General features: G+C 67.4%; 56 protein-coding genes and 1 riboswitch (1 of these 57 cut by a window edge). Of the genes, 22 read left to right on the top strand and 34 right to left on the bottom strand.

From position 1 onward, the window contains the following. The 6 genes from smc to WDC82_RS03005 all read left to right on the top strand — a co-directional run. A protein-coding gene (smc, locus tag WDC82_RS02980) for a chromosome segregation protein SMC (protein WP_340115765.1) crosses the window boundary here: on the top strand, positions 1-3352 show its 3' portion. It extends 113 nt beyond the left edge of the window; 3352 of the gene's 3465 nt are visible here — the last part of the coding sequence; its start codon lies beyond the left edge, outside the window; its stop codon occupies positions 3350-3352. Between the two features lie 239 nt (positions 3353-3591). Further along, the gene (locus WDC82_RS02985; protein ID WP_340115766.1) at positions 3592-3993 is read left to right on the top strand and encodes an AtpZ/AtpI family protein; all 402 of its coding nucleotides are present in this window, start codon (positions 3592-3594) and stop codon (positions 3991-3993) included. A 10-nt stretch (positions 3994-4003) separates the two neighbouring features. Beyond that, positions 4004-4747 (top strand): F0F1 ATP synthase subunit A, encoded by a 744-nt coding sequence (locus tag WDC82_RS02990; protein WP_340115767.1) that lies wholly within the window; start codon positions 4004-4006, stop codon positions 4745-4747. Between the two features lie 74 nt (positions 4748-4821). Further along, positions 4822-5046, top strand: a complete 225-nt coding sequence (locus tag WDC82_RS02995; protein WP_340115768.1) for a F0F1 ATP synthase subunit C — start codon at positions 4822-4824, stop codon at positions 5044-5046. Positions 5047-5138: 92 nt separating this feature from the next. Continuing rightward, positions 5139-5630 carry a F0F1 ATP synthase subunit B' gene (locus WDC82_RS03000; protein ID WP_340115769.1) on the top strand — a complete coding sequence of 164 codons (492 nt, stop codon included), beginning with the start codon at positions 5139-5141 and terminating at the stop codon, positions 5628-5630. Continuing rightward, entirely contained in the window at positions 5630-6121 is a 492-nt protein-coding gene (locus WDC82_RS03005; protein ID WP_340115770.1) for a F0F1 ATP synthase subunit B, read from the top strand. Before WDC82_RS03000 ends, WDC82_RS03005 begins: the two co-directional genes overlap by 1 nt. Positions 6122-6220: 99 nt before the next feature. On the opposite strand, the gene WDC82_RS03010 is transcribed toward WDC82_RS03005, so the two are convergent. The 8 genes from WDC82_RS03010 to WDC82_RS03045 form a co-directional block, all read right to left on the bottom strand. Continuing rightward, positions 6221-6700, bottom strand: coding sequence for a YetF domain-containing protein (locus WDC82_RS03010; RefSeq protein WP_340115771.1), 480 nt, complete (start codon positions 6698-6700; stop codon positions 6221-6223). A 94-nt stretch (positions 6701-6794) separates the two neighbouring features. After that, positions 6795-8120 (bottom strand): aminotransferase class I/II-fold pyridoxal phosphate-dependent enzyme, encoded by a 1326-nt coding sequence (gene glyA, locus WDC82_RS03015; protein ID WP_340115772.1) that lies wholly within the window; start codon positions 8118-8120, stop codon positions 6795-6797. A 230-nt stretch (positions 8121-8350) separates the two neighbouring features. Then, entirely contained in the window at positions 8351-11260 is a 2910-nt protein-coding gene (gcvP, locus tag WDC82_RS03020; RefSeq protein WP_340115773.1) for an aminomethyl-transferring glycine dehydrogenase, read from the bottom strand. A 46-nt stretch (positions 11261-11306) separates the two neighbouring features. After that, a complete protein-coding gene (gene gcvH, locus WDC82_RS03025; protein WP_340115774.1) occupies positions 11307-11678 on the bottom strand; it encodes a glycine cleavage system protein GcvH in 372 nt (123 codons plus the stop codon). A 22-nt stretch (positions 11679-11700) separates the two neighbouring features. Further along, the gene (gene gcvT / locus WDC82_RS03030; RefSeq protein ID WP_340115775.1) at positions 11701-12816 is read right to left on the bottom strand and encodes a glycine cleavage system aminomethyltransferase GcvT; all 1116 of its coding nucleotides are present in this window, start codon (positions 12814-12816) and stop codon (positions 11701-11703) included. A gap of 181 nt (positions 12817-12997) precedes the next feature. Beyond that, a riboswitch (glycine riboswitch) is annotated at positions 12998-13092 on the bottom strand. Positions 13093-13180: 88 nt separating this feature from the next. Beyond that, positions 13181-13699: a GFA family protein gene (locus WDC82_RS03035; protein WP_340115776.1), complete on the bottom strand. Its 519-nt coding sequence runs from the start codon at positions 13697-13699 to the stop codon at positions 13181-13183. Further along, positions 13665-14252 carry a hypothetical protein gene (locus WDC82_RS03040; protein WP_340115777.1) on the bottom strand — a complete coding sequence of 196 codons (588 nt, stop codon included), beginning with the start codon at positions 14250-14252 and terminating at the stop codon, positions 13665-13667. The genes WDC82_RS03035 and WDC82_RS03040 overlap by 35 nt, the downstream gene beginning before the upstream one ends. A 40-nt stretch (positions 14253-14292) precedes the next feature. Next, positions 14293-14532 (bottom strand): CDGSH iron-sulfur domain-containing protein, encoded by a 240-nt coding sequence (locus tag WDC82_RS03045; protein ID WP_340115778.1) that lies wholly within the window; start codon positions 14530-14532, stop codon positions 14293-14295. 351 nt (positions 14533-14883) lie between these two features. Here WDC82_RS03045 and ispH point away from each other — a divergent pair, with 351 nt between their 5' ends. The 4 genes from ispH to WDC82_RS03065 all read left to right on the top strand — a co-directional run bounded on the left by ispH (position 14884) and on the right by WDC82_RS03065 (position 18492). Beyond that, positions 14884-15843, top strand: coding sequence for a 4-hydroxy-3-methylbut-2-enyl diphosphate reductase (ispH, locus tag WDC82_RS03050; protein ID WP_340115779.1), 960 nt, complete (start codon positions 14884-14886; stop codon positions 15841-15843). A gap of 73 nt (positions 15844-15916) precedes the next feature. Continuing rightward, on the top strand, positions 15917-16882 hold the full coding sequence (locus tag WDC82_RS03055) for a homoserine kinase (RefSeq protein ID WP_340115780.1): 966 nt from the start codon (positions 15917-15919) through the stop codon (positions 16880-16882). Between the two features lie 2 nt (positions 16883-16884). After that, the gene (gene rnhA / locus WDC82_RS03060) at positions 16885-17331 is read left to right on the top strand and encodes a ribonuclease HI (RefSeq protein ID WP_340115781.1); all 447 of its coding nucleotides are present in this window, start codon (positions 16885-16887) and stop codon (positions 17329-17331) included. 222 nt (positions 17332-17553) lie between these two features. Then, on the top strand, positions 17554-18492 hold the full coding sequence (locus tag WDC82_RS03065) for a transporter (RefSeq protein WP_340115782.1): 939 nt from the start codon (positions 17554-17556) through the stop codon (positions 18490-18492). Between the two features lie 72 nt (positions 18493-18564). Here the strand turns inward: WDC82_RS03065 and WDC82_RS03070 are convergent, their stop codons facing one another. Beyond that, positions 18565-19047, bottom strand: coding sequence for a peroxiredoxin (locus tag WDC82_RS03070; RefSeq protein ID WP_340115783.1), 483 nt, complete (start codon positions 19045-19047; stop codon positions 18565-18567). Positions 19048-19203: 156 nt separating this feature from the next. After that, positions 19204-21345, bottom strand: a complete 2142-nt coding sequence (locus WDC82_RS03075; protein WP_340115784.1) for a protein-disulfide reductase DsbD domain-containing protein — start codon at positions 21343-21345, stop codon at positions 19204-19206. A gap of 220 nt (positions 21346-21565) precedes the next feature. Between WDC82_RS03075 and WDC82_RS03080 the strand changes: the two genes are divergently transcribed. Beyond that, the gene (locus WDC82_RS03080; protein ID WP_340115785.1) at positions 21566-22129 is read left to right on the top strand and encodes a YqgE/AlgH family protein; all 564 of its coding nucleotides are present in this window, start codon (positions 21566-21568) and stop codon (positions 22127-22129) included. A 30-nt stretch (positions 22130-22159) separates the two neighbouring features. On the opposite strand, the gene WDC82_RS03085 is transcribed toward WDC82_RS03080, so the two are convergent. From WDC82_RS03085 to WDC82_RS03100, 4 genes are all read right to left on the bottom strand, one after another. After that, the gene (locus tag WDC82_RS03085; RefSeq protein WP_340115786.1) at positions 22160-22747 is read right to left on the bottom strand and encodes a GNAT family protein; all 588 of its coding nucleotides are present in this window, start codon (positions 22745-22747) and stop codon (positions 22160-22162) included. Positions 22748-22778: 31 nt separating this feature from the next. Further along, positions 22779-24047: a pitrilysin family protein gene (locus WDC82_RS03090; RefSeq protein ID WP_340115787.1), complete on the bottom strand. Its 1269-nt coding sequence runs from the start codon at positions 24045-24047 to the stop codon at positions 22779-22781. Then, on the bottom strand, positions 24044-25471 hold the full coding sequence (gene thrC, locus WDC82_RS03095; protein WP_340115788.1) for a threonine synthase: 1428 nt from the start codon (positions 25469-25471) through the stop codon (positions 24044-24046). The genes WDC82_RS03090 and thrC overlap by 4 nt, the downstream gene beginning before the upstream one ends. A 143-nt stretch (positions 25472-25614) precedes the next feature. Next, positions 25615-27105 (bottom strand): carboxypeptidase M32, encoded by a 1491-nt coding sequence (locus WDC82_RS03100; RefSeq protein ID WP_340115789.1) that lies wholly within the window; start codon positions 27103-27105, stop codon positions 25615-25617. Positions 27106-27173: 68 nt separating this feature from the next. Here WDC82_RS03100 and WDC82_RS03105 point away from each other — a divergent pair, with 68 nt between their 5' ends. Next, complete coding sequence (locus WDC82_RS03105) at positions 27174-28238, top strand: hypothetical protein (RefSeq protein ID WP_340115790.1); 1065 nt, start codon at positions 27174-27176, stop codon at positions 28236-28238. On the opposite strand, the gene WDC82_RS03110 is transcribed toward WDC82_RS03105, so the two are convergent. The 9 genes from WDC82_RS03110 to WDC82_RS03150 all read right to left on the bottom strand — a co-directional run bounded on the left by WDC82_RS03110 (position 28205) and on the right by WDC82_RS03150 (position 36403). Further along, entirely contained in the window at positions 28205-28975 is a 771-nt protein-coding gene (locus WDC82_RS03110) for an SURF1 family protein (RefSeq protein WP_340115791.1), read from the bottom strand. The genes WDC82_RS03105 and WDC82_RS03110 overlap by 34 nt on opposite strands. Beyond that, the gene (locus WDC82_RS03115; protein ID WP_340115792.1) at positions 28972-29409 is read right to left on the bottom strand and encodes a DUF983 domain-containing protein; all 438 of its coding nucleotides are present in this window, start codon (positions 29407-29409) and stop codon (positions 28972-28974) included. The genes WDC82_RS03110 and WDC82_RS03115 overlap by 4 nt, the downstream gene beginning before the upstream one ends. Before the next feature lie 52 nt (positions 29410-29461). After that, positions 29462-30286 (bottom strand): cytochrome c oxidase subunit 3, encoded by an 825-nt coding sequence (locus tag WDC82_RS03120; RefSeq protein ID WP_340116948.1) that lies wholly within the window; start codon positions 30284-30286, stop codon positions 29462-29464. A gap of 134 nt (positions 30287-30420) precedes the next feature. Further along, positions 30421-31032, bottom strand: a complete 612-nt coding sequence (locus WDC82_RS03125; protein ID WP_340115793.1) for a cytochrome c oxidase assembly protein — start codon at positions 31030-31032, stop codon at positions 30421-30423. A gap of 3 nt (positions 31033-31035) precedes the next feature. Further along, positions 31036-31170: a hypothetical protein gene (locus WDC82_RS03130; RefSeq protein WP_340115794.1), complete on the bottom strand. Its 135-nt coding sequence runs from the start codon at positions 31168-31170 to the stop codon at positions 31036-31038. Further along, on the bottom strand, positions 31170-32165 hold the full coding sequence (locus tag WDC82_RS03135) for a heme o synthase (RefSeq protein ID WP_340115795.1): 996 nt from the start codon (positions 32163-32165) through the stop codon (positions 31170-31172). The genes WDC82_RS03130 and WDC82_RS03135 overlap by 1 nt, the downstream gene beginning before the upstream one ends. Positions 32166-32209: 44 nt before the next feature. Continuing rightward, a complete protein-coding gene (gene ctaD / locus WDC82_RS03140) occupies positions 32210-33829 on the bottom strand; it encodes a cytochrome c oxidase subunit I (RefSeq protein ID WP_340115796.1) in 1620 nt (539 codons plus the stop codon). A gap of 13 nt (positions 33830-33842) precedes the next feature. Next, positions 33843-34781, bottom strand: a complete 939-nt coding sequence (gene coxB / locus WDC82_RS03145; RefSeq protein ID WP_340115797.1) for a cytochrome c oxidase subunit II — start codon at positions 34779-34781, stop codon at positions 33843-33845. Positions 34782-35101: 320 nt separating this feature from the next. Further along, entirely contained in the window at positions 35102-36403 is a 1302-nt protein-coding gene (locus WDC82_RS03150) for a DUF3422 domain-containing protein (protein WP_340115798.1), read from the bottom strand. A gap of 152 nt (positions 36404-36555) precedes the next feature. On the opposite strand from WDC82_RS03150, the gene tldD reads away from it, so the two are divergent. After that, complete coding sequence (gene tldD, locus WDC82_RS03155; RefSeq protein ID WP_340115799.1) at positions 36556-37989, top strand: metalloprotease TldD; 1434 nt, start codon at positions 36556-36558, stop codon at positions 37987-37989. 16 nt (positions 37990-38005) lie between these two features. On the opposite strand, the gene WDC82_RS03160 is transcribed toward tldD, so the two are convergent. Continuing rightward, positions 38006-38395 carry a RidA family protein gene (locus WDC82_RS03160; protein ID WP_340115800.1) on the bottom strand — a complete coding sequence of 130 codons (390 nt, stop codon included), beginning with the start codon at positions 38393-38395 and terminating at the stop codon, positions 38006-38008. Positions 38396-38520: 125 nt separating this feature from the next. Between WDC82_RS03160 and WDC82_RS03165 the strand changes: the two genes are divergently transcribed. Then, complete coding sequence (locus tag WDC82_RS03165) at positions 38521-38907, top strand: hypothetical protein (RefSeq protein ID WP_340115801.1); 387 nt, start codon at positions 38521-38523, stop codon at positions 38905-38907. Between the two features lie 68 nt (positions 38908-38975). Here the strand turns inward: WDC82_RS03165 and WDC82_RS03170 are convergent, their stop codons facing one another. Continuing rightward, positions 38976-39191, bottom strand: a complete 216-nt coding sequence (locus WDC82_RS03170) for a hypothetical protein (protein WP_340115802.1) — start codon at positions 39189-39191, stop codon at positions 38976-38978. 247 nt (positions 39192-39438) lie between these two features. Between WDC82_RS03170 and WDC82_RS03175 the strand changes: the two genes are divergently transcribed. Continuing rightward, positions 39439-40002 (top strand): hypothetical protein, encoded by a 564-nt coding sequence (locus WDC82_RS03175; protein WP_340115803.1) that lies wholly within the window; start codon positions 39439-39441, stop codon positions 40000-40002. On the opposite strand, the gene WDC82_RS03180 is transcribed toward WDC82_RS03175, so the two are convergent. Both WDC82_RS03180 and WDC82_RS03185 read right to left on the bottom strand, forming a co-directional pair. Continuing rightward, positions 39996-41360, bottom strand: a complete 1365-nt coding sequence (locus tag WDC82_RS03180; protein ID WP_340115804.1) for a glutamate--cysteine ligase — start codon at positions 41358-41360, stop codon at positions 39996-39998. The two genes, WDC82_RS03175 and WDC82_RS03180, sit on opposite strands and share 7 nt — an antisense overlap. A gap of 305 nt (positions 41361-41665) precedes the next feature. Then, a complete protein-coding gene (locus tag WDC82_RS03185) occupies positions 41666-42481 on the bottom strand; it encodes a 16S rRNA (uracil(1498)-N(3))-methyltransferase (protein ID WP_340115805.1) in 816 nt (271 codons plus the stop codon). A gap of 66 nt (positions 42482-42547) precedes the next feature. Here WDC82_RS03185 and ubiA point away from each other — a divergent pair, with 66 nt between their 5' ends. Both ubiA and WDC82_RS03195 read left to right on the top strand, forming a co-directional pair. Continuing rightward, entirely contained in the window at positions 42548-43522 is a 975-nt protein-coding gene (ubiA, locus tag WDC82_RS03190) for a 4-hydroxybenzoate octaprenyltransferase (protein ID WP_340115806.1), read from the top strand. Next, a complete protein-coding gene (locus WDC82_RS03195) occupies positions 43519-44199 on the top strand; it encodes a 50S ribosomal protein L11 methyltransferase (RefSeq protein ID WP_340115807.1) in 681 nt (226 codons plus the stop codon). Before ubiA ends, WDC82_RS03195 begins: the two co-directional genes overlap by 4 nt. On the opposite strand, the gene WDC82_RS03200 is transcribed toward WDC82_RS03195, so the two are convergent. From WDC82_RS03200 to WDC82_RS03220, 5 genes are all read right to left on the bottom strand, one after another. Further along, the gene (locus WDC82_RS03200) at positions 44196-44525 is read right to left on the bottom strand and encodes an SHOCT domain-containing protein (RefSeq protein ID WP_340115808.1); all 330 of its coding nucleotides are present in this window, start codon (positions 44523-44525) and stop codon (positions 44196-44198) included. The genes WDC82_RS03195 and WDC82_RS03200 overlap by 4 nt on opposite strands. Before the next feature lie 88 nt (positions 44526-44613). Beyond that, positions 44614-45477, bottom strand: coding sequence for a DUF3365 domain-containing protein (locus tag WDC82_RS03205; RefSeq protein ID WP_340115809.1), 864 nt, complete (start codon positions 45475-45477; stop codon positions 44614-44616). A gap of 96 nt (positions 45478-45573) precedes the next feature. Then, positions 45574-46308 (bottom strand): DUF3047 domain-containing protein, encoded by a 735-nt coding sequence (locus WDC82_RS03210; protein ID WP_340115810.1) that lies wholly within the window; start codon positions 46306-46308, stop codon positions 45574-45576. A gap of 40 nt (positions 46309-46348) precedes the next feature. After that, complete coding sequence (locus WDC82_RS03215) at positions 46349-47110, bottom strand: hypothetical protein (RefSeq protein ID WP_340115811.1); 762 nt, start codon at positions 47108-47110, stop codon at positions 46349-46351. A gap of 53 nt (positions 47111-47163) precedes the next feature. Continuing rightward, entirely contained in the window at positions 47164-47412 is a 249-nt protein-coding gene (locus tag WDC82_RS03220) for a DUF4170 domain-containing protein (RefSeq protein WP_340115812.1), read from the bottom strand. A 359-nt stretch (positions 47413-47771) separates the two neighbouring features. Between WDC82_RS03220 and WDC82_RS03225 the strand changes: the two genes are divergently transcribed. From WDC82_RS03225 to WDC82_RS03240, 4 genes are all read left to right on the top strand, one after another. Then, entirely contained in the window at positions 47772-48764 is a 993-nt protein-coding gene (locus WDC82_RS03225) for an SPFH domain-containing protein (RefSeq protein WP_340115813.1), read from the top strand. After that, positions 48764-49210 carry an NfeD family protein gene (locus tag WDC82_RS03230; RefSeq protein WP_340115814.1) on the top strand — a complete coding sequence of 149 codons (447 nt, stop codon included), beginning with the start codon at positions 48764-48766 and terminating at the stop codon, positions 49208-49210. Before WDC82_RS03225 ends, WDC82_RS03230 begins: the two co-directional genes overlap by 1 nt. Further along, on the top strand, positions 49210-50724 hold the full coding sequence (locus WDC82_RS03235) for a UbiD family decarboxylase (RefSeq protein ID WP_340115815.1): 1515 nt from the start codon (positions 49210-49212) through the stop codon (positions 50722-50724). The genes WDC82_RS03230 and WDC82_RS03235 overlap by 1 nt, the downstream gene beginning before the upstream one ends. 194 nt (positions 50725-50918) lie before the next feature. Then, a complete protein-coding gene (locus WDC82_RS03240; RefSeq protein ID WP_340115816.1) occupies positions 50919-51413 on the top strand; it encodes a PAS domain-containing protein in 495 nt (164 codons plus the stop codon). A gap of 26 nt (positions 51414-51439) precedes the next feature. Here the strand turns inward: WDC82_RS03240 and WDC82_RS03245 are convergent, their stop codons facing one another. Both WDC82_RS03245 and WDC82_RS03250 read right to left on the bottom strand, forming a co-directional pair. After that, on the bottom strand, positions 51440-51850 hold the full coding sequence (locus tag WDC82_RS03245) for a hypothetical protein (protein WP_340115817.1): 411 nt from the start codon (positions 51848-51850) through the stop codon (positions 51440-51442). Between the two features lie 9 nt (positions 51851-51859). Further along, positions 51860-52387 carry a glycine zipper family protein gene (locus tag WDC82_RS03250; RefSeq protein WP_340115818.1) on the bottom strand — a complete coding sequence of 176 codons (528 nt, stop codon included), beginning with the start codon at positions 52385-52387 and terminating at the stop codon, positions 51860-51862. Between the two features lie 558 nt (positions 52388-52945). Between WDC82_RS03250 and leuA the strand changes: the two genes are divergently transcribed. Next, entirely contained in the window at positions 52946-54673 is a 1728-nt protein-coding gene (gene leuA / locus WDC82_RS03255; protein ID WP_340115819.1) for a 2-isopropylmalate synthase, read from the top strand. The last annotated feature ends 79 nt before the right edge of the window (positions 54674-54752 follow it).

Here is a 54752-nt window from a genome sequence, read left to right on the forward strand (position 1 = left end):
GTCCAACCTGGTCGAGGCCCTGCGCTGGGCCATGGGCGAAACCTCGGCCAAGCGCATGCGCGGCAGCGAGATGGACGACGTCATCTTCGCCGGCAGCTCCAACCGCCCCGCCCGCAACGTGGCCGACGTCACCATCACCCTGGACAACAGCCAGCGCCGCGCGCCGGCGATGTTCAACGACTTCGACGAGATCGAGGTGGTGCGCCGCATCGAGCGCGGCTCCGGCTCGGCCTATCGGGTGAACGGCAAGGAAGTGCGCGCACGCGACGTGCAGCTGCTGTTCGCCGACGCCGCCACCGGCGCCCACTCAACCGCGCTGGTCAGCCAGGGCCGCATCGGCGCCATCATCAATGCCAAGCCGGCCGACCGCCGGTCCCTGCTGGAAGAGGCCGCCGGCATCACCGGCCTGCACTCGCGCCGCCACGAGGCCGAGCTGCGCCTGCGCGCGGCGGAGACCAATCTGGAGCGGCTGGACGACGTCATCACGACCCTGGAGTCGCAGCTGCAGGGCCTGAAGAAGCAGGCCCGCCAGGCGACGCGTTACCGCAACGTGGCCGACCAGATCCGCCGTTCCGAGGCGATCGCCCTGCACCTGGAAGGAAGCGAGGCCAAGGCCGCCCTGGCGCGCAGCGAGGAAAAATTCGCAGAAGCGGAGCAGGCCGTCGCCGCGGCGACCGAATCCGCCGCGGTGAAGTCCACCGAACAGGCCGAGGCGGCAGCGTCATTGCCGGGGCTGCGCGAAGCCGAGGCCGAGGCGGCCGCCGCGCTGCAGCGCCTGAGGGTCGACCGCGACACCCTGGAACGCGAGGAAGCGCAGGCCAGGGAAAGCAGGGCCCGCGCCGAGGAACGCCTGGCCCAGTTGCAGGGCGACAAGTCGCGCGCCGAAGCCCTGGCCGGGGACGCCGATGCAGCGCAGCAGCGCCTGGACCAGGAGCGCGCCGGCCTGACCGCCGCTGCCGAGGGCGAGCAGGAAGCCCGCGCCGCCGCCGAAGACGAGCGCGCCGCCGCGGCCGCCCGCAGCGATGAACAGGAAAAGGCGCTCGACGCCGTCACCAAGAAGATCGCCGAGGACGAGGCCCGCGCCAACGCCCTGCAGCGGCGCATCGACGAGCTGACCCAGCGCCTGCAGCGCCTGCGCCAGCAGCGCGAGCAGGCCCAGGCCCAGCGCGAGGCCCTGCAGCGCGACACCGTCGCCGAAGATGAACTGGAGGCCGCCGCCGAGGCGCTGGCCATCGCCGAGCAGCGCCTGGCCGAGAACCGCGCGGCGAGCACCGCCGCCTCCGAGACGACGGCGGAAGCGCGCCGCCGCGAAGCCGAATCGCGCAGCCGCCTGCGCGAGCACGAGGCCGGCCAAGCCAAGCTGGAGGCCGAGATCGCGGCGCTGACCGCAATCCTGGAGCCGGCGGAAGCCGACATGTGGCCGCCGGTGGTCGACGCCGTCACGGTGACGCCGGGCTACGAGGCGGCCCTGGGTGCCGCTTTGGGCGACGATCTGACGGTTTCCGCCGACGAGGCCGCGCCGGTTCACTGGCAGACCCTGGGGCCGCTGTCCCAGGTGCCTGCCCTGCCGCAGGGCGCCGAGCCTCTGAGCGGCGTGGTGCGCGGCCCCGCGGCGCTGGACCGCCGGCTGTCGCAGATCGGCGTGGTGGCCGACCGAGAGGCCGGCCAGCGCCTGCAGGCGCAGCTGCAGCCGGGCCAGCGCCTGGTCACTCAGGAAGGCGACCTGTGGCGCTGGGACGGCTTCACCGCCCGCGCCGAGGCGCCGACTGCGGCCGCCCAGCGCATGGCCCAGCGCAACCGCGTCGCCGAGCTGAGCGCCACCCTGGAAGACGTCGCGCGCGAGACCGCACGCGCCGCCGCCGACCACGGCGATCTGGAATCCGCCGTCGAGCAGGCTGCCGCCGCCGAGCGCGCCGCCCGCAGCGCCGAGGGCGAGGCCTTCGAAGCGGTCAACGCCACCCGACGGCAGCACGGCGACCTCGCGCAGCGCGCCGCGGCCGTCGCCTCCCGCCTCGCCGCCCTGGACGAGAGCTTGGCGCGCCTCGGCGGGGACGTCTCCGAGAGCGAATCCACCCTGGCCCAGGCCCGCGAGGAGCAGGCCGGCCTGCCCGACCTCAACCTGGCCCACCAGCACGCCGACGAACTGCGCGAGGAACTCGCCGCCGCGCGCGCCGCGTTGGTCGAGCGCCAGGGACGCCTGGACCAGCTGCGCCGCGAGATCGAGGCGCGCGGCCGCCGCCTGATGGACATCACCACCGAGCGCCAGTCCTGGGAGCGCCGCGCCGGCGAGGCCAAGACCCATCTGGCCGAGCTGGAAGAGCGCCGCGCCGCCACCGTGGCGGATATCGAGAAGCTGGCGGAGATCCCCCTCGTTTTGGGGGAGAAGCGCGCCGCCCTTTCCGATCTGATCGACGAGGCCGAGGCCCGGCGCCGCCAGGCCGCCGATGCGCTGGCTTCCGGCGAGACCCGTCTGGGCGAAGCCGACCGCGCGCTGAAGACCGAGGAAGCCCGCCTCATCTCCGCCCGTGAGAACCGCATCCGCGCCGAGGGCGCCGTTTCCCAGGCGCGCCAGACTCTCGATACCGTCATCGCCAAGGTGCGCGAGAAGCTGGACTGCGCTCTGGAGGACGCCCTGCAGGTGGCCGAGATCGAGGACGGCCAGGACTTGCCGCCGCGCGAGGAGGTCGAGGCCAAGCTCGCCCGCCTGATCCGCGAACGCGAGAACATGGGCGCGGTGAACCTGCGCGCCGAGGTCGAGGCCCGTGAGCTGGACGAGCAGATCGTCGGCATGCAGTCGGAGCGCGCCGACCTGATAAACGCCATCGCCCGCCTGCGCCAGGGCATCGCCAGCCTGAACCGCGAGGGCCGCGAGCGCCTGCTGGCCGCCTTCGAGCAGGTGAACACCCACTTCCAGGAGCTTTTCGTGCGCCTCTTCGGCGGCGGCCGGGCCCACCTCAAGCTGACCGAATCGGAAGATCCCCTGGCCGCCGGCCTGGAGATCATGGCGAGCCCGCCGGGCAAGCGCCTGCAGGTCATGTCGCTGTTGTCCGGCGGCGAGCAGGCGCTGACGGCGCTGGCCCTGCTGTTCGGCGTTTTCCTCACCAACCCGGCGCCGATCTGCGTGCTGGACGAGGTGGACGCCCCGCTCGACGACGCCAACGTGGACCGTTTCTGCGCCCTGGTCGACGAGTTGACCAAGGCCACCGGCACCCGTTTCCTGCTCATCACCCACCACCGCATGACCATGGCCCGGGTCAACCGCCTGTTCGGCGTGACCATGGCCGAGCGCGGCGTCAGCCAGCTGGTTTCGGTCGACCTGGAGTCCGCCGACCGTTTCCGCGAAAGCGCTTAAGCCCGGGGCGCAACCGCCTAAAGGGGCATCTTTTCAGTTACTTTGCCGCAACGCGGCATATCCGTGACCCGCTGCCCGGGCAAACCCGGCAAAACCGCTCGAATCCGGGCGATTCCGGCGGGTTTCTTCGCCTTGACAGGCCGGGGGAGTCTTCATACTGTGCGCGCGAATTCAGCTCAGGCCACAGTAATTCCTTGGGGAGAAGCGGGCATCGGGCCAGGGGGTAAAGAAGGCGGCTCATGAAAGACGACCCTCCCCTGCCATCTCTCGCAAAGCTGGACGAAGATCTCCGTGCGGCGGAAGCCAAGCGGCGCAAGACGAAGGCGCGGCCCCAGGATCAGGGGCAGGGACTTGCCTTTGCCATGCGGATCGGGGTTGAGATCGTTTCGGCGCTGATCGTCGGCGTCGGGATCGGCCTGCTCCTCGATTGGTGGTTGGGGACCAAACCCTGGTTCTTGCTGCTGTTTTTCGTACTCGGCGCCGCCGCAGGGTTTATGAACGTTTTCCGGGTGGTCGGGAGACTGGGCGGTCAGGTCGGTTATCGCAAGGGAGCGCTCTCTCCCAAGGAGGATAACTCCCAAAAGGGAGCCTCCGGGCGAACCGGCACAGGGACAGACGTTGACGACAAGTTGGACGGATAGGGTTTGAAGAATGGCTGAAGCCGGCGCACATAGCCCCCTCGAGCAGTTCGAGATCAAGAGCATCTTCCCGACGGGCGGCCATGGAGAAATCGGTACCCTGACGTTCACCAACTCGTCGCTGACGATGGTGGCCGCACTGGTGTTGATCTCGGCCTTCCTGATCCTCGGCATGCGCCGCGGCGCCTTGGTCCCCGGGCGCATGCAGAGCCTCGCCGAGATGTCCTACGAGTTCATCGCCGGGCTTATCTCGGATACGGTGGGCGCCGAGGGCCGCCGCTACTTCCCGATCATCTTCACCCTCTTCATGTTCATCCTGTTCGGCAACCTGCTCGGCATGCTGCCCTACAGCTTCACCTTCACCAGCCACATCATCGTGACCTTCGCGCTGGCGGCTCTGGTGTTCATCGGGGTGACGATCCTGGCCGTCGCCAAGCACGGCATGCACTTCTTCTCCTTCTTCGTGCCGCCCGGCGCGCCGCTCGCCATGTGGCCGCTGCTGATCCCGATCGAGGTGATCTCCTACCTCTCGCGCCCGATCAGCCTTTCGGTCCGTCTCTTCGCCAACATGCTGGCCGGCCACACCCTGTTGAAGGTGATCGCCGGTTTCATCGGCCTGCTCGGCGTCTTCGGCATCCTGCCTTTCGCGCTGGTCGTGGCGCTGACCGGCCTGGAAATCCTCATCGCTTTCCTCCAGGCCTACGTCTTCGCCATCCTGACCTGCCTCTACATCAACGACGCACTGCACCTCCACTAAGGTTTCGGGGCAAGCCAGGGCGTTCATCCGTCAACCTGCTATTTCCAGCTTTTACGTCAAAGGGAGCTTTAACAATGGAACTTGAAGCCGCGAAAATGCTCGGCGCCGGCCTGGCCGTCATCGGCGTGATCGGCTCCGGTATCGGCATCGGCAGCATCTTCTCGTCCTTCATCGTGGCGGTCGGCCGCAATCCGGCGGCGCGTGGTGAGGTCTTCACCATGACCATGCTGGGCTTCGCGCTGGTGGAAGCCATCGCGCTGTTCGCGCTGGTCATCGCGCTGCTCATCCTGTTCGGCTAAGCGCCGCCGCGGGAAGGCTGGCCGGCGGCCAAAGGCCGCCGGCGAAGGCTTTCCGCCGGCATCATCCCTGACAGAGTGAGAGGACGCGGGCCATGCCCCAACTCGATCCTGCCGTCTGGCCGACTCAGCTGTTCTGGCTGGCGATCACGTTCGGCATCCTCTACCTGGTCATCTGGCGCATCGCCCTGCCGCGCATCGCCGATGTCCTGGAGGCGAGGCAGCGTAAACTGGACGACGACCTGAAGAAGGCCGCCGCCCTGAAGGACGAGGCCGAGACCATTCTGGCCGAGTACGAAAAGATGCGCGCCGATGCCCAGGCCTCGGCCCATGCCGTGCTGCAGAAGACTCAGAACGAGATGAAGGCCGAGGCCGAGCGCCAGAGCCACGATGTGGCGGCCAAGCTGTCCAAGCAGACCGAGGAAGCCGAGGCGCGCATCGCCGATGCCAAGACGGCCGCCCTGGCCAGCTTGGAAGGCACCGTGAGCGAGGTGGTCGCCGCGGCGACCGAGAAGCTCATCGGCGTGAAGGCCGGCGATCAGGAGATCGCCCGCGCCGTCAGCTCCGTGATGGGAGGCAAGCGCTGATGTCGGCCCTGTTCAACGATCCGACCTTCTGGGTCGCCATTGCCTTCGTCGTCTTCGTCGCGCTGATGGTGTGGAAGGCGAGCAAGCCGATCCTCGCCGGCATCGACGCGCGCGCCGAGCGCATCAAGGCGGAGCTCGACGAGGCCCAGCGCCTGCGCGAGGAAGCCCAGAAGGCGCTGGCCGAGTACAAGCGCAAGCAGCGCGACGCGGCCAAGGAGGCCGAGGACCTGCTGGCCAGCGCCAAGCACGAGGCCGACCTGCTGCGCAAGCAGGCCGCCGAGGACCTGAAGCTGACCCTCGCCCGCCGCGAGAAGACCGCCCTGGAAAAGATCGCCCAGGCCGAGACCAACGCGGTGCAGGAGGTGCGCGCCCAGGCCGTCGACATCGCCATCGCGGCGACCGCCAAGCTGCTGAGCGAGAACGTCGACCCGACCCGCGACCAGGCCATGGTCGACCAGGCGATCAAGGATCTCGGCCGCAAGCTGCACTAAGCGCCGCGGTTCAGTCCCTGAAACGACAAACGCCCGGTTCTCGAAAGAGGACCGGGCGTTTTCCGTTACGGGTGGCGCATTGATATCGGAGTAACGGGGTCATCTGTGCAGCGTCACGCTCATTGTCCCATCGCTTTCCAGGATAAGGCTGTCGACCTCATCCCGGCGGGTTCCATTCGCTCGTATGGCGCTTAAGGCTTCATCCTTGGTAACGCGTTCCCGCCGCATCGTCCGCTCGCAGAACGCGCCGTCCCGCATGAGCAGGGCCGGTTCCGATCTGACGGCCGCGGCGAAGGCTGCAGAACGGACCGACGTATAGGTGACCAGGAACTGCGCCAGTATGAGCACCGCCAGAGCCACCGCCCCTTCTGCCAGCGCCACGGATTCTTGAAGGATGATGGCCGCGAGCGTAGAGCCCAGCGCCACCGTGACCACCAGGTCGAAGGCGTTCAATTTCGCCAGGGTGCGCTTTCCGGATATCCGCAAAAACGCGACCAGCGTCACATAAGCGAGAATGCCGACGATGACCGTGCGAAGGACTCCTTCCCAGTCCTGAAAGAACATGTCGCTCCAGTCCATCAGGGCTCCTTTGCTTGCTATACGTACCAACGGCCCCCCGGCATGCTGGTTCCCATGCATTCACGACCGGTCCCCGCGGTCCGCAGGACACAAATCAGCCCTCACAGACGTAGTGCAGCCTGTCGAACTTCCCGCGTAGCGCCGCCGTCTCGGGCGCCAGGGCTTCGGGCGCGTCGGTGTGCAGGGCGCGGGCGATCAGCCTGGCGAGTTCCGGCACGTCGGCCTCCGTGACGCCCCAGCGCACCAGTTCCGGCGTGCCGATGCGCAGGCCGTTCACATCGCCCTCGACCGGCGCGATGGGCAGGCCGATGCCGCAGGCGAGAAAGCCGGCGCGGCGCAGCTTCTTCGAAGCCGCCTGCCCGCCGCCCCAGGCCGCCGCCTGGACGGCGAACTGGTGCGAGCGGGTGAAGCCCTTGTCCTTGGCGAAGACCGCCAATCCCTCGGTGTCCAGCGCGGCGGCGAAGACCTGGGCGACGGAAATCATCTTCCCGGCATAGGCCTGGCCGTACTCGCGCCAGTCCAGCAGGGTATAGGCGAGCGCCGCCGACTTCGCGGCGTCGAAGTTGGCGGTCAGACCCGGGAAAGCGATGGCATCGAGCTTCTCGGCCAAGTCGGCGTCGTTGGAGACGATGAGGCCGCCGGCGGGGCCACCGAGGCTCTTGTAGGTGCTCATGGTCATCAGGTGCGCGCCCTCGGCGAGCGGATCGCCCCAGGCGCCGCCGGCGATGATGCCGCACTGGTGCGCGGCGTCGAACAGCAGCTTCGCGCCAACCGAATCGGCGATCTCGCGCACCGCCTTCACGGGATGCGGAAAGAGGTTGAGGCTGCCGCCCAATGTGATGAGTTTCGGGCGGACGTCCTCGGCCAGCTTGCGCAAGCCCTCGAGATCCACGGTGTAACCGTCGGCATCGACCGGCGCCGGATGGGTCGTCAGGCCGTAGAGCCCGGCACAGCCCGCGGCGTGGTGGGTCACGTGGCCGCCGATGGTTGCCGGCGGCGCGATGATGGCGTCGCCCGGCCGGCAGGTCGCCATGAAGGCGTAAAGGTTAGCCAGAGCCCCGGAGGCGACGCGGATCTCGGCATAGCGCGCGCGGAATACTTCGGCGGCCAGCTCTGCGGCGATCACCTCGATTTCCTCGATCGCCTCCAGCCCCATCTCGTACTTGTCGCCGGGGTAGCCGAGCGAGGGGCGCGAGCCGAGGCCGGCCGCCAGCACGGCTTCCGCGCGCGGGTTCATCACGTTGGTCGCCGGGTTGAGGTTGAAGCACTCGCGCTCGTGGATCGCGCGGTTGCGCGCGACCAGCGTGTCGAGCCGCCGCGCGACGTCGCCCGAGGACTTGCCGGCGGTGCAGGTGGCGAAGCCCTGCACGGTGAGTTCGCAGATTTCCGGCACCCAGGGCCGATGGGCCAAAGCGGTCATGAAAGTCTCCCTGCCTAGAAGGCAAGGAGAGCATCAACCAGACGGGATGGGCAAAGGGAAAAGCCCCCTCACCCTCCCGCTGCGCGGGCCCCTCCCTCTCCCACGAGGGGAGAGGGCCTCTCTGCCGCCTCGCCCTTCTTTTCCTCTCCCCTTGCGGGAGAGGGATGCGCAGCCTTGGCGAGATCGTAGATCGAGCTTAGGCGGAGCTGGGTGAGGGGTACCTGCCGCTCCTACTCCGCCGCCTGCTGCTGGTAGGCCTCCATCGGCGGGCAGGTGCAGACCAGATGGCGGTCGCCGGCGACGTTGTCGACGCGGCCGACCGGCGGCCAGTACTTGTCCTCCTGCGCGCCGTTCAGCGGGAAGAAGGCCTGGTCCTTGGCGTAGGGGCGCTCCCAGTCCTTCATCAGCAGGTGGTGGGTGTGCGGCGCCTGGCGCAGCACACTGTCCTCGGCCTTCACCTTGCCGGCCTCGACCTCGGCGATCTCCTGGCGGATCGCGATCATCGCGTCGCAGAAGCGGTCGATCTCGCGCTTGGCCTCGCTCTCGGTCGGCTCGATCATCAGGGTGTCGGCCACCGGGAAGGACATGGTCGGTGCATGGAAGCCGTAGTCGACCAGGCGCTTGGCAACATCCTCCACGGTGATGCCGCAGGCGCCCTTGGTCCAGCGCAGGTCGATGATGCACTCGTGCGCCACCATGCCGTTCTGGCCCGTGTAGAGCACCGGGAAGTGCGGCGCGAGACGCTTGGCGATGTAGTTGGCGTTGAGGATCGCCATCTGCGTCGCGCGCGTCAGGCCGTCGGCACCCATCATGGCGATGTAGGCCCAGGAGATCGGCAGAATCGAGGCCGAGCCCCAGGGTGCCGCCGAGACGGGGCCCATGGTCTCGCCCTTGCCCGCCGCCGGGTTGACGCCGCTGACCACCGGGTGGTCCGGCAGGAAAGGCGCCAGGTGCGCGCGCACGCCGATCGGCCCCATGCCGGGGCCGCCGCCGCCGTGCGGGATGCAGAAGGTCTTGTGCAGGTTCATGTGCGAGACGTCGGCGCCGATCTCCGCCGGCTTGCAGATGCCGAGCAGCGCGTTGAGATTGGCGCCGTCCATGTAGACCTGTCCGCCGTTGGCATGGACGATCTCGCAGATCTCGCGGATCGCCGTCTCGAAGACGCCGTGCGTCGAGGGATAGGTCACCATCAGGGCGCCGAGGCGGTCCTTGTGCTGCGCGGCCTTGTCCTTCAGGTCGGCGACGTCGACGTTGCCCTTGTCGTCACAGGCCACCACGACCACCTCCATGCCGGCCAGCACCGCCGAGGCCGGGTTGGTGCCGTGCGCCGAGGAGGGAATGAGACAGACGGTGCGGTGCTGCTCACCGCGGCTCTCGTGGTACTTGCGGATGGTCATGAGGCCGGCGTACTCGCCCTGGGAGCCGGCGTTGGGCTGCAACGAAACAGCATCGAAACCGGTCGCCGCGCAGAGCATGGCCTCCAGTTCCTCGAAGAGCTGGTGATAGCCCTGGACCTGGTCGAGCGGCGCGAAGGGATGGATTTCGGCGAACTCCGGCCAGGTGATGGCCTGCATCTCGGTCGTCGCATTCAGCTTCATGGTGCAGGAGCCGAGCGGGATCATCGAGCGGTCGAGCGCCACGTCCTTGGCCTGCAGGCGCCGGAGGTAGCGCAGCATCTCGGTCTCGCCATGATAGAGATTGAAGACCGGATGGGTGAGGTAATCGCTGGTGCGTTTGAGCGCCGCCGGAATGCCGTCCTTGGCCGCGCCGTCGAGCTCGGCCACCTGCGGTGCCGTGGCGCCGAAACCGGTGAAGATCTCGAGAAGTTTCTGCACGTCCTCGCGCGCGGTGGTCTCGTCCAGCGCGATGCCGAGACGGTCGGAGTCGACGAGGCGCAAGTTGATGCCCGCCTCGCGCGCCTTGGCGAGATAGGTCTCCGCGCGCGCCGGCAGGCTGAGCGTCAGGGTATCGAAGAAGCTGTCGTTCTCGACCGCGACGCCGAGGCGCTCCAGCCCCGTCGCCAGGATGCCGGTCAGACGCTGCACGCGCCGCGCGATGCGCTGCAGCCCGTCGGGACCGTGGTAGACGGCAAAGAGAGCCGCGATCACCGCAAGCAGGACCTGCGCGGTGCAGATGTTGCTGGTCGCCTTCTCGCGGCGGATGTGCTGCTCGCGGGTCTGCAGGGCCATGCGCAGCGCCGGACGCCCGGCGGCATCGACCGACACGCCGATGATGCGCCCGGGCATGGTCCTCTTGTAGGCGTCCCTGGTGGCGAAGAAGGCGGCATGCGGGCCGCCGTAGCCCATCGGCACGCCGAAGCGCTGGGCCGAGCCGACGACGATGTCGGCACCCAGCTCGCCGGGCGGCGTCGCCAGGGTCAGCGCCAGCAGGTCGCTGGCGACTACCGCCAGCGCGTCCTGCGCATGCAGGGCCTCGACGATGGGGCGGATATCGTGCAGGTGGCCGTAGGTGCCTGGATACTGCAGCAGCGCGCCGAAGACCTCCTTGCCCGCCAGGTCCTTGGCCGGATCGCCGACGACGATCTCGATGCCCAGCGGGCGGGCGCGGGTCTGCACCACGGCGATGGTCTGCGGATGGCAGTCGTGGGCGACGAAGAAGGTCTCGGACTTAGATTTGGCGACGCGGTGCGCCATGGCCATGGCCTCGGCCGCCGCCGTCGCCTCGTCGAGCAGCGAGGCATTGGCGATCTCCAGGCCGGTGAGGTCGATGACCATCTGCTGGAAGTTAAGCAGCACCTCCAGGCGGCCCTGGCTGACCTCGGCCTGGTAGGGCGTGTAGGCGGTATACCAGCCCGGATTCTCCAGCACGCGGCGCTGAATGACGCCGGGCAGGAAAGTGCCGTAGTAGCCCATGCCGATCATGGAATTCATGATCTTGTTGCGGTCGGCCATCTTGCGCAGATACCCGAGCGTGTCGCGCTCGTTGCGCACCCGCGGCAGCGCCATCGGGGTGTCGCTGCGGATCGACGCCGGCACCGCCTTGTCGATCAGGTCGTCCAGCGACTTGAGGCCGAGGGTTTCCAGCATCGCCGCGATCTGCGGCTCGCCGGGACCAATATGGCGGCGCACGAAATCGTCGCGCTTTTCCAACTCTGCCAAGGATGGCTGCTCTTTACTCATAGGGTCTTCTCCGTTCGCCACCCGGCGATTGAAACAACGATTCCGCTCAGCCTTCGATGAAGGCCTTGTAGGCGGCCTCGTCCATCAGCGAGGCCACCTGGGAGGCGTCGCTGAGCTTCATCTTGAAGAACCAGCCGCCGCCCTCGGGGTCGCTGTTCACCTTGCCGGGCTCGTCGTTGAGGGCCTCGTTCACCGCCAGCACTTCGCCGTCGGCCGGTGCGTAGATCTCGCTCGCCGCCTTCACCGATTCCACCACCGCGGCTTCCTTACCCTTGGCAAGGGCCTTGCCGATATCCGGCAGCTCGACGAAGACGATATCGCCCAGCTGTTCCTGGGCGTGGTTGCTGATGCCGACCGTCGCCTCGTCGCCGGATACCATCACCCACTCGTGGTCTTCGGTGTAACGCTTCTCGCTCATGCTGTTGGTTCCCCCAAAAGGATCAGCCTCGAAAATAATTGTGCGGCACGAAGGGCAGCGCCACCACGCGGCAAGGCATCGCCTTTCCGCGCACCATCGCCTGCAGTGGCGTGCCTTCCGCCGCCAACGCGGTCTTCACGTAACCCATGGCGAGCGGCCCGCCCAGCGTCGGCCCGAAGCCGCCGGAAGTAACGGAGCCGACGGTCTGGCCATTGTCGTCCTGCAGCTCGGTGCCTTCGCGCATCGGAGCGCGGCCTTCGGGTTTGAGGCCAACGCGGCGGCGTCCTGCGCCTTCCGCCAGTTGCTTCTGCACCACCGCGGCGCCCGGGAATCCGCCTTCCTGCTTGCGGCGTTTCTGAATCGCCCAGGTGAGATCGGCTTCGACCGGCGTGGTGGTGGTGTCGATGTCGTGGCCGTAGAGGCAGAGGCCGGCCTCCAGGCGCAGCGAATCGCGGGCGCCGAGGCCGGCCGGCGCCACCTCGTCCTCCGCCAGCAGGCGGCGCGCCAGCGCCTCGGCCTTCGCCGCCGGGACCGAAATCTCGTAGCCGTCCTCGCCGGTGTAGCCGGAGCGGCTGATCAGGCAGGCGGCGCCGTCGATGTCGACCGGCTTGCAGTCCATGAACCTCAGGGTCTGCACGCCGGGCGCCAGGCGCGCCAGCACGTCGGCAGCCTTGGGCCCCTGCAGGGCGATCAGCGCGCGGTCGGTCATCTCGGTGAGCGTGACGTCGCCCTTGAGGTTCGCCTTCAGGTGCGCAATGTCGGCTTCCTTGCAGGCGGCGTTCACCACCAGGAACAGCCAGTCGCCCTGGTTGGAGATCATCAGGTCGTCAAGGATGCCGCCGGCATCGTTGGTGAAAAAGGAATAGCGTTGGCGCCCCAGCGCCAGGCCGGCGAGGTCCGCCGGCACCAGCGCTTCCAGCGCGGCGATGCGGTCGGCACCTTCCAGCTTCACCTGGCCCATGTGGGAGACGTCGAACAGCGCCGCGGCTTCGCGCGCCTGCTTATGCTCGGCCATGATGCCGGCCGGATACTGGACCGGCAGCGCGTAGCCCGCGAAGGGCACGATCTTGCCGCCCAATTCCTGGTGCAGGGCGTAGAGAACCGTGTGTTTCGCCCCCGATGCGCTGGCATCTTCCACGCGCGCCTCCTCCGACAAAGTCATGGGTTCCGCGTCACCGCCTTCGGTGACACGGCCCCTTCTGTCATCGATACCTGAGAGATTCACCGGCCCGCCGCACGAACCGGCGGGCGATTTACTCCTTCGGTGAGACACGACCGGCGAAACCTCGATGCCGGACGCGGCCGCTTTCCAGAAGCGCCTCTCCCTAGCGGTCCTTTTGCCTGAGAGTTTCCGGGGCGGTTGCTCCTTCGGCGCCGGTCTCTTGCAAAGACCGGTCTCTCCCGCAAGGGATCAAAGGCAAAGACGGTCGATTTGCGGTCGGCCGTCTTGCTGCAAGAGAGAAGCTAGCCCGCCACCGGCCGAAGATCAACTGCCCCGAATTTCAGCTCTTCGGGCCATCACCGGCCGCCTGGCGCGCCTGATAGAGCGCAATGACCGCTGCAAAGCCGTCCGGCTGGTACGGGTCGACCAACTGGTCTGGCGGCAGGACGACCCAGTCCTGCTTGCGGGCCGTCCAGAACTGGGCGACCGGCCGCAGTCCGCGCGGGTCATCCAGGCCCCCGATTCGCACGATCAGGATGTCAGGAAAAGCAGGGAAGCTGTCGAAGACGCGTGTGCCGCAGCGCGCACAGAAGCAGCCCTCGATCTCACGGCCGCTGTCCGCGCGCCGCCGGATCCGCCCGGGCTCGCCGGCCAGCAGGGTGAAGTCCGCCGCCGGCACGACCATGGCGAGCGCGAAGGCGCTGGACGTCAGTCGCTGGCAGTCGCGGCAGTGGCAGCAGTAGACGCAGAGCTCCGTCCCGCGTGCGACGCGGTAACGCAGGGCGCCGCAGAGGCAGCCGCCCTCCCGGCTTGCAGCGGAGGCCTCAGTAGTTCGCCCGATTGTACTCGAGCTCCTCATGGGTCAATTCCAGGCCGACGTAGATGCGGTAGTCACCCCCGTCCTGCCCCTGCGGCAGCGTGATGACCTGACCGATCTCCTCCAGCCCGGAGACGCGGGTGCGGTTACCGGGGAAGGGAATCGCGATGTCGAAGCTCTCACGCGCCAGGATCGTCTGGTCGGTCTGGGCAACGGCGACGAAGTAGCGGATATTGGCCAGGCGATCGCTGTTGGCGGGGCCGCGCGAGGCCACGACATTGACCTGCAGGTCGACGTCGAGGACGTTCTCGTCGTATTCGCAGACCAGCTGGCCGGTCTGAATCTGAGCCTCGAAGAGCACGTCGGTGAGGTCGCGCCCGGTACCGTTGAACTTCACCTGGCGCGCGGCGTCGTTAAGCACCACCGCCCGGGGGCAAGGCCGGGTTTCCGGCTCGCCGGCGCAGGCCGACAGCAGCGCGAGACCGGCGCCGGCCACCACCACCAGCTTCAGCGGCAGACGGCCCGGGGAGCGCCCCGGGGAACTGGAACTGCCCAGGAGGCGAAACGCGTCGGTCCGGAAGGAAAACACAGTCATGGGTGCTCGCTTGTTCCCAAAGGGTCGTCGGGGCCGGTGGTTACAGCTTGGAATGGCTGCCGTCGCAAAGCGGCTGCCTGCCGGTCGCCTTGCAGCCGCAAAAGAACACGTCCTTGCTGGCGGCCGCCTCGTAGACCACCGGGGCGAGCCCGGTTCCCGAGTGCGAACCGTCGCAGAACGGCTGCTTCTTGCTGCGCCCGCAGGCACACCAGAAGTACTTCTTTCCGACCTCGACGGAAACCTTGTAGGGCTCCTTCTGGGCGGGAATCGGGGCGGTCATGAAGCCTTCCTTCCGGCGGCGCGCTGTATTAGTGTCCGGCCGGGCGCGGCAGCCGCCGCCAGCCCGCCGAACCCTGGGCGGACTTTAGGGAAGCGGCGGCGGTGCGACAAGGCCTCCGACCCGTCTCGCGGCTTCCCGGCCGTCCCGCTTTGAGCCGGTATGGCGGGGGTGGCGGGCGCAGGCCCTGCGGCGGAAATCGAGGCGAAACAGGCCTTGCAGAGCCGGGCGCGGGCCCGCACCCTAAGGCATAGCAGGAGAGGCCTGCGGAAGGGCCGGCGACACAGCCTGTTGCCGGCACCCGGCAGGCACCACATTGAAGGCACTACATTCAAGGACAGGGATCCCCTTTGAATGACTAACAAGCCGCTTACCGTCTTTCTGGCCAACCCGCGCGGCTTCTGCGCCGGGGTCGAGCGGGCCATTGCGATCGTCGAACGCGCGCTGGAGCAGTATGGCGCCCCGGTCTACGTGCGCCACGAGATCGTCCACAACCGCTTCGTGGTCGAATCGCTGGAAGCCAAGGGCGCGGTCTTCGTGGAGGAGTTGAAGGAAGTGCCCGAGGGGGTGCCGGTGATCTTCTCCGCCCACGGCGTGCCCAAGGAGGTGCCCGAGGAGGCCGAGCGGCGCGAGCTGTTCTACCTGGACGCCACCTGCCCGCTGGTCAGCAAGGTGCACCGCGAGGCCGAGCGTCACGAGCGCACCGGCCGGCAGATCCTGCTGATCGGCCACGCCGGCCATCCCGAGGTGATCGGCACCATGGGGCAGGTTCCCGAGGGCGCCATCCTGCTGGTCGAGGATACCGAGGCGGCGCATACGATCCAGGTCGACGACCCGGACAACCTGGCCTACATCACGCAGACGACGCTGTCGGTCGACGACACCATCGAGATCATCGCCGTCCTCAAGCGGCGCTTCCCGGCCATCCACGGCCCCAAGAAGGAAGACATCTGCTACGCCACCACCAACCGCCAGGAAGCGGTGAAGGAGATTGCACGCCGCTGCGACGCCCTGCTGGTCGTGGGCGCGCCGAACTCTTCCAACTCGCAGCGTCTCGTCGAGGTGGCGCGCCGCGAGGGCTGCCAGCGCGCCATCCTGGTGCAGCGTGCCGCCGATATCGACTGGGATGCCCTTGCCGGCATCGAGCGGCTGGGCATCACCGCCGGCGCCTCGGCCCCCGAAGTCCTGGTCGAGGAGGTCGTCACCGCCTGCCGTGAGCACTTCGACGTCACGGTGGAGAACGTCAGCGGCGTGGTCGAGGACGTCATCTTCAAGCTGCCCAAGGAACTGACCGACAAGGTCGCCATCGCCTGATCCCGCCGCTTCGCCGTTCCCGCGCCGTCGGCGCCCCGTATCAGCCCCACGTAACCACCCGCACGCACCGCCGATGGCCGTCTACACGGAAGTCTCCGCCGAAGACATCGAAAGCTTCGTCGCCGAGTACGGCATCGGCGAAGTGCTGTCGTTCAAGGGCATCGCCGAAGGCGTCGAGAACTCCAACTATCTGCTGCAGACGGATCAGGGCAGCTTCATCCTGACGCTCTACGAGAAGCGCGTGGATGCGGACGACCTGCCCTTCTTCCTCGGCCTGATGGAGCACCTGGCAGGGCGCGGCATCAGCTGCCCGGTGCCCCTGCACGCCCGCGACGGCAAGGCGCTGCGCCAGCTCTGCGGCCGGCCCGCCGCGCTGGTGACCTTCCTGGAGGGTCTGTGGCCGCGCCGGGTGCACACTTTTCACTGCGCCGCCCTGGGCGGGGCCATGGCGCAGATGCATCTGGCCGGCGCCGACTTCGCCCTCAAGCGCGCCAACGCGCTGTCGGTCGCCGGCTGGCGGCCCCTGCTGGAGTCCTGCCGGGCACGCGCCGACGAGGTGAAGCCGGGCCTTGCCGCCGCCCTGGATGCCGAACTCACGCAGCTGGAAGCGGCCTGGCCGAAGGACCTGCCGGCCGGCGTCATTCACGCCGACCTTTTCCCCGACAACGTGTTCTTCCGCCACGAGCGGCTGAGCGGCCTCATCGACTTCTATTTTGCCTGCAACGACTACTTCGTCTACGACTTGGCGATCTGCCTGAATGCTTGGTGCTTCGAGCACGACAATGCCTTCAACGTCACCAAGGCGCGCCTGCTGCTGCAGTCCTATCGGCGCGAGAGAGCGCTCTCGGGCGAGGAGCTGGCGGCGCTGCCGCTGCTCGCGCGCGGCTCTGCTCTGCGCTTCCTGCTGACCCGCCTCTACGACTGGCTCAATCACCCGGAAGGCGCCTACGTGAAGCCCAAGGATCCGCTGGAGTACTGGAAGAAGCTGCAGTTCCATCAGGGCGTGCGCGGCCCCGGTGCCTACGGCCTGGATCTCTGATCATGACGGCAAGCCCTCCTCGCGTGGAAATCTTCACCGACGGCGCCTGCTCCGGCAATCCGGGACCGGGCGGCTGGGGCGCGGTGCTGCGCTATGGCGACGCGGAAAAGGACATCTACGGCGGCGAGAAGGCGACCACCAACAACCGCATGGAGATGATGGCCGCGATCGCCGCACTGGAGGCGCTGAAACGCCCCTCCACCGTCGACCTCTACACCGACAGCAACTATCTGCGCGACGGCATCATGAAGTGGATCCACGGCTGGAAGCGCAACGGCTGGAAGACGGCAGCCAAGCAGCCGGTGAAAAACGTCGACCTCTGGCAGCGCCTGGAAACGGCCCTGGAACGCCACGACGTCACCTGGCACTGGGTGAAGGGCCATTCCGGCCATCCGGAGAACGAGCGGGCCGACGCCCTGGCCCGCGCCGGCGTGGAAAGCGTGCGCTGACCCGCTCCGCCTCGACGCAGCGGGCCGGGCCGCCCGCCCCTGCGACAAATTGTCTCTCTATCACATTGAATTAACGGCGAAAATTGCCGCAGATCAATGTCGGCAGCGGACCGCTCTGCTGTACTCCCCGCGGCCTGCGGATCACGAGCGGGTAGGGACTCCGAAGGCCACAACAGCACCCGCAACGGGTGCCGCGAATGGGCATCAATAGGAGATTCCGATATGAAGAGGGTACCCGCGCACAGGCGCCGCATGGCCGGCCTGGCTTTGCTCCTGGCTGCCGCCGCACCGCTGCCGGCCGCCGCCGAGGATGGCTTTCTCGGCCTGGACTGGAACGGTTCGCTGGGCGAAGGCCGCCACAGCCGCTACGTGCCGCCGCTGACCAACCCAGTGTTCAACGAGACGCCGTACATCACCACCGAGGCGCGCGGCATCTACATGTACAACGAGATTCCCGACGGCGACGACTTCGTCACCGACGGCGGCAATATCCATCTGGGCGCCCTGCAGCTGCGTGTCGCGCTGACCGAGCGCCTGGGCTTCATCGCCACGAAGGACGGCTACGCGGACGCCAACTTCAACGAGGTGCTGGACGACGAAAGCGGCTTCGCCAACATCGCCTTCGGCCTCAAGTATGCGATCCTTTCGGATCCCGAGAGCGAGTCCATCCTGACCGCCGGCCTGCGCTACGAACTGCCGATCGCGGGCCTGGAAACCGGCGGCATCGAACTGCAGGGCCACGGCAACGGGTTCATCAACCCCTTCGTCACCGGTGCGACGACCTTCGGCGACCTTGGACTGCAGGCCAGCCTCGGCGCCAACGTCGCCCTCGACACCGAGGTCGACACCTCGATCCTGCACTACTCGCTGCACGCAGACTACGAGGTCTTCGAGAACTTCTTTCCGCTGATCGAGGTGAACGGCTTCACGCCGATCGACCACGGCAACCGCCTGACCGGCGCGCTGGGCAAGCTGGACGGCATCGACCTGCTGAACTTCGGCAGCGACGACCGCGGCACCACGGTGACCCTGGGCGGCGGCTTCCGCTACCGCTTCACCGACAATGTGCAGATCGGCGTCGGCGCGGAAACGCCGATCACCGACAAGGAAGACACCATCATGGAGTACCGCGTCTACGGCGATGTCGTGCTGTCGTTCTAGACCGCAAAACACGGCGAAACGCGAACGGCGGCTCTCGCGAGCCGCCGTTTTGCGTTTGGCAGCACAGGGTGCTTACAGCGTGGCCAGCACCGACTCGGCGCTCGAGACCTCGAAGGCGCCGGGCTGTTCGACGTGCAGGCCGGTCACCGTGCCGTCGTCGACCACCATGGCAAAGCGCTGCGAGCGGATGCCGAGGCCGACGCCCGTCGCGTCGAGCTCCAGGCCGATCGCCTTGGCAAAGGTCGCGTTGCCGTCGGCCAGCATGGCCACCTTGTCGCCGACCTGCTGGTCCTTGCCCCAGGCGTCCATCACGAAGGCATCGTTCACCGCCATACAGGCAATGGTGTCGACGCCCTTGGCCTTAAAGTCACCGGCCTTCTGGACGAAACCGGGCAGGTGCTTGGCCGAGCAGGTAGGCGTGAAGGCACCCGGCACCGAGAACAGCACCACTTTCTTGCCCTTGAAGAGTTCGTCGGTGGAGATTTCCTGAATGCCCTCGTTCGTCTTGATGCGGAAGGAGGCGCTGGGAATGCGGTCGCCGACCTGAATCGTCATGAGATTTCCCCTGGATTGCCGGTCCCTATCGTAACGGGGACCTCTGGTTCTTGATTGCGGCCACTCCTCGGAAGGCCGGGGCCGCCGCTGCCCCAGAACATAGAGCGAGCGGAAAGCCATTCCAAGGTCCGCGAAGAGCCTACTCGCGGAGGGGTTTTAGCGACTGGCCGTCTCGTTGCGAGCGGCTTTATCGAGGGCAGACAGTACCGCCTCCGGGGTAAGGATTTCCGGCAGGGCCAGCCCTTCGGGCGCGCCGGGGCCGTAGACCGCGTTGAAGGGAATTCCGTAGCGCCCGAAGCCGGCCAGGTAGGCAGCAATGGCGTCGCTCGGCAAGGTCCAGTCGCCGCGCATGCGCAGCACGCCGGGCGCATCGAGCCGCGCGGTCACGGCGTCGGTCTCGAGCACCAGCTTCTTGTTCACCTGGCAGGTGATGCACCAATCGGCGGTGACGTCGACGAAGATCACCTGCCCGGCGGCGACACGGGCGGCGATCTCGCCGGTGTCCAGCGGGCGCCAGGCCGCAGCCTCCGCCGCGGCAATTTCGTGGCGCTGGGGATCGCCGACGCCCGCCGGCAGGGCGAAGGCTGCCAGCGCCAGCAGAGTCGCCAGCGCCGAGGAGGCCAGGCGGTGTTTCGCCGCGAGCGCGGGGCGCAGCCACAAGGCGGCGCCGAGGCCGATCAGCAGCCCGGCCATGAGGGAAGCCGCCAGCACACCGACCTGGGCGGCCAGCACCGTCAGCAGCCACACGGCGGTGGCCGCCAGAAGGAGGCCAAGAAAGCGGCGCAGCCACAGCATCCAGGCACCAGGGCGCGGCAGCCAGGCGATCAGGCGCGGCATCGCGGCCACCAGCAGGTAAGGCAGTGCGAGGCCGATGCCGAGGACGGTGAAGATGAGAAAGATCTCGACGGCGCCGCGCGACAGCGCGAAGCCGACCGAGGTGCCGAGGAAGGGCGCCGAGCAGGGTGTCGCCAGGAGAGTCGCGAGCGCGCCAGTGGCAAAGTTGCCCCACAGGGAATGCTGCTCGCCCTCCTGGGTCCCTTTCGCCGCCAAGCGGCCGACGAAGCCGGGCAGCGGCACCTCGAAGAAGCCCATGAGGTTATAGGCGAAGAGCGCCATGATGACGGCCAGCGCCGAGAGGAACAGTGGTTGCTGGAACTGGATGCCCCAGCCGACGGCGAGACCCGCGCTCTTCAGAGCCACGGCAGCCGAGGCCAGCACCAGGAAGGAAAACAGAATGCCTGCCGCCGAGGCGAGGAAGCTGGCGCGAATCGCCGCGCGCGCGCGACCGCCCTGCTGCACCACCGAGAGCAGCTTCAGCGACAGCACCGGCAGCACGCAGGGCATGAGGTTGAGGATGAGGCCGCCGACGAGGGCCAGGGCCAGAATGCCGGCGAGGCCAGCGAAATCCAGCGGGGGCGCGGCGGCGGCCAGCGGGTCGGCGAAGCGCGCCACGGTCTGCCGTTCGATGCCGCGGACGCCATCGGTCACCGTGACGGTGAGCGCCTTGCCCTCCAGCACCTTGTCGCTGCCCGCCGTCTTACCCACGGCAACGCTGAGCTTCGCCTGTTTGCCGCCTTCGCCGAGCGTCACCTCCGGAATGCCGAAGTGGAAGCCGGGCGGTGCCTCGACCAACAGGTCCGGCGCCGTGAAGGCGGTGTCCGACCGCGCGGTCACCTGCAGCCGCGGCGCTGCCAGCGAACCGGCGAGCGTTACCTCGGCGATCTCCAGCCCCCGCTCGGCGCCGAGGCCGGGCACCTCATCCTGGAAGCTTTCGATCAGGAACGCTTGAGGCGCGCGCGCGCCGTCGCCCGCCGGCAGGTCGAGGCTGAGATCCGCCGTGTAGGGGATGCAGATCTCCTCGCAGATCAGGTAGTCGACCTTGGCGCGCAGGGCGAGCGGCTGGCTGGGATTCTCGAGGCTCGCGCGCACCGGCAACACCACCTGGCCGCCGTATCCGAAAGTTTCCAGCCCGAACAGCGAGAAGCGGTGCGGCACCGGCCAGCGGATGGTCGCCTGCTTCAAATTGTCCGAACCGCTCCAGTCGACGCTTGGCGGCAGGCCGGCGTCGCCCGGCGAGCGCCAGTAGATCTTCCAGCCCGGCTGCAGATCGAACTCGAGACCAAAATCCAGGCTGTCCCCGGCGACGGATTGGGCAGCGCTGATGAGACGCAGGCGCGCCTGATCCTCCTCGGCCCAGGGCCCGGCCGCGGCGCGCGCGCCGCCGCTGCCGGCAGCGACAGCGGACAGGGCCAGCAAGCCCACCAGAAGAACCCGTGATTTCAGCAACTTAACCAGCATTTTTACCCGCAATCCAGGACCCGAGCGGAGGCCGCCTTCGTGCTTTCCGGCATATAGCGGACAACAGCCATAATATCCAGTGGAGGGCAAGCGGGCCTCACAAGAACGTGTGACGCCACGTCCCTCGCGTGGTCGTTCGCGCAGCGGCCTCCATCACCGCCCGAAAAAAGTCAGCAGCCGGCCATTGTGGCGCGCCCGGCGGCCCGCTAGATTCTTAACCATGCAGGACCGAGAATACCTCACCGGCCAGCTTCTGATCGCCATGCCCGGCATGCGCGACTCCCGCTTCGCCCGTACCGTCATCTACGTTTGCGCCCACCATCCCGATGGTGCCATGGGCTTGGTCATCAACCGGCTGGTCGGTGCCATCACCTTTCCCGACCTGCTGACCCAGCTTGGCATCGGCCCGCTGACGGTGAACGAGGAAATTCGCGTTCACTTCGGCGGCCCGGTGGAATCCGGCCGCGGCTTCGTCCTGCATTCCGGCGAATACCGCCAGGACTCGACGCTGCAGGTCGACGACTCCATGGCGCTGACCGCGACGGTCGACATTCTCCGCGACATCGCCGACGGCTCCGGCCCACGCCGTAAGCTGCTGGCGCTCGGCTATGCCGGCTGGGGGCCCGGCCAGCTCGACTCGGAGATCCAGGCCAACGGCTGGCTGCACGTGGCGCCCGACGAGGAGCTGGTGTTCGACGACGCCCTCGACAGCAAGTGGGAACGCGCCATCGGGAAGCTGGGGGTCGACGTCTCCATGCTCTCCGGCGACGCCGGACACGCGTAGGACAGCGCGGCCCGGCAGAGCTGCCGCCGCCTATACCCGCGGATCGTCGCGCAGCATTTCGAACAGCAGATGGTCCTGCCATTTGCCATTGATGCGCAGGTACTGACGGGCATAGCCCTCCTGCCGGAAACCCACCTTCAGCAGCAGCGAGCGGCTGGCTTCGTTGCTCGGCAGGCAGGCGGCCTCGACGCGGTGCAGCGCCAGTTCCTCGAAAGCGAACTCGACCACCGCGGAGACCGCCTCACTCATAAAGCCCTGGCGCGCGTAGCGCTCGCCGATCCAATAGCCGATGCTGGCGGCCTGGGCGACGCCGCGGCGCACATTGGAAATCGTCACGCCGCCCATCATCGCCTGATCGGAAAGCCGATGCACCAGGAAGGAAAAGCCGGTGCCGCGGCGCCATTCCAGAGTGTAGGCCTTGAGGCGGCGGCGGAAGGCGTGGCGGGTCAGCGCATCGTGCGGCCAGGTAGGCTCCCACGGGGTGAGGAAGTCGCGGCTTTCCTCGCGCAGGCCCGCCCAGGCCTTCCAGTCGCTCATGCGCGGCGGCAACAGGAAGACGCGGGAGCCCTCCAGGCGGATCGATTGGGGGCTGTCGCCGCGGAAGACCGTGAAAAGCATCGCCGACCGCCCTCCCCCGTCCCCTGCCGGTTCAGTTCAGCCGCGCGGCGATCCGCGCGGCGCTTTCCAGCTGCCGGATCGGGCCGATGGCGGTGATGGTCGGCGCGCTGGCCATCAGGCGCCGGGCCACCCGCTCGATATCCGCCGGCGTCACCGCGGCGATCTTGCGCAGCGACTCCTCGACCGGAATCGGCCGGCCGTAGATCAGCAGCTGCTGGGCGATCTGCTCGGCGCGCGCGCTCGACTTCTCGCGGCTCATCAGCAGCGAGGCACGCAGCTGCGCGCGGGCGCGGTCCAGTTCCTGCTCGCTGACGCCGAGCGACAGCTTGCCGAGTTCGTCGCAGACCACCGGCACCAGTTCGCGCACTTCCTTTTCGCCGGTACCGGCATAGACGCCGAACAGGCCGCCATCGAGGAAAGCCGAGTGAAAGGAATAGATTGAGTAAACGAGGCCGCGCTTCTCGCGCACCTCCTGGAACAGGCGCGAGGACATGCCGCCGCCGAACAGCGTCGAGAGCGCCGAAAGGGCGTAGTATTCGTCGTCCAGGTAGCCGACGCTGTCGAAGCCCAGCAGCAGATGGACCTGCTCCAGGTCGCGCGCCTCGCGGCGGTCGCCGCCCTGATAGCGGGCGGCATCCGTGGTGCCGTTGCAGGAAAAGCCTTCGTGCGTAAAGGCCGCGGCCGCCATATCGACGAAGCGGTCGTGCTCCATGGCGCCCGCGGCGGCCACCACCATCTGCTGCGGGCCGTAGTGGGCGCGCAGATAGTCCCACAGCGCTGAACGCTCCAGGGCGCTGACCGTGCGGGTTTCACCCAGCACCGGGCGGCCGAGCGACTGGTCCGGGTAGGCGGTCTCCTGGAAGTGGTCGAAGACGATGTCGTCGGGGGTGTCGTAGGCCTGACCGATCTCCTGCAGCACCACCGCGCGCTCGCGCTCCAACTCCTCCTGCTGGAAGGTCGCGCACTGCAGGATGTCCGAGACGATATCGAGCGCCAGCGGCGCGTCCTCGGCCAGCACCTTGGCATAGAAAGCCGTGTTCTCGCGGCTGGTATAGGCGTTGAGGTGACCGCCGACCGCCTCGATCTCCTCGGCGATGTCCTGCGCGCTGCGCTTCTCGGTACCCTTGAAGACCATGTGCTCCAGGAGGTGCGCGATGCCGTTCACCTCCGGCGTCTCGTGGCGCGTGCCGGCGCCGATCCAGGCACCGAGGGAGACCGTGGCGACCCCCGGCATGGTATCGGTGGCAACGGTCAGGCCCGAGGGCAACCGCGTGACCTGAACGCTCGTCTCGATGCTCATGCCGCCCCCCTCGCCCTTGCACTCTGGGGCGGATCGTTCTTCTGGCTGCGGATGTAGTCCTGCAGCGCGGCGAGGTCGTTGGGCAGCGTCGTGCAGCGCTCCTCGCGGTCATAGAGATCGGCGAGACGCTCGGGAAGTTCCGGACGCACACCGGATGCCTTCTCCACCGCGTCGGGGAACTTTGCCGGGTGGGCGGTGGCGAGCGCCACCACCGCAGAGATTTCCGGCCGCACTTCGGCACGCGCCGCTGCCGTGGCGATGGCGCTGTGCGGATCGAGCAGCTCGCCGGTCTCCTCCAGGCGCCGGGCGATCTCCGCCGAGGTCTCATCGTCGTCGAAGCGCTGAGCATCGAACAGGCGGCGCAGGCGCTGCAGTTCCGCATCGCCGACCGAATAGGCGCCCGACTGGCGGAAGCTTTGCAGCGCGCGGCGCACCTGGGCGCCGTCGCGGTTGTAGACGTCGAACAACAGGCGCTCGAAGTTGGAGGAGATCTGAATATCCATCGACGGCGAGATGGTCGGGCTGACGCCGGCCATCGTCATGCTGCCGCTCTCGAAGAAGCGGGTCAGGATGTCGTTTTTGTTGGAGCCGACGATGAGCTGGGCCACCGGCAGGCCCATGCGCCCGGCGCCGTAGGCGGCGAAGACGTTGCCGAAGTTGCCGGTCGGCACGGCGAAGGCGATGGCGCGATCGGGCGCGCCCAGCGCGACGCCGGCGACGAAGTAGTAGACGATCTGGGCCATGATGCGCGCCCAGTTGATGGAGTTCACCGCCGAGAGGTTCATGGCGTCACGGAAGGCGAGGTCGTTGAACATCGCCTTCACCTGGTCCTGGCAGTCGTCGAAGGTGCCTTCCAGCGCGATGTTGTAAACGTTGGGCGCCAGCACGGTGGTCATCTGGCGGCGCTGCACCTCCGACACACGGCCCTTGGGGTGCAGCATGAAGACGTCGATCTGGGCGCGGTCGCGGCAGGCCTCGATGGCGGCCGAGCCGGTGTCGCCGGAAGTGGCGCCGACGATGGTGACGCGCTCGCCGCGCTCCGCCAGCACGTGGTCGAACAGCCGCCCCAGCAGCTGCAGCGCATAGTCCTTGAAGGCCAGCGTCGGGCCGTGAAACAGCTCCATCAGCCAGGTGCGCTGGTCGAGCTGCTTTAACGGCGCCACCGCCTTGTGGCCGAAGCCGGCATAGGTCTCGTCGAGGATACGCTTCAGGTCGGCGTCGGCGATCACGCCGCCGACGAAGGGCTTCACCACTGCGAAAGCGACCTCGGCATAGGGCTTGCCGGCGAAGCCGCGGATCTCCTCCGCCGAGAACTGCGGCCAGCTTTCCGGCAGGTAGAGGCCGCCGTCGCGCGCCAGGCCCGCGAGCAGCACCTCGTCAAAGGAAAGCACCGGAGCCTCGCCCCGGGTGGAGACATACTTCATATCCAGCGGTCCAACATCGCCTGTGGCGGAAGGGCTAATCTAGACGCGGCAGCCGGGCCGCCGCAACCCGCGGCAGTGGGGCGCAGCGGCACCGCCGCGTGGTTAACGCCGATAAACCATGAGCCGCGCCGTCACTGCCGTGCTCACGGCAGGTAGCGCGCCTTCAGATGGTCCTTGAAGACCTCGGGGTTCAGCGGCTCGCCGGTCGCCTTTGCGAGGATTTGTTCGAAGCCGGCGGAGGAGGCCTGGGCGTGGACGTGCTCGGCCAGCCAGCCCATCAAGGGAGCGAAGTTGCCCTGGCCGAGGGCCGCCGGGATCTCCGGGTGGGCCTTCCTGGCGGCGGCGAAGAGCTGCGCGGCGGTCATCGCCCCCAGGGTGTAGGTCGGGAAATAGCCCCACGCGCCGTCGTACCAGTGGATGTCCTGCAGGCAGCCCAAACGATCATCGGGCGGCGTGATGCCGAGCAGTTCCTTCAGGCCCCGGTTCCACTCCGTCGGCAGGGCCTCCAGCTCCATATCACCGGCGATGAGCGCCTTTTCCAGGCGATAGCGCAGGATGACGTGGGCCGGATAAGTCACCTCGTCGGCGTCGACGCGGATGAAGTCCGGCTTCACCTCGTTGTAGTGGCGCAGCAGGTTCTCGGCTTCCCAGGCCGGGCCGGTGCCGCCGAAGGCCTCGCGCGCCAGCGGCGCCAGGTAGCTGACGAACTCGCGGCTGCGGCAGGCCTGCATCTCGACCATGAGCGACTGGCTCTCGTGCATCGCCATGCCGCGCGCCTCGCCGACCGGCTGCAGGCGCCAATCCCGGGGCAGGCCCCGCTCGTACATGGCATGACCGGTCTCGTGCAGCACGCCCATGAGGGCGATGGTGAAGTCGTCCTCGTTGTAGCGGGTGGTGATGCGCACGTCATCAGGCACGCCGCCGCAGAAGGGATGCAGCGAGGTGTCGAGACGCCCGTGCTCGAAGTCGAAGCCGACGGCGGCCATCAGCTTGCGCGCCAGCGCCTCCTGCTTGGCGATGGGGAACGGCCCCTCGAGCGGCAGGGCCGGCGGCTGCGCCGCCTGGCGGTCCAGCACGTCCGACAGGAACCCCGGCAGGAAGGCCGCGAGGTCCGTTAAGACCGCGTCGATGCGCGCCGACTGGCCGCCGGGCTCGTACTCATCCAGGAGGGCGTCGTAGAGCGAGCAGCCGAGGCGCTCGGCCTTGGCGGCGGCCGCCTGGCGGGTCAGGTTCAGCACCTCTCTCAGGGCCGGCAGCACGGCGGCGAAGTCCGCTGCCGGCCGCGCCTTGCGCCAGATCATCTCGCAACGCTTGCAGGCCTTGGCGAGCGCCTCCACGAGGTCGCTTTCCAGCGCCGTGGCGTGCAGCCAGCGCCGGCGCATCTCCGAAAGGTTCGCCTGTGTCCAGGCATCGAGCCCCCTGGTCTCCGCCGAGGCCTTGTCGAAGAGTTCGTCCAGCGAGGGGTCGGTCAGGATCTCGTGACAGACCACGCTGAGGGTCGCCAGCTGCTCGGTGCGCGCCTCGGCACCCCCCGCCGGCATCATCGCCGACATGTCCCAGCCCAGCATCCCCTGCGCTTGCTGCAGAGCATGCAAACGCTTGAATTTCCTGGAAAGTTCTTCGTAAGCGGTCATTAACGCAACTCCTGGAGACTGGACCCCCATAGATATAAGAAACGCCGGCAGGGGAAAAGGGGTGCGGGATGACCACGCTGAACCACGACGCCATGACGCCGCCCCGGCGTGACTTCGGCTATCGCTGGATCCTGTGCGGCTTTCTCGTCGCCGTCCTCTGCGGGATCTTCATCCTCGGCGCCCATGCCATCGTTGCGGACTCCCCCTGGAAGATAAAGGCCGGAGGCCTGTTCCTTGCCGTGATCGGCGGCGGTTTTTTCTGGATGCTCGTTGATCAGCTTCTGCTGCCGGCACCGATCCTGACCATCGATGCCCAGGGGATCTGGGACCGCAGGATTTCCGGCGCCCCGCTGCCCTGGCGCGCGATCCGGCGGATCTATCCGCAACGTTTCCCCCTGCCCGGCAGCCTACCCACTCTCCGCGTCGAACTGAGCGACCCGACCTGCTACCGGCCGCCAAGCCGTGGCGTCTGGCGGTTCCTGCCCCGCCGCCGGGGTGTTGTACCGAGCCTAGTGATCGTTCCCGCGCTGCTGAATGCCCGCAGCGGCGAGATCCTGGCGGAGATCGAACGCTTTCGGCCCGGTGCGGTAACGGCGCCGATTGACCCGTTGGGAGCAGAAGCCTCCGTCAGGGCCGCGGAAGCGGCGGGCTACCAAGGCGATTCGCAAGGCCTCGCCTGCCATCGAAACCGCAAGATCCTGAAAGCCCATCTGGGCATCAGCCTCGTCGCCGCGAGCGTCTTTGCGGTCATGCTCGCCGCAGGGATTCGCAGCTTCATCATCGTGGCACTTATTGTCGGCGGCGCGCTTCTCTTTGCCCTGTGGCTGCTACGCGAATTGTCCCTCTCCAAGCCAAGGCTGATCGTCGGCCCTGAAGGAATCACCCTCGCGGACTTCGGCAGTCGGACGGTGTCCTGGCAGGCCGTGCAGGATGTCAAAGTGACCGATCAGTTCATCAAGGTGGAAGAAGAGGTGCCGCAAGACGCCGTTCCGCAAGGCGCCCTGGCCGAGTTCTTCAGCAGCAGAAACCCGGTAATAGTGACCTTTGCGCTCGACGCCAGCACCGACGAGATCCGCGCCGCCGTCGCTCATTTTCGCGCTCAGGCCTTGGAATCCTCATCTTCCCGCCGGTAGTGGAAGAGGAAGTAGATGACCAGCAGGATGACGGCGAAGGAATACCAGGTGATGGCGTATTCCAGGTGGTCGTTGGTCAGTTGGATGCGGGTCTGGCCGCCGATCGGCAGGCCGCCGGGGATCTCCGAGGCGACGGCGTCGGCGTAGACTTCGGTGATGATCGGTCCGTCCACGTCTCCCGCCATGACCGGCAGGTCGAGCCAGAAGTAGAAGCGCTTTTCCGGGTCGTTCGGCGGCTTGGCGAAGCTGACGCCCTTCCAGCCGTCGGTGCGCAGCAGCGCCTCGATGGTGATCTCGCCCTGGAGCTGCCCCTCGGCGCGGGTCGCCGGGTCGCGCCGGTTCTCCGGCACCCAGCCGCGGTTCACGAGGATGGTCCGCCCACCGCCCGGGCTGGAGGGGGTGAGGACGAAGGGGGTGACGATGTTGAGGCCGACGCGCCCGCTCTCGGTGCGCGCGCCGAGATAGAACTCCTCGTCATGACGGAAGGTCCCGGTGAGACTGACGCGGGTGAACTCCACCGCCTGCGGGTCCGGGAAGCTTTCGGGTAGCGGGATGGCCTGGCCCTCCGCGCGCTCGTGGCGCAGCGCGATCTGCTCCTCCTTCCAGACCAGCCGCTGCACCTGCCAGGTGCCGAGGCCGAGCAGGATGACGAGGGCCGCAAAGGTGCAGACGGTGGCCCAGAAGGTCGGCCGGAAGCGCCGCTTGCCGCCTAGGTGAAAGCTTTCCGGAGCGCTCATTTATCGTCTTCGCTGTAATCGACGAGGCCGCTGTCGCTGGCGTGGTGGCGGAACTGCAGCGCCACCAGCAGGCCCTTCAAAGGGTGCAGGAAGGCCAGGGCCGTGAGCAGCACCGGCAGGGGCCACACCACGAGGTGGACCCACCAGGCCGGCTCCAGGGAGAACTCAACCCAGATGACCAGCGGAAAAAAGATAGCGCCGAGGATGAAGATGACGAAGACCGCCGGGCCGTCGCCGGCGTCCTGCTTACTGAGATCGAGGCCGCAGACCTTGCAGCGGTCGGCGATCTTCAGCACGCCGGAGAAAAGCGGGCCCTTGCCGCAGCGCGGGCAGCGGCACAGGAGGCCGGTGACGATGGCGTTAGGTGGCTCCGGCGGCAGGTGATCCGGGGCGGAAGGGCCGGGGCCAGAAACGCCGGAAGGGGGCGCCGTCATCGCGGCACCCCCTTGCCGGGGTTGGACGGAACGCTCTGCGGCAGGCGGGTGATCAGTTGCCTCCCCACCAGTAGACGCAGATGAAGAGGAACAGCCACACGACGTCGACGAAGTGCCAGTACCAGGCCGCGGCCTCGAAACCGAAGTGATGGTCCGGCTTGAAGTGGCCGGCATAGGCGCGGAAGAAGCAGACGATCAGGAAGATCGTGCCGACCAGCACGTGGAAGCCGTGGAAGCCCGTCGCCATGTAGAAGGTCGAGGAGTAGATGCCGTCGGTGAAGCCGAAGGCGGCATGGCTGTACTCGTAGGCCTGCACGGCGGTGAACAGCGCGCCCAGCAGGATGGTCAGCGCCAAGCCCTGCAGCAGTCCCTGGCGGTCGCCGTGGAGCAGCGCGTGGTGCGCCCAGGTCACGGTGCAGCCGGACAGCAGCAGGATCATGGTGTTGAGGAACGGCAGGTGGAAGGCGTCGAAGACCTCCACGCCGACCGGCGGCCAGACACCGCCGGTGAACTCGGCGCGCGCCACCTGGGCCGCCTCGCCCGGAAACAGGCTGGCGTCGAAGAAGGCCCAGAAGAAGGCGGCAAAGAACATCACTTCGGAGGCGATGAACAGAATCATGCCGTAGCGCAGGCCCAGCTGCACCACCTTGGTGTGGTGGCCCTGGTGGACGGCCTCCTTGATGACGTCGCGCCACCAGAAGAACATGGTGGCCAGCACCATGAGGAATCCGGCCGGCAGCACCCACGGCGTCACGTCGTGCATGAAAAGCACCATCCCGGTGGCCAGCACGCCGCCGGAGATCGCCCCGACAAACGGCCAGGGGCTGGGGTCTACCAGATGGTAGGGATGGTTCGGTTGATCGTGGCCTGCACTCATGGTCATTCCCCGCTCTTGATCGCCGGTTCACCCGGCCTGCATCCCCAAAATCAAGCGGGGACGCCCTCGTCAATTCCCTCTGCCCCGGGGCCAGACCCCAAAGGCGTTCGCTCGTTCGCGCGCCAGGCGCGCGGTCAGTTTACGCTCTGCCCCTCGCCTTCCTCTTCGGTCTGAAGGGCGCCCAACTGCTGAGCGGCCTCCTCGTCCGGGAAGAAGGTATAAGACAAGGTGATGGTCTTCACTTCCTGCAGGTTCGGATCTTCGTCGATCGCCGGATCGACGAAGAAGCTGACCGGCATGTCGGCTTCCGCACCGGCGGCCAGCTGCTGCTCGGTGAAGCAGAAGCACTGTACCTTATTGAAGTACTGGCCGGCCTTCAGCGGCGTGACGTTGAAGGTGGCAGTGCCGACCGTGACGCGGCCGGACAGGTTGCGCGCATGGAAGAAGGCCAGGCCCGACTCGCCGACCTTCACGGTCATCTCGCGTTCGACCGGTTGGAAGGCCCAGTTCAGACTGGGATCGACGTCGGCGTTGAAACGAATCTTGAACACGCGCTCGCCGACCGTCACCGGCGCCGATTCGGCGACCTGGGTGGTGCCGCCGTAACCGGTGACCTGGCAAAACAGCTGATAGAGCGGCACCGAGGCATAGGCAGCGCCGATCATCGCCGCGGCGATGCCGACGAGCGTGACGCCAAGGCGCTTGTTGGCGCGGCCCTTGCGGTCGTTCTGCCGGGTTTCGCTCATGGCTCAGTGCCCGCCCATGCGGATGATGGAGACGAAGTAGACCACGACGACGAAGGCCAGCAGGGCCGCGAGAAGGGCCCAGTTCTTGATCCTCTGCCGACGCTTGCGATCATTGTCGTTCTCGCCCGTCATCGTCATCAGCCTGCGAGCCCGAAGGCACCGGCGCCCGGCAGCATTCCGGACAGCATCCCGGGTGCGCGGTCGACGATCAGCAGGGTGAACAGCACGAAGAGATAGAGGATCGAGTAGCCGAACAGCTGGCGCGCCGGGCGGTCGCCGCTGCGATCATCGGCGCTGCGCTGCACGGCGGCGGCCAGCAGGACGAAACAAACGCCCATGATCACGGCAACGACGCCGTAGACGAGGCCGGCGGTGCCGAGCACGGCCGGCATGACGCCGAGCGGCGCCAGCAGCAGGCTGTAGAGCATGATCTGGCGCTTGGTGGCCGCACGCCCGGCGACCACCGGCAGCATGGGCACCTTGGCCTTTGCGTAGTCGATGTCGCGGTAGAGCGCCAGCGCCCAGAAGTGCGGCGGCGTCCAAACGAAAATGAGGGCGAACAGCATAAAGGAGTGAATATCCACCCCGCCTGTGACCGCGGCCCAACCGATCATCGGCGGGAAGGCGCCCGCGGCACCGCCGATGACGATGTTCTGCGGCGTGCGCCGCTTGAGCCAGATCGTATAGACGAACACGTAGAAGCCGTTTGCCAGCGCCAGCAGGCCGGCGGCCGTCCAGTTCAGCGCCATGCCCATCAGCATGATCGAGAACAGGCTGAGCACCACACCGAAGGCCAGCGCCTCCTGCGGGGCCATCTTGCCGCGCGGCAGCGGTCGCCCACGGGTGCGTTCCATCAGGGCGTCGATGTCGCGCTCGTACCACATGTTGATGGCGCCAGCCGCGCCGGCATTGACGGCGATGCAGAGCACGGCCACCGCCGCCAGAAAGGGATGCAGCTCGCCCGGCGCGGCATAGAGGCCGGCGAAGCCGCTGAACACCACGAGGCTCATCACCCGCGGTTTCAGCAGCGCCAGGTAGTCGGAAACCTGACCGGCACCGCGGGTCGCGACCCCGGCGTCGTCGCCGGCGAAGGTCGCGCCCTCAGTGCCCAGTCGAAGCGAAAGGTCGCTCACTCAACGATCCCTCGTGCTTGCCATCGAACCCGGGACGCCCGGGCTCAGTGGCCGCCGCCGCCGCTGATGCGCGGCAGCTCGTTGAAGGTGTGGAACGGCGGCGGTGAGGAGACGGTCCACTCCAGCGTCGTCGCACCCTCGCCCCAGGGGCTGTCGGCCGTCACGCGGCGGCCGGCCACCAGCACGTAGAGCGTCATGATGATGAAGAAGACGGTCGCCGCGATGGAGATGTACGACCCATAGGACGACACCTGGTTCCAGCCGTGGAAGGCATCGGGATAGTCGATGTAGCGCCGCGGCATGCCCGACAGGCCAAGAAAGTGCTGCGGGAAGAACGTCAGGTTGACGCCGATAAAGGTCGCCCAGAAGTGCAGCTTGCCGGCCCATTCCGGATACTCGCGGCCGCTCATCTTGGTGAACCAGTAGTAGAAGGCGGCGAAGATGCCGAACACGGCGCCGAGGCTCAGCACGTAATGGAAGTGCGCCACGACGTAATAGGTGTCGTGCATGGCGATATCCATGCCGGCGTTGGCCAGCACCACGCCCGTCACACCGCCGACAGTGAACAGGAAGATGAAGCCGATCGCCCAGACCATTGGCGTGGTGAAGCGAATCGAGCCGCCCCACATCGTCGCGATCCAGGAAAAGATCTTCACGCCCGTCGGCACCGCGATGACCATCGTGGCGGCGGTGAAGTAGGCCTTGGTGTCGACGTCCAGGCCCACGGCGTACATGTGGTGCGCCCAGACGATGAAGCCGACGAAGCCGATCGAAACCATCGCGTAGGCCATGCCGAGGTAGCCGAACACCGGCTTGCGCGAGAAGGTCGACACGATGTGGCTGACGATCCCGAAGGCCGGCAGGATCATGATGTAGACCTCGGGGTGACCGAAGAACCAGAACAGGTGCTGGAACAGGATCGGGTCGCCGCCGCCGGCGGGATCGAAGAAGTGGGTGCCGAAATTGCGGTCGGTCAGCAGCATGGTGATGGCACCGCCGAGCACCGGCAGCGACAGCAGCAGCAGGAAGGCCGTGATCAGCACCGACCACACGAACAGCGGCATCTTGTGCAGGGTCATACCCGGCGCGCGCATGTTGAAGATGGTGGTGATGAAGTTCACGGCGCCGAGGATCGACGACGCGCCGGCAAGGTGCAGCGAGAAGATCGCCATGTCGACGGACATGCCGCCGTGGCCGAGCGCCCCGGAAAGCGGCGGATAGACCGTCCAGCCGGTACCCGCGCCGGAGTCGACGAAGGCCGAACCCAGCAGCAGCAGGAAGGCCGGCACCAGCAGCCAGAAGGAAATATTGTTCATGCGCGGGAAGGCCATGTCCGGCGCACCGATCATCAGCGGCACGAACCAGTTGCCGAAGCCGCCGATCAAGGCCGGCATGACCACGAAGAACACCATGATCAGGCCGTGCGCCGTGATGATCACGTTCCACAGCTGGCCGTCCGGCTCACCGCCGGTCAGCAGGTACTGCACGCCCGGGTCCTGCAGTTCCATGCGCATGACCAGCGAGAAGAAGCCGCCGAAGATGCCGGCGACGACCGCGAAGATGAGGTAGAGGGTGCCGATGTCCTTATGGTTGGTCGAGCAGAACCAACGCAGGAAGAAACCAGGCTTGTGATCGTGATGCGCGTGCGCTTCGCTGTGTGCCATTTCGGTCTCTCCCTTACTTGGACAGCGCGGTATCGGCCGAGACGGCGGCCAGCTCGACGCTCTGCGGCGCCGTTTCTGATTCATCGACCGAGGTCGCAGCCGCGGCCTGCTTGACGGGCTGAGGCTCGTCCACGCGGGCGTATTGCTCGCGGGCCTGCTCGGTCCAGGTCGCGAACTCCTCCTTGCTGACCATCCTGATGTTGATCGGCATGAAGGCATGGCCGGTGCCGCAGAGTTCCGAGCACTGGCCATAGAAGGTCTGGCCCGCGTATTCGGCCGGGACGTAGGTCCAGGTCTCGTTGATGCGTCCCGGAACCGCGTCGGTCTTCAGGCCGAACTGGGGCATCGCGAAGTTGTGCAGCACGTCGCTGGCGGTGACCAGGATGCGGATGTTGGTGTCGACCGGCAAGACCAGCGCGGTGTCGGCGGTCAGGAGGCGCGGCTGGCCGGGCTGCAGGTCGCCCTCGGCCACCATGAAGGAGTCGAAGGTGAAGTTGCCGTGGTCGGGATACTCGTAAGACCAGTACCACTGGCGCCCGATCGCCTTGATGGTGATGTCGGCATCCTCGACCCGGTCCGCGAAATAGAGCAGGCGGAACGACGGGAAGGCGATGGCGATGAGGACCAGCACCGGGATGACCGTCCAGGCCAGTTCCAGCGTCACGTTGTGGGTGGTCTTCGACGGGGTGGGGTTGCGCTTCTCCGAATAGCGAAACATCACCCACAGCAGCAGCGCCAGCACGAAGAGCGTGATGAGGATGATGATCCACAGCAGGATTTCGTGGAAGGAGTGGATGCGCTCCATAACCGGCGTCACGGCCGGCTGAAAATTCATCTCGTAGTTCTGCGGGGCGGCCACAGCGCTGCTGAGGAACCCGGCACCGAAGACCGCGGCGCCAAGGGTGAGCGCAAAGGCGGCGGCAAACGTGCCAAGCCGGCTAAGGAAGGTCATAGCTGCATTTCCCATCATTCCTGCAAATCCTTGCGTTCCCGCCGCTCTGCTTCGCGCCGAAGCGCAGTCCCCATTGGCAGCGAGGTAACCAAGGCGAGCGAAAACTATACCAAGGCCGTTGGCTCCACAAGACCGGCCACAAGGGCCCGCAAAGCGCGGAACGGCAAGGGGAATCGCTCCTCCTAGGCACGCCAATGATAGATCATCCGTCGCCATCTTGTGGCGGCCGTCCCCCGGGTGCGACCGAATGACGCAACCCCCTGGAGTCGCGGCAGGACGTGCCCGGCCGCGCCGGCGAGGGGCCGGTTCAACCTGGCGCGTCAATCTTTCGCCTGCTCTTCGCGCTTCAGGTGACGATGCAGCCGCCGCACGCCGAACCAGACCGCCAGCCCCAGCAGCGGGATCGCCGCGGCGGTGGCGACCTCCGGGTTGACCGGCAAGCCTAAGGCCTTGACTCCCTTAGCGATGTAGCCAACCAGGCTGGCCAGGTAATAGGTGATGGCGGCGACCGACAGCCCTTCGACCGTCTGCTGCAGGCGCAGCTGCAGGCGGGCGCGGCGGTTCATCGACTCCAGGAGATCGCGGTTCTGCGCCTCCAGCTGCACGTCGACGCGGGCACGCAGCAGCTGGCTGGCCCGCGTCACCCGGCGCGACAGCGTCTCCAGGCGCTCGGCCACCGCCTCGCAGGTGCGCATGGCCGGCGCCAGGCGGCGGTCGACGAACTCACTGAGGGTCTGCAGGCCCTCGACACGCTGCTCGCGCAGCTCCTCGACGCGGCGCAGCACCAGGGCGTAGTAGGCCCTGGCGGCGCTGAAGCGGTAGGTCGTCGCCGCCGCCACGTCCTCGATCTCCGACGAAAGGGTCATCAGGTCGCCGAGCAGCTTGCGCTCGGCATCCATGTCCTCGATCTCGGTCAGCCGCCCGGTGATGGCGGTCAGCCGCTCGCCAACCGAGGCGAGCCCGGCGCTGTGCCGCTTGGCCGCCGGAAAGGCCAGCAGCGCCATCATGCGGTAGGTCTCGACCTCCAGCAGGCGCTGCACCAGGCGTCCGGCCTGGCGCGGCCGGAGGCTGGAGTCGCGGAGCAGGATGCGGGCGAAACCGTCCTTGTTGACACGGAAATCCATCCATACGGCTGCCGAGCCGCCCGACACCAGGCTGCCGATGATGCTGTCGCTGCCGAAGATGTCATGCAGGGCGGCGGCATCGGGCTCCGGCGAGTCGGCGGCCAGGATCTCCAGGTGGACGGCGACCAGCATGTCCCCCGGCAGAGCGGCGATCCAATCGCGCGGCACTAGGTCGATGGCGCGCCCGGCGAAGGGCGCGTCACTGAAAGGGCCGTTGCGGAAGAACGTGTAGGTCGAAAACTCCGTGTGGCGTTCCCACTTCAGGCGGAAGGGACCGAGATCGCTGATAAAGTGGTTGATGTTTTCGCTGGGACCGGCCAGGCCGCGGCTCTTGCAGAGCGCGGCGACATGAGCGCGCTCGCGCGCCGCCGCCCCTTCGCCCGACAGCAGGGCCAGATGGGTGACCCGCACCGGCGCTTGCAGCGTGGCGAAGGGGCGCGAGTGGACCTCCGCGTTCAGCGTCCCGCGCAGGGGATGATCCCGCAAACCCTCGGTCATGAAACAGAATCCCCTTCGAATCCCCGGCCGACCCGCCCTCCGAGTCCGCTAAGGATGTTATCCTGGCCGCAGCGCCCCATATTAAGGCAAGCTGACGCCGACTCGACCGAATTGGCCGGAAACCCTAACGCATAAGGCCCGGAGGCCTCCTCATGACACATCTCGCCGCCACCGACGACCTTTTCTACGCGCGAGCGGGACTCGACCGCAACCGCCTGGAAACCATGGTGAACGACGCCCTCACCGGGGCCGACGACGGCGAGCTGTTCCTGGAATACCGCCAGTCGGAGGCGCTGGCCTTCGACGACGGACGTCTCAAGTCGGCCAGCTTCGATACCATGCAGGGCTTCGGCCTGCGCGCCATCGCCGGCGAGGCCGCCGGCTACGCCCACGCCAGCGATCTCTCCGAGGCCGCCATCGCCCGCGCGGCGGACACCGTGAAGGCGGTGCAGACCGGACGCTCCGGCACCATGGCCGACGGGCCGGCGCGCACCAACCGCATCCTCTATGGCGACGAGAACCCCATCGGCGCCGTGCCTTTCGAAGCCAAGGTGAAGCTTCTGGCGGAGATCGATGCCTACGCCCGTGCCAAGGATCCGCGCGTGAAGCAGGTCAGCGCTTCGCTGGCCGGCGAGTGGCAGGCGGTGCAGATCCTGCGCGCCGGCGGCGAGCGTGCCGCCGACATCCGGCCCCTCGTGCGCCTCAGCGTCTCGGTCGTGGTCGGCGACGGCGATCGCATGGAAGCCGGCAGCCACGGCGGCGGCGGGCGCATCGCCTATGAGACGCTGCTGGACCCGGCGCACTGGCAGGCCGGCGTCGACGAGGCGCTGCGCCAGGCGCTGGTCAATCTCGAGTCGGTCGACACCCCGGCCGGCGAGATGCCGGTCGTCTTGGGCGCCGGCTGGCCCGGCATCCTGCTGCACGAGGCCGTCGGCCATGGCCTGGAGGGCGACTTCAACCGCAAGAAGACTTCCGCCTTTTCCGGCCTCTTGGGCCAGCGCGTCGCCTCCCCCGGCGTCACCGTGATGGACGACGGCACCTTGATGGACCGCCGCGGCTCGCTCACCATCGACGACGAGGGCACGCCGAGCCAGGCCACGGTCCTCATCGAGGACGGCATTCTGCGCGGTTACATGCAGGACCGTCAGAACGCCCGCCTGATGGGCATGCAGCCGACCGGCAACGGGCGGCGCCAGAGCTACGCCCACATCCCCATGCCGCGCATGACCAACACCGTCATGCTGGGCGGCGACAAGGACCCGCAGGAGATCATCGCCTCGGTGAAGAAAGGCCTCTTTGCCGTCAACTTCGGCGGCGGCCAGGTCGACATCACCTCCGGCAAGTTTGTGTTCTCCTGCACCGAGGCCTACCTCATCGAGAACGGCAAGATCACCGCCCCGGTGAAGGGCGCGACGCTGATTGGCAACGGCCCCGACGTGATGACCAAGGTGAAGATGATCGGCAACGACATGAAGCTGGACGACGGCATCGGCACCTGCGGCAAGGAGGGCCAGGGCGTGCCCGTCGGCGTCGGCCAGCCGACCATGCTGATCGACGCCATCACCGTGGGCGGTACCGCGGCGTAGACCCGCGGCGGCCTGGCTACTGCGCCGCCACAGCCTCGATCTCGGCCAGCCAGGCGGGGTCCGCGAGACCGGCGACGAACAACAGGCTGGAGGCCGGCTTGGCCGTGCCCAGCACGCGGTCACGCGCCCTGCGGTAGGCCGCGAGGTCCTCGCGCCGGGTCAGGAAGACCGTCACCTTCACCAGGTTGTCCGCATCCATACCCGCGGACTCGAGGATCGCCAGGATGTTGCGCCAGGCCTGCTCGATCTGGGCCTCGGCGCCTTCGGCCAGGGTGCCGGCGGGATCGACGCCGACTTGGCCGGACAGCAGCAGCCAGCGCTCGGCTCCCGTCACTTCCACGCCCAGGCTGTAGCGCGAGAACGGCGGCGGCACCGTGGCGGGCGCGTGTTCCTTCAGGGTAGCCATTGCAATCCTTGTCCTCTCCGTGACCGGCCGCGGGGATATCTGCGGCGACCTTATCATCTGTTAAGGCCCGGCAAAGATCTCACTGTCAGGATGAGGGCGACTTTTCCGGCTGGAAGCGACCCTTCATGAGAAACCCTCTGCTCGCGCTGCTCGCGACCGGGCTGTTGCTGGGCGCGGCGGCGCCCGCCGCCGCCGACGAGACGGCCGCGCGCCGCACGCCGCCGCGCATCGTCTTCGGCCAGAACGAACCGACAGAGTTCAAATTCCGCGAATACCGTCCGCTGCGCCGCTCCGGCGCCTCGACGCGACAGGCCTATTTCGGCAGCGGCGCGCTGTACAGCGAGACCCTGGCCGAATTGCAGGCTCGGATTCGGACCATCACCGCCCGCTACCGCCTCGAGGCGCTGCCGCTGACGCCGGCGCAGGAGGCCGCCAAGGCCGAGATGACGCCGGCGCTGATACGCGCCCTCACCCTGGCCAATAAGGCGCGGGAAGCAGCCGGCGAAGAATGAGCGGCGCCAGATCGGATTCACACAGTCGGTCGATTGTCGCAGGCGATTCCATCCGACCGTGAGCTGACCTAGTGCTTGCGCAGGTAGAGCATAACGCCGAGCACCGCCAGAGTGGCGATGATCGCCGGCACGATGGCCATGACGACGGCGCGCGAGAGGCTGTCCATGCTGCCGGGCTGCGGGTGGCCGGCCATGAAGGCGAAAACGAACAGCAGATAGGCGGTGCCGCCGACCTTCATCGCCCAGTCCTTGAGCCAGCGCCGGGTTTCCGGGTCGAGAGCCATTTTTCCTGCGCCTTTCCGATTGCAGAGCCCGTGAGATCGCGGCGGAGTTTAGCCGTTGGCCCGGGCCGCGGCAAAAGTCCTCTTCCCGGCCCTCTCCGCGAACCAGGTCCGGGGGCCGTGACCGGGGTGGCAATCCGGCCCGCCATAACCCATTTGATTAGGAGGGCCCGCGAAGGGTTGCTGAAGCCCAACACCCGGTAGACCGCGTACCTGCGGGTATCGGACGCGAAATGGAGGGCAATTGACGATGACCTGGAGACTCCCCCGATGGGCAAGCGCGCCCATGGTGGCGGCCGCCACCCCGGTGATGGCAGGGGTCGTCCTGCTGCTGGGCGCGCCCCTGGTGCTGAGCCCCGACGCCGTCGCGCAGTCCTGCACCACCATCGGATCCTCGACCTTCTGCGGCCCGCGCGGCTCCCACAACACCGTGGGCAACACCATGATCTTCAACAACGGCCCGGCCGGGCGCCGCGTCGGCGACTACGCGGTGACCGGCACGCCGCCGCGCACTTCTGTGATCCGCGGCGCCCGCACCAGCCCGCTGTCGGCGCCGCGGACGTTTGCCGGCGTCGGCACATCCAAACAGCTCGGCGGCAGCGGCGCGATCTATGATTCGCGAATCGCTGCGCTGCGCGCCGAAATCCTGGCCCTCGAGGCGCAGCACCAGCTGGATCAGCTGGACCTCACGCCCGCCCAGGCGGCGGCAAAGGACAGCATGCCGCCGGCCCTGGTCCGCGCCCTCAGGCTGGCCCAGGAGGCGCGCGAGAAGGACGCCGCTTCAGGCGGCGTTAAGCCGGGCGGCGTTCAGTAGGCGCACTCGGTGAAGATCGGGTCGATGGATTCCTTCCAGCGGCCATGGAAGTCGTCGAGCAGATATTCCGCCGGGCACTTCTCGCGCTCGACGCGGCTGCGCAGCAACGAGAGGAAATGGCTCTCGTTGTCGCCTTGGCCGTCGAGCCGGTTGCGTGCCTTCAGGCCCGCCGCGGCGATCTCCACCGCCCGGTTGGCGATGGCATTGAGGGTGCGGCCGCGGAACGGCGTGTGCAGGGCCTGCTTGGGCACCTCGTCGCGCAGGTACTGGTGCTCTTCCAGGGTCCAGTCCTTCACCAGGTCCCAGGCGGCATCCAGCGCCGAGGGGTCATACAGCAGCCCGACCCAGAAAGCCGGCAAGGCGCAGAGCGACTTCCAGGGGCCGCCGTCGGCGCCGCGCATCTCCAGGAACTTCTTCAGGCGCACCTCGGGAAACAGGGTCGAGAGATGGTCGGCCCAGTCGCCCATGCCCGGCTTCTCGCCTGGCAGCGCCGGCAGCTTACCCGCCAGGAAGTCGCGGAACGACTGGCCGGCGGCGTCGATGTACTTGCCGTCGCGGTAGACGAAGTACATCGGCACGTCGAGCACGTGATCGACATAGCGCTCGAAGCCCATGCCGTCCTCGAAGACGAAGGGCAGGATGCCGCAGCGGTCGGGATCGGTGTCGGTCCAGATGTGGCTGCGGTAGCTGAGGAAGCCGTTGGGCCTGCCCTCGGTGAAGGGCGAATTGGCGAACAGCGCCGTCGCAACCGGCTGCAGCGCCAGGCTGGTGCGGAACTTCTTCACCATGTCGGCTTCCGAGGCGAAGTCGAGATTCACCTGCACGGTGCAGGTCCGCAGCATCATGTCGAGGCCGAGGCTGCCTTTCTTGGGCATGTAGTCGCCCATGATCTTGTAGCGGCCCTTCGGCATCCACGGGATGTCGGCGCGCGGCCACTTGGGCTGGAAGCCGAGGCCCATGGCGGCCACCTTCAGCGGTCCGGCGACCTGGCGGATCTGGTCGAGGTGGGTGTGCACCTCGCTGCAGGTGTCGTGGATGGTCTTCAGCGGCGCACCCGACAGCTCGAACTGGCCGCCCGGCTCCAGCGAGACCCCGGCGCCGTTCTTCGAGAGGGCGATGACATTGTCGCCCTCGATGATCGGCGTCCAGCCGAACCGCTGCAAACCTTCCAGCAGGGCGCGGATGCCGCGCTCGCCGCCGTAGGGCAGCGGGCGGAAATCATCCAGGGAATAGCAGAATTTCTCGTGCTCGGTACCGATGCGCCAGGCCTCGGCGGGCTTGCAGCCGGATTCGAGATACTCGACCAGCTGAGCCTTGTCGGTGATGATTGCCCCCTGGCTTTGCGGCGGAGCGGACATGCCTTGATCCCTTTGACCCGAAGTGCGGCCCGAACAGCGGTACGATGCGCCCCGGTTCCATTCCAGAACCGTCCGGCCGGTCGCCTTCTTATGGATGAAGTCGGCGCCCGCCCCCCGAACGCCAGATGGTAATTCTTAAGTCCTCGTTACTCGGTACCGCGGCGACCCTCTTGGCGGGATCTGCCGATTGAATAAGGGGTGGCCGAAGCCGCCCTTCAAGATGGTTCGGCCGTGCGGCCGAGGGCCAGGCGATTCGGCCATGCGGCCGAAAGCCCGTCCAGCAGGCCCTTAGGCCTAGAGGCGGCTCAGTCTTCCGGCCCCGGAAAGCCCGCAAGGGCCGCCGGCGGCCGCGCCGCGCCGTCGCCGAGAATCGCCTGCCAGCAGGCGACCGCGGCCAGCGCCGCGGTATCGGCCCGCAAGATCCTGGGGCCGAGCCCGACCGGGGTAACAAAAGGCAGTTTGCGAAGGGCGTCAAGTTCGCTCTCGGCAAAGCCCCCTTCCGGTCCCGTCATGACGGCCCAAGGGCCGGCCTCGCCCCGTGTTTCCGTGCGAATTGCCTGCGCAATGTCCTGCAGGGCCTCGGCGATCGGCCGCGCCTCGCCCCACTCGGCGCAGACCAGCAGGCGGCGCCCCGCCGGCCAGCTATCGAGCAGCTGGCCGAAGCTGATGGTCTCGCGCACCTCGGGGACACTGAGACGCTCGCACTGCTCGGCGGCCTCGCGCGCGTTGGCGGCCAGACGCTCCTCGTTCACCCGGCTGACCGCGGTGAAGCGGGTCATCACCGGCTGCAGCAGGGAGCAGCCGAGTTCGGTCGCCTTTTCCGCCATGAAGTCGATGCGCGCCCGCTTTATCGGGGCGAAGACAAGCCACAGGTCGGGTTCCGCCGCCGGGGAGCGGCGCTGCTGCAGCACCTGCAGCGAGCACCAGCCTTTGCCAAGTCCCTCGATTTCGGCCAGCCACTCGCCATCGCCGGCGTTGAACACGGCGATCTGCGCGCCGGGCGCGAGGCGCAGCACGGAGCGCAGGAAATGCGCCTGGCCGTGGTCGAGCCCGACCACCTGACCCGCCGCCAGGCGGTCCGCGACGTGCAAACGTGTCGCCGGTTTCGTTGCCGTTCCCATGAACTCCCTAACTTCCTTGGCTCGCCCGGCTTTCACCCAAGTGGATTCGCGGCTAAACATTAGGCGATGAGCCAGACGTCTTCCAGTTCGGGCGGCCTTACCGGCAACGCCAGCGATATCCGTGCCGACCACTGGGTGCTGCGTCTCGCCCCGTCCGGCGCGCGGCCCTACCTGCGGCTGGCCCGCCTCGACCGCCCGATCGGGACCTGGCTGCTGCTGTTTCCCGGCTGGTGGGCCATCGCCCTCGGTGATGCGGCGGCCAACGCCGGCCCCTCGTGGTGGCTTTATCTCTACTTCGGGGTCGGCGCCGTGCTGATGCGCGCGGCCGGCTGCACGGTGAACGACATCCTGGACCGCGACATCGACGGCAAGGTGGCACGCACGGCCACAAGGCCGATCCCGGCCGGCGAGATCAGCCTGACCCAGGCGGGCCTCTTCCTGCTGGCGCTGCTGCTGGTCTCCTTCGCCATCCTGCTGCAGATGAACACGCTGACCATCGTCCTGGGCTGCGCCTCGCTGCTGCTGGTCTTTCCCTACCCCTTGATGAAGCGCATTACCTACTGGCCGCAGGCCTGGCTGGGCCTCACCTTCAACTGGGGCGCGCTCATCGGCTGGACCGCGGCGACCGGCGGCTTCAGCTGGCCGCCGCTGCTGCTTTACATCGGCGGCATCGCCTGGACCCTGGGCTACGACACCATTTATGCCCACCAGGATAAGGAGGACGACGCCCTCATCGGTGTGAAGTCCCTGGCGCTGCGGCTCGGCGCCGGCAGCAAGCCCTGGTTCGCCGTGTTCTACTCGGTCGCCGTCGCTCTTTTCGGCGCCGCCGGATGGGCCGCCGGGATGCTCTGGCCGTTCTGGATCGGGCTCGCCGCGACGGCCGCGCAGTTCGCCTGGCAGGTCATCGACGTGAAGCTGGACGACCCCTTCGATTGCCTGGCCAAGTTCAAATCCAACCGCCTCGCCGGCTGGCTGCTGCTGGCCGGCATCCTCGCCGGCAGTCCGTGGCTGGGAAATCTGGTCCTGGGCCTCGCTGCGTGAGCACCCTGCTGCGCCAGCCGCCGGAAGACTTCATCCGCGCCAACACCCGCCTGGAGGCGCCGCCCCTGGTGCCCGAGGTGAAGCTCTACCTCGCCACCGAGGTGGTCCCGTTGTGGGAGGCCACGGAGACGGAACTGGCCGAACAGGGCCTGCCGCCGCCCTTCTGGGCCTTCGCCTGGGCCGGCGGGCAGGCGCTCGCCCGCTACCTGCTGGACCACCCGGAAGTGGTGCGCGGCAAGCGGGTGCTCGACTTCGCCGCCGGCTCCGGCCTGCAGGGAATCGCGGCGAAGCTGGCGGGGGCGGCAAGCGTCGAGGCGGTCGACATCGACGCCTTCGCCTGCGCCGCCTGCCGCCTCAACGCTGCGGCCAACGGCGCCGACATCACGGTGAAGGAAGCGGACGTTGTCGGTGTCGCCAACGCGGGCTGGGACGTCGTGCTAGCCGGCGACGTCTGTTACGAAGGCCCGGCCGCCGCCCGCATCACAGCCTGGTTGCGCAGCCTCGTCACGGACGACTGTCTCGTGCTGATGGGCGACCCGGGGCGCACCTACCTGCCGCGCCAGGGCCTGGAGCGGGTCATCGCCTACGGCGTGAAGACCAGCCGCGAAATCGAGGACAGCGACCTGCGCAATGCGGTGGTCTGGCGGGTCGCGGCAGAGAGTCAAGGCGACCGCTAGTCCGACAGCACCCGGCGCCGTTCCTCGTATTCCTCCTTGTCGATCTCGCCGCGCGCGAAGCGGTCCTTCAGCACGTCCAGGGGGCTCGTGGGGCCCTGCGGCGTGCCGCCTGTGTGGCCTGCGCCGACTAACCAGCGCGCGGCAACGACCACGAGGAACAATACCGCAGCGAGCACCACGATCATAAGGAGGGGCCCCATCATCATACCGCCCCATCCCTCGCCCCAGGCATGATGGTGGTCGTAGGAGCCGTAGCCCTGAGCCACCGCCGCGGTTGCAGTGGACAGCGCGAATGCCGCAACGATCAGGCTGGCTAACGATTTCATGGCCTGTACCTCTCTATCTGGGCAATTCAAGGGAACAACCGATGCTAAGCCCTCCTCCAAGGGCCTGTTGGGATTGCTGTCGGACAGCTTACTTCGGCGCCTGCTGAGACAGGGCCTTCAGGTAGGCGACAATGTCGCAGTCGCGCGCCTCGTCGGTCAGGCCGTGGGTCTGCAAGAAGACGCAGACGTCGCGGCGAGGCGCCTCGGCGCCTAGCTGGTAGAGATGAGTCGAAAGATCGCCAGCGTCGTGGCAGGACAGGCAGTGCCGCCCGAAGAGGTCGCGCCCGGCCACCGGGTCGCCCAGCTTGCCGGGCGGGCCCAGCGGCAGCTCCGCCGCGGTGCCGGCCGGCACCGCCGGCAGACGCGGGCCGCGCACCTCCGGCGCCTTGGCAGGGTCGTAGGGCCGCAGCAGCGAAAAGGCACCACGCAGATCACCGGCCCGGAAGCCGACGGCCTCGTCCTGCGGGTAGACCTCCGCGATCCTGGCCGCCACGTCGGACGGCAGGTTGCTGCCGTGGCACACCTCGCAGGCATCCAGCATCGGGATGGCCCGCATGTAGTGGACGTAGGGCCTGCCGTCCTGCTCGACCAGGCGGACGGTCTCCATCTCCTCGAAAGTCTGGCCGGCGAGGCTGCGCGTCAGGTAGCCGAGCAGCACGCCGCGCTCCAGTTCGGTCGGATGATTGTCCGGGTTGCGGGCCTTCAGGGCCGGCCGGCGGATCTCCCAGCCGGTCTCGGCAGCGATCTCCGCCGCCAGTTCCGGGGCAAGGTGGCGGCAGACGGCGGTGGCCTCGGCGGGGCCTACCTCGCGCACAGAAGTCTGCAGCTGCTGCAGCATCACTTGGCGCAGTTGCTGGACAGCTGCGCGTGCCGAGTCGGCTTCTTGCGCCAGATCCTGGCCGGCAGCGGACCCGGCGGCCGTGAGCAGGGCGGTCAGCAGCAAAACGGGCAAGCGTCGCAATTCCTGCGTCCTTCCACGATTGGCGCAGGGTGTAAGGCTAGCACCCCCGGCTGGCGGTAACCTTGCTGTGGATCAAAAAGAGCCGGCTTAGCCGCCGGAGCGGCAACGCAGCGCCGCCGCACCGTAGTGGGCAATCACCGGTTCCTGAGTATGGAAATTGCCCGTGACCAGCGCGACGGCCAGCACGTTACCCTGCGGCCGGCCGCCGAAGGCGGCCTGGTAGTCGGCCTCAAGGTCGCGCGTCTCCGTCTCCCAGGCCAGCGGGCTTTCGACGCCGCCCTGCACGACGATGGTGCGGATGATCCCCGGCTGCGAGGGCGAGTCGATGATGGTCTCGTCCTGCACCTTGCCGGTGGTCCAGGCGTAGCGCAGTGTCGGCACCGGCTTGGGCGCGGTGATCGCGCCCCAGGGCCCAGGCTCCGGGTCGCCGAACATGATCCATAGGGAGGCGGCGGCGTCCTCAAGATCCGCGTCGAAGAGACTGGCACTCTCTTGCAGCGTCTCAACGCGCCAGTCCCATTCCAGGTAAGGGCATTCCTCAACGTCGAAATTGACCGGCAGCACCAGACCGGAGGCCGCAACCCGGCCCTCGGCACGGATCGACAGGCGGTCCTGGTCGCTGGCAATGCGATAGTCGGTGAGCCGCCCGTTGGGCGACAGCGACAGGGCGAGCCAGCCCTGCTCGATCGCCAGCGCCGGATCGAAAAGAACGTCCTGGCGGTCGAAACTGCCTTCGCGGACGGCCTGCGGCTGTGCGGCGCAGCCGGCGAGGACTCCGAGGGTAAGCGCGGCAAGGCCGCCGCGAAGCGCTGAGATCGTCATGCGCGCAACTATAGCGAAGGCAAGCCCCCTGAACAGCGCCCTAACGCACGATCAGTTCGAAGCCAGGAACCGACCACGGGACGGCGGTGGCCTGCAGAGCGTCGACCAGGCGGCGGCGCTGTTCCAGGTCCTTGATGTTGGAAAGGATCATGGCGTCGAACTCCAGCTCCGGATGGTGCGCCTGGTGCAGAACGGCGAGAGCTGCCTCCTGGTCCACCGCGCGGTGGACACGGTCCTCGGCCGGCACGGCTGCGAGCGCCAGCGGCGCGGTGGGCTTCTCCGGGTCGGCCAGGCAGCCGTGCACGGAGAGGTAGACGAAGGCCTCTTCCAGCGCCGGCCCCTGGACCACCTGCAGCTTGAGGCCGCCGACGCGGCCGTAGCCATAGTTGCCGGCGCCGATCTCGGTCTCGTGCATGCGTTCGACCTGCGCCTCGGTCAGCCAGGTGACATAGACCTCGACACGCGTGCCTGGCGCCTCGTGGAGGGTGGCGGAGACCGAGCCGTAGCGCGTCATGTGGGCGGAGAACACCACGTCGTGGCCAGCGAGCTGAGCGCGGGTCACCGGGATGGTCGAGGCCTCGCCCGTCAGGTGGCCGAACTTGCGGTGCATCTGCTCGGGCGCGCGGTTGGAGCCGTGAGCAATGACCGGCACCCGGCCGGCCGTCAGCGCCGGATCGAGCGGACCGGCCAGCGGCGTCGCGTTGCCGTCGCGGTATAGATAGGAGCCGCCGGGCGCGGCATAGGGATAGCCCTTGGCCAGGCGCAGCAGCGCGTCGTCAGTCTCTGGAAGTGCCCAGGGCATGGATCCGCAGCCTCAGGGACCGGAAAGCGGTACCGGATCGGTCGAGCCGAAACTCAATCAGTGCAGGGGGGCGGTGCCTCGTTGTCGATGCACTCGATGCGGTAGCGGGTGGTGCACTCGTCCACCGTCTGCCAAGCATGCTTGGCCCACTCCTTCATCGCCGAGTCATAGTCGGCAAAGGGGCCGAACCACTTTTCATCACCGCCGACGGCCTCGACAAAGTGCGTATCTTTGTACTCACCGCCAACCACGTAGTATTGGATCATCAGGCTGCCGCCCCTCAACTTGAAAGCTTCTGTCACCAGCCTCCGCCGTTGAACGCGAATCTGCGCAAATTCAGCGAAGATCCCTATAAGGATAGGGAAAAATCGAACGCAATGTATAGTGCCTTTGCGTCATTTCAAGTTGGTTAATCCGGCAGGGTCCCGTTGTGTCATCTGCGCCATTTTCTTGCCTGAATCGGCCGGCGGGGCCATTCGGATGAATGAAGCGGCGGCGGGGCGGCTAAAGATTTGCGTCGGCCTCGCCAGAGGATAGATTAACCGCGGCCGCCCTGCACCTGTCCGGGTGGGGTACCTGTCCGGGTGGGGTAGCGGCCGGGCGAGCGCGGCAGGATGCCGGATTTGGGCCGAGTCGGCTCTTTGGGGGAGAATACAGCCAGATGGAATTCGGACTTACCGGCTTCAGCGTCCTGGTCATCGCCATCGTCGTGCTGGCGATCATCATCGTCACCATGAGCGTCAAGGCGGTGCCGCAGGGCTACGAGTACACGGTCGAGCGCTTCGGGCGCTACGTCAAGACGCTGCGCCCCGGTCTGGGCATGATCTTCCCGATCGTCGACCGCATCGGCGCCAAGCTGAATATGATGGAGACGGTGCTGGACGTGCCGCAGCAGGAGGTCATCACCCGCGACAACGCCCTGGTGCAGGTCGACGGCGTGGTCTTCTACCAGGTGCTCGACGCCGCCGCCGCCGCCTATGAGGTGCGCGACCTGGAGCGTGCGGTGCTCAATCTCACGATGACCAACATCCGCACCGTGATGGGCTCGATGGATCTCGACGAGCTGCTGTCGCGGCGCGACGATATCAACACCCGCCTCCTGCACGTGGTCGACGACGCCACCGAGCCCTGGGGCATCAAGGTGACGCGTATCGAGATCCTGGACATCACGCCGCCGACCGACCTGGTGGAGTCGATGGGCCGCCAGATGAAGGCCGAGCGCGACAAGCGCGCCACGGTGCTGGTCGCCGAGGGCGACCGCCAGGCCCAGGTGCTGCGCGCCGAGGGCGAAAAGCAGGCGCAGATCCTGGCGGCAGAGGGCCGCCGCGAGGCCGCCTTCCGCGACGCCGAGGCGCGCGAGCGCGAAGCGGAAGCCGAGGCAAAGGCCACCGCCATGGTGTCGGAGGCCATCGCCCGCGGCGACGTGAACGCGGTGAACTACTTCGTGGCACAACGCTATGTGGATGCGCTCGGCAAGTTCGCCGACTCCCCCAACCAGAAGACCTTCTTCCTGCCGCTCGAGGCGACCAGCCTGATCGGCGCGGTCGGGGGCATCGCCGAGATCGCGCGCGACGCCATGCAGCAGCGCGACGCCCGGCGCGGCCCCTGGGAAGGCGGCGGGGGCGGTGCCGCTAGCGGGGAGAAGAAGAGCTGATGATCAGTTTCGAGCAGATCGAATTCTGGAACTGGTGGGTCATCGCCGTCTTCCTGATCGGCATCGAGATCTTCGCACCCGGCGCCGTGTTCTTGTGGATGGGCATCGCCGCCGCCGCCGTCGGCTTCGTGCTGCTGGCCTTTCCGGAGACGACCTGGCAATTCCAGCTGCTGATCTTCGCCGTGCTCTCCGTGGTGTCGATCTACGTCTGGCGCTACCTGCTGCGCGACCGCTTCGCCAAGCCCGAGAGCGGACGCGTGCTGAACCGGCGCGGCGCCAGCTACGTCGGGCGCACCTTCACGCTGAAGGAGCCCATCGTCGACGGCAGCGGTCTGCTGCACGTCGACGACTCGCGCTGGAAGGTCGAAGGTGAGGACCTGCCGGCGGGCGCGAAAGTGAAGGTGACCGGCATCGACGGCACAGTTTTGAAAGTTGAACGAGCTTAATGCCCTTTGCTTCCCTGCGTGACTTCATCGACCGCCTGGAGCGTGCCGGGCGCCTGAAGCGCGTCACGGCGCCGGTGTCGCCCGACCTCGAGATGACCGAGATTCAGACCCGCCTCTTGGCCGAGGGCGGCCCGGCCGTGCTGTTCGAGAACGTCGTCCACGGCGACGGCCGCAAGGCGGAGATGCCGGTGCTGGTGAATCTCTTCGGCACCGTCGAGCGGGTCGCCTGGGGCATGGACCGCGAGCCGCACCAGTTGCGTGAGGTCGGCGAGACCCTGGCTTTCCTGCGCCAGCCGGAGCCGCCGGGCAGCCTGCGCGAAGCCTGGGAGCACCTGCCGCTCTTGAAAACCGTCATGGCGATGAAGCCGAAGACCGTCGGCACCGGACCTTGCCAGGAAGTCGTGCTGATGGGCGACGACATCGACCTCGGCCGCCTGCCGGTGCAGACCTGCTGGCCCGGCGAGCCGGCGCCGCTGATCACCTGGCCGCTAGTGGTGACGCGCGGGCCCAACCCCGACGGCGACAAGACCGACGACTTCAACCTCGGCATCTACCGCATGCAGGTAACCGGGCGCGACACCACCATCATGCGCTGGCTGAAGCACCGCGGCGGCGCCCAGCACCACCGGCGCTGGAAGGAAGAGAAGCGCGCACCGCTGCCCGTAGCGGCCGTCATCGGCGCTGACCCCGGCACCATCCTGGCCGCCGTGACGCCGGTGCCCGACACGCTGTCCGAGTATCACTTCGCCGGTCTGCTGCGCGGCCGCAAGGTCGAACTGGTCGACTGCAAGACGCAGCCGCTGAAGGTGCCGGCCGAGGCCGAGATCGTCATCGAGGGTGAGGTGTCGCTCGACGACACCGCCGAGGAGGGGCCCTACGGAGACCACACCGGCTACTACAACGCCGTCGAGCGTTTCCCGATATTCAAGGTGACGGCGATCACCATGCGGCGCGACCCGATCTATCTCTCGACCTTCACCGGGCGGCCGCCGGACGAGCCCTCGGTGCTGGGCGAAGGTCTCAACGAAGTTTTCATCCCGCTGCTGCAGCAGCAGTTCCCGGAGATCGTCGACTTCTGGCTGCCGCCAGAGGGCTGCAGCTACCGTATCGCCGTGGTCTCCATGAAGAAGGCCTACCCCGGCCACGCCAAGCGGGTGATGCTGGGGGTGTGGTCCTACCTGCGCCAGTTCATGTACACCAAGTGGGTTATCGTCGTGGACGCCAGCGTCGATGCGCGTGACTGGAAGGACGTCATGTGGGCGATCTCCACCAAGATGGATCCGGCGCGCGACATCACGGTCATCGAGCACACCCCCATCGACTACCTGGATTTCGCCTCGCCGGAAGATGGACTCGGCTCCAAGATCGGGCTGGACGCCACCGATAAGTGGCCGCCGGAGACCAAGCGCGAGTGGGGCCGCGAGATCCGCATGGACCAGGCGGTGATCGACCGCATCGACCAGCTGTGGCCGGACCTCGGCCTGCCCGGCAGCGGAAAATCGATCTGGAAGTAAGTCGGCCTCATGGATGGCCGCCTCGCCGTCCGGTTTTCCGGGCCGACGACACAATTGAAACCAATCGTTACATTCAAGCGTTTGGAGGCTCGCGATCCGGCGGCTAAGCTTGGGCGGCTAAACGAGCGTGTCGTAACGCCCTGCCAGTCGCCGCACCTTGATCGGCCCGCACCACGCGGGCGGGAAGTGGTTCTATGACAGAACGAAGCGCCGTGACCGACCTGACCGACTGCCTGACCATGCGAACCCGACCGCCCCAGCTGGCGCTGCGCTCGCCGATCAACCAGTTCGGCTACGACTACTGGCAGCGCAAGCGTGGCGGCCGCCCAATGCCGGCGCACGGCGATATCGATTCCGCCGAGATCGCGAAGATCCTGCCCCATGTCTTCCTGCTGGATGTGCGCCATCAGCCGCTGGATTTCCGCTACCGCCTGGTCGGCACCAAGATGGATGAGCACATGCTGGGCCGCTACACCGGGCTTTGGATGAGCCAGATCGAACACCAGCGCGCGCCGAGCCGCATCTGGTCCAACTGCCGGCGGGTCGCCCAGGAAGGTCTGCCGTTTAGCGGCGACACCCCCTACGTCGGCAAGAACAAGGCGTTCCTCACCACCGAAGACCTCATCATGCCGCTCGGCGACGACGGCGCCACGGTGGACATGCTGTTCGTCACCGTGGGTTTCGTTTAAGAGCCCGGCGCCCGCGACACAAGCCGCTACATCGGCGTGCAGGCGCCGAACACCACGAAAGCCACGTCCTCTCCAGCGACCGCCAAAACCAGGGCTCCGCTGTTTTGGCCGATCGTCGCACTCCAGGCACGCCCGGCCTGAGTGCCTTGAAGGATCAACTGCCCTCCACCCTCTTTGGTCGCCGTGATTTCTGACGTCCGTTCCTCCCCACCGGCACGAACCGTCCGGGCCATGCCTTTGTCGAAGTCGAGGAAGAAGAACTGCGGCGCGTCGATCGCCTCGGCGAGGCCCCGGATGCATCGGCTCCCCGGCTCGCAGTCGAAGGTTTCGACGGTGGAACAGACCAGCAGCGACTTGCCATCGATCTCCTGTGCCAATGCGGCGTGGGGCATCCCTATCAGGGCTAGGCCCAAGACCATACTCGCCAGCTTGTTCATATCCGCCTCCTAGCTGATCGTGTAGCCCCGCCCTTCCAGGCAGGCTTTCATGGCCCGGTTGTAGGTGTCGCGGCCCGAGGCGTTGGCGGGCTGGGCCTGCATCTGGGCCTGCTGCCGGCGGTAGGCTTCCTGCTGCGCGGCCTGCTGGCGGCGCTGGTCGTGCCGCCTGAAGCCGCCGAACAGCGCACCGGTCGCCGCGCCGGCCGCGGCACCCTTGCCGGCATCACCAAAGATGGCGCCGCCGACGGCACCGACAGCGGCGCCGCGCGCGGCACCACGAACCAACCCGCCTTCTGGTGCCTGGGCTGAGGGCGGCGGCGAGGCCGCGGGCTGCGGAGCCGCCGCAGCCGCGGTCGTGGGATCGAAGCCGGACTGCTGCACCGCCCAGGTGTGGCACTCATAACGGTCCTTATCCTGCTGGTCCTGGCTCTGGCCCTGGCTTGGATATACGATTAGCTGCTGCGCCAGGGCGGCATCACCCAGAAACCCGGCCAGCAAAGCGGCCATGGCCAGCGATCTCGAGAAGCGCTTTTCCATGCCGTCTCCTTTCCTGCCTTGCCTCCTGCCCCCCTTGGGGCGCCATTCTAACAAGCGGAGCGGCAAAGGCGCATAAGCCCAGAGGCCTACATACGAAGGGATTTCAGGCGGCGCCGGCTCGCCAAAATCCTTGACCCCTTCGCGCCCCGCCCCTACTTTTCCAAGGCTATGACGACCTCTTACGGACACCTGTCGCTTCGACTTATCGCCCCGGCCGCCTGAACAGCGCGCCGGGTAAAGCCGTCGTCCGACATTTTCCGGGGTCTGCAACAGACCCAAGTCCCTGAGAGAGGTTCGCTCCGATGAGCGACAGTCCGCGAAAAACCCCAGAATATTGCGCTTTCCGCCCGTCCCGGCCGTTCCATGCCTGTCTGAACCGGGCGCTGGCCCCCAATAGCCCGGGAGCCCCGCGACTTAGCGGCGGCCGCTGCGCCTTGCCGGCGCCGCAGCGGCTGTAGCCCCGCCCGCATCCCGACATTACCGAAACAAAAGGCCCGGCAGCGGGCAGAGCGCCCCGAAGAGCGGCGCCGCCCCGCCCGGCGAGAAGGAACAAAGATCATGAGTAGCAAGCAACGGCGTGTAAATCCGGCCGAGAAGTACACCGCCTTCAAGCCCATCGACCTGCCCGACCGTCAGTGGCCCGGCCGGGTCATCACCGAGCCGCCGATCTGGTGCTCGGTCGACCTGCGCGACGGCAACCAAGCCCTGATCGAGCCAATGGACGGCGCCCGCAAGCGGCGCATGTTCAAGCTGCTGGTCGAGATGGGCTACAAGGAGATCGAGGTGGGCTTCCCCTCCGCCTCGCAGACCGATTTCGACTTCGTGCGCGAGCTCATCGAGCAGGACATGATCCCCGGTGACGTCACCATCCAGGTGTTGACCCAGTCGCGCGACCATCTGATCGACCGCACCTTCGAGGCCATCCGGGGCGCACGCCGGGTCATCGTCCACCTCTACAACTCGACCTCCACCCTGCAGCGCCGCGTCGTGTTCGGCCTGGACCGGGCGGGCATCGTCGACATCGCGGTGAAGGGCGCCCAGCGGGTGCGCGACCTGGCGGCGCAGATGGAACAGGAGAGCGATACCGAGATCGTCTACCAGTACTCGCCGGAGAGCTTCACCGGCACCGAGATGGACTTCGCCAAGGAGATCTGCGAGGCGGTGATGGACGTCTGGCAGCCGACGCCGCAAAAGAAAACCATCCTGAACCTGCCGGCCACGGTGGAGATGTCGACGCCGAACATCTATGCCGATCAGATCGAGTGGTTCCATCGCAACATCCGGGACCGCGAGTCCATCGTGCTGTCGCTGCATCCGCACAACGACCGCGGCACCGGCGTCGCCGCCGCCGAGCTGGGCGTCATGGCCGGCGCCGACCGCATCGAGGGCACGTTGTTCGGCAACGGCGAGCGCACCGGCAACGTCGACCTGGTGACCCTGGGCCTCAACATGTTTACCCAGGGCATCGATCCGGGCATCGACTTCTCAGACATCGACCGCATCCGCGAGACCGCCGAATACTGCAACCAGCTGCCGGTGCCCGAGCGCCATCCTTATGCCGGCGACCTGGTGTTCACCGCTTTCTCCGGTTCCCACCAGGACGCCATCAAGAAGGGCATGGTGGCGATGAAACAGAGCAATTCCGGCCAGTGGGAGGTTCCCTACCTGCCGATCGACCCGCGCGATGTCGGGCGCTCCTACGAGGCCGTGGTGCGCATCAACAGCCAGTCGGGCAAGGGCGGCATCGCCTATATCCTGCAAGCCGAGTACGGCCTGGAACTGCCGAGGAAGCTGCAGGTGGCGTTCAGCCAGAAGGTGCAGCAAGAGGCCGACCGCAGCGGCAAGGAAATCACGCCGCAGCAGATCTGGAACCTCTTCGACGCGACCTACCTGGCGCCGCGCGACCCCTATGCCTTCATTGAGCACCGCTCGGTGCCCGACACCCACGCCTCTGAGATGCGGCAACTCACTGCCGTCATCGAGGAGAGCGGCTCACGCCGCGAGATCCAGGGCAGCGGCAACGGTCCCATCGCCGCTTTCGTCAACGCCCTGCGCAAGGACTGCGGCGTCGAGATCAAGGTGCATGACTATCACGAGCACGCGGTGGGGGCCGGTGCCGATGCCAAGGCGGTCGCCTACGTCGAGGCCGAGGCGGCAGACGGTGCCGTCTTCTGGGGCGTCGGCCAGCACGCCAACATCGTGGTCGCCTGCCTCAAAGCGGTGGTGAGCGCCGCCAACCAGATGGCCGCCGCCGCCGAACCGGACAGCGCCGGCAAAGCCGCGTAACCCCTTTTTGTCTGACCTCTTGCAGAAGGCCGGGACCGCAGGGTCCCGGCCTTCTTCGTGACCTCTGTGTGGCTGCCGC

This window comes from Pelagibius sp. 7325, from assembly GCF_037652055.1.
Lineage (GTDB): Bacteria > Pseudomonadota > Alphaproteobacteria > Kiloniellales > Kiloniellaceae > Pelagibius.

Excerpts from the sequence above, each read along its gene's own strand:
- WDC82_RS02985 (WP_340115766.1), top strand. The coding sequence starts at position 3,592 with ATGAAAGACGACCCTCCCCTGCCATCTCTCGCAAAGCTGGACGAAGAT.
- WDC82_RS02990 (WP_340115767.1), top strand. The coding sequence starts at position 4,004 with ATGGCTGAAGCCGGCGCACATAGCCCCCTCGAGCAGTTCGAGATCAAG.
- WDC82_RS02995 (WP_340115768.1), top strand. The coding sequence starts at position 4,822 with ATGGAACTTGAAGCCGCGAAAATGCTCGGCGCCGGCCTGGCCGTCATC.
- WDC82_RS03000 (WP_340115769.1), top strand. The coding sequence starts at position 5,139 with ATGCCCCAACTCGATCCTGCCGTCTGGCCGACTCAGCTGTTCTGGCTG.
- WDC82_RS03005 (WP_340115770.1), top strand. The coding sequence starts at position 5,630 with ATGTCGGCCCTGTTCAACGATCCGACCTTCTGGGTCGCCATTGCCTTC.
- WDC82_RS03010 (WP_340115771.1), bottom strand. The coding sequence starts at position 6,700 with ATGGACTGGAGCGACATGTTCTTTCAGGACTGGGAAGGAGTCCTTCGC.
- glyA (WP_340115772.1), bottom strand. The coding sequence starts at position 8,120 with ATGACCGCTTTGGCCCATCGGCCCTGGGTGCCGGAAATCTGCGAACTC.
- gcvP (WP_340115773.1), bottom strand. The coding sequence starts at position 11,260 with ATGAGTAAAGAGCAGCCATCCTTGGCAGAGTTGGAAAAGCGCGACGAT.
- gcvH (WP_340115774.1), bottom strand. The coding sequence starts at position 11,678 with ATGAGCGAGAAGCGTTACACCGAAGACCACGAGTGGGTGATGGTATCC.
- WDC82_RS03035 (WP_340115776.1), bottom strand. The coding sequence starts at position 13,699 with ATGAGGAGCTCGAGTACAATCGGGCGAACTACTGAGGCCTCCGCTGCA.
- WDC82_RS03040 (WP_340115777.1), bottom strand. The coding sequence starts at position 14,252 with ATGACTGTGTTTTCCTTCCGGACCGACGCGTTTCGCCTCCTGGGCAGT.
- WDC82_RS03045 (WP_340115778.1), bottom strand. The coding sequence starts at position 14,532 with ATGACCGCCCCGATTCCCGCCCAGAAGGAGCCCTACAAGGTTTCCGTC.
- ispH (WP_340115779.1), top strand. The coding sequence starts at position 14,884 with ATGACTAACAAGCCGCTTACCGTCTTTCTGGCCAACCCGCGCGGCTTC.
- WDC82_RS03055 (WP_340115780.1), top strand. The coding sequence starts at position 15,917 with ATGGCCGTCTACACGGAAGTCTCCGCCGAAGACATCGAAAGCTTCGTC.
- rnhA (WP_340115781.1), top strand. The coding sequence starts at position 16,885 with ATGACGGCAAGCCCTCCTCGCGTGGAAATCTTCACCGACGGCGCCTGC.
- WDC82_RS03065 (WP_340115782.1), top strand. The coding sequence starts at position 17,554 with ATGAAGAGGGTACCCGCGCACAGGCGCCGCATGGCCGGCCTGGCTTTG.
- WDC82_RS03070 (WP_340115783.1), bottom strand. The coding sequence starts at position 19,047 with ATGACGATTCAGGTCGGCGACCGCATTCCCAGCGCCTCCTTCCGCATC.
- WDC82_RS03075 (WP_340115784.1), bottom strand. The coding sequence starts at position 21,345 with ATGCTGGTTAAGTTGCTGAAATCACGGGTTCTTCTGGTGGGCTTGCTG.
- WDC82_RS03080 (WP_340115785.1), top strand. The coding sequence starts at position 21,566 with ATGCAGGACCGAGAATACCTCACCGGCCAGCTTCTGATCGCCATGCCC.
- WDC82_RS03085 (WP_340115786.1), bottom strand. The coding sequence starts at position 22,747 with ATGCTTTTCACGGTCTTCCGCGGCGACAGCCCCCAATCGATCCGCCTG.
- WDC82_RS03090 (WP_340115787.1), bottom strand. The coding sequence starts at position 24,047 with ATGAGCATCGAGACGAGCGTTCAGGTCACGCGGTTGCCCTCGGGCCTG.
- thrC (WP_340115788.1), bottom strand. The coding sequence starts at position 25,471 with ATGAAGTATGTCTCCACCCGGGGCGAGGCTCCGGTGCTTTCCTTTGAC.
- WDC82_RS03100 (WP_340115789.1), bottom strand. The coding sequence starts at position 27,105 with ATGACCGCTTACGAAGAACTTTCCAGGAAATTCAAGCGTTTGCATGCT.
- WDC82_RS03105 (WP_340115790.1), top strand. The coding sequence starts at position 27,174 with ATGACCACGCTGAACCACGACGCCATGACGCCGCCCCGGCGTGACTTC.
- WDC82_RS03110 (WP_340115791.1), bottom strand. The coding sequence starts at position 28,975 with ATGAGCGCTCCGGAAAGCTTTCACCTAGGCGGCAAGCGGCGCTTCCGG.
- WDC82_RS03115 (WP_340115792.1), bottom strand. The coding sequence starts at position 29,409 with ATGACGGCGCCCCCTTCCGGCGTTTCTGGCCCCGGCCCTTCCGCCCCG.
- WDC82_RS03120 (WP_340116948.1), bottom strand. The coding sequence starts at position 30,286 with ATGAGTGCAGGCCACGATCAACCGAACCATCCCTACCATCTGGTAGAC.
- WDC82_RS03125 (WP_340115793.1), bottom strand. The coding sequence starts at position 31,032 with ATGAGCGAAACCCGGCAGAACGACCGCAAGGGCCGCGCCAACAAGCGC.
- WDC82_RS03130 (WP_340115794.1), bottom strand. The coding sequence starts at position 31,170 with ATGACGATGACGGGCGAGAACGACAATGATCGCAAGCGTCGGCAGAGG.
- ctaD (WP_340115796.1), bottom strand. The coding sequence starts at position 33,829 with ATGGCACACAGCGAAGCGCACGCGCATCACGATCACAAGCCTGGTTTC.
- coxB (WP_340115797.1), bottom strand. The coding sequence starts at position 34,781 with ATGACCTTCCTTAGCCGGCTTGGCACGTTTGCCGCCGCCTTTGCGCTC.
- WDC82_RS03150 (WP_340115798.1), bottom strand. The coding sequence starts at position 36,403 with ATGACCGAGGGTTTGCGGGATCATCCCCTGCGCGGGACGCTGAACGCG.
- tldD (WP_340115799.1), top strand. The coding sequence starts at position 36,556 with ATGACACATCTCGCCGCCACCGACGACCTTTTCTACGCGCGAGCGGGA.
- WDC82_RS03160 (WP_340115800.1), bottom strand. The coding sequence starts at position 38,395 with ATGGCTACCCTGAAGGAACACGCGCCCGCCACGGTGCCGCCGCCGTTC.
- WDC82_RS03165 (WP_340115801.1), top strand. The coding sequence starts at position 38,521 with ATGAGAAACCCTCTGCTCGCGCTGCTCGCGACCGGGCTGTTGCTGGGC.
- WDC82_RS03170 (WP_340115802.1), bottom strand. The coding sequence starts at position 39,191 with ATGGCTCTCGACCCGGAAACCCGGCGCTGGCTCAAGGACTGGGCGATG.
- WDC82_RS03175 (WP_340115803.1), top strand. The coding sequence starts at position 39,439 with ATGACCTGGAGACTCCCCCGATGGGCAAGCGCGCCCATGGTGGCGGCC.
- WDC82_RS03180 (WP_340115804.1), bottom strand. The coding sequence starts at position 41,360 with ATGTCCGCTCCGCCGCAAAGCCAGGGGGCAATCATCACCGACAAGGCT.
- WDC82_RS03185 (WP_340115805.1), bottom strand. The coding sequence starts at position 42,481 with ATGGGAACGGCAACGAAACCGGCGACACGTTTGCACGTCGCGGACCGC.
- ubiA (WP_340115806.1), top strand. The coding sequence starts at position 42,548 with ATGAGCCAGACGTCTTCCAGTTCGGGCGGCCTTACCGGCAACGCCAGC.
- WDC82_RS03200 (WP_340115808.1), bottom strand. The coding sequence starts at position 44,525 with ATGAAATCGTTAGCCAGCCTGATCGTTGCGGCATTCGCGCTGTCCACT.
- WDC82_RS03210 (WP_340115810.1), bottom strand. The coding sequence starts at position 46,308 with ATGACGATCTCAGCGCTTCGCGGCGGCCTTGCCGCGCTTACCCTCGGA.
- WDC82_RS03215 (WP_340115811.1), bottom strand. The coding sequence starts at position 47,110 with ATGCCCTGGGCACTTCCAGAGACTGACGACGCGCTGCTGCGCCTGGCC.
- WDC82_RS03225 (WP_340115813.1), top strand. The coding sequence starts at position 47,772 with ATGGAATTCGGACTTACCGGCTTCAGCGTCCTGGTCATCGCCATCGTC.
- WDC82_RS03230 (WP_340115814.1), top strand. The coding sequence starts at position 48,764 with ATGATCAGTTTCGAGCAGATCGAATTCTGGAACTGGTGGGTCATCGCC.
- WDC82_RS03235 (WP_340115815.1), top strand. The coding sequence starts at position 49,210 with ATGCCCTTTGCTTCCCTGCGTGACTTCATCGACCGCCTGGAGCGTGCC.
- WDC82_RS03240 (WP_340115816.1), top strand. The coding sequence starts at position 50,919 with ATGACAGAACGAAGCGCCGTGACCGACCTGACCGACTGCCTGACCATG.
- WDC82_RS03245 (WP_340115817.1), bottom strand. The coding sequence starts at position 51,850 with ATGAACAAGCTGGCGAGTATGGTCTTGGGCCTAGCCCTGATAGGGATG.
- WDC82_RS03250 (WP_340115818.1), bottom strand. The coding sequence starts at position 52,387 with ATGGAAAAGCGCTTCTCGAGATCGCTGGCCATGGCCGCTTTGCTGGCC.
- leuA (WP_340115819.1), top strand. The coding sequence starts at position 52,946 with ATGAGTAGCAAGCAACGGCGTGTAAATCCGGCCGAGAAGTACACCGCC.